Origin of the sequence: Alteromonas confluentis, from assembly GCF_001757105.1 — a bacterium.
GTDB classification, from domain to species: domain Bacteria; phylum Pseudomonadota; class Gammaproteobacteria; order Enterobacterales; family Alteromonadaceae; genus Alteromonas; species Alteromonas confluentis.
In genome coordinates this window covers 1-57,671 of record NZ_MDHN01000029.1, presented here as the reverse complement: position 1 = coordinate 57,671, position 57,671 = coordinate 1, and the positions used below count along the sequence as shown (strand labels likewise).

The 57,671-nt window shown below is 43.9% G+C and carries 57 protein-coding genes and 1 rRNA gene (1 of these 58 running past the window's edge); 55 read left to right on the top strand and 3 right to left on the bottom strand.

Features of this window, described 5'->3' with window-relative positions:
* The 12 genes from BFC18_RS11950 to BFC18_RS11895 form a co-directional block, all read left to right on the top strand.
* Positions 1-765: the 3' portion of a bifunctional ADP-dependent NAD(P)H-hydrate dehydratase/NAD(P)H-hydrate epimerase gene (locus BFC18_RS11950; protein WP_070125790.1), read on the top strand. It extends 735 nt beyond the left edge of the window; 765 of the gene's 1,500 nt are visible here — the last part of the coding sequence; the start codon falls outside the window, past its left edge; it ends in the stop codon at positions 763-765.
* A 19-nt stretch (positions 766-784) separates the two neighbouring features.
* Positions 785-1,267, top strand: a complete 483-nt coding sequence (gene tsaE / locus BFC18_RS11945; protein ID WP_070125789.1) for a tRNA (adenosine(37)-N6)-threonylcarbamoyltransferase complex ATPase subunit type 1 TsaE — start codon at positions 785-787, stop codon at positions 1,265-1,267.
* A gap of 51 nt (positions 1,268-1,318) precedes the next feature.
* Positions 1,319-2,644 (top strand): N-acetylmuramoyl-L-alanine amidase, encoded by a 1,326-nt coding sequence (locus BFC18_RS11940; protein WP_070125788.1) that lies wholly within the window; start codon positions 1,319-1,321, stop codon positions 2,642-2,644.
* A 24-nt stretch (positions 2,645-2,668) separates the two neighbouring features.
* Positions 2,669-4,441: a DNA mismatch repair endonuclease MutL gene (gene mutL / locus BFC18_RS11935; RefSeq protein ID WP_070125787.1), complete on the top strand. Its 1,773-nt coding sequence runs from the start codon at positions 2,669-2,671 to the stop codon at positions 4,439-4,441.
* Positions 4,438-5,370 (top strand): tRNA (adenosine(37)-N6)-dimethylallyltransferase MiaA, encoded by a 933-nt coding sequence (gene miaA, locus BFC18_RS11930; protein WP_070125786.1) that lies wholly within the window; start codon positions 4,438-4,440, stop codon positions 5,368-5,370. The genes mutL and miaA overlap by 4 nt, the downstream gene beginning before the upstream one ends.
* Positions 5,371-5,449: 79 nt before the next feature.
* A complete protein-coding gene (gene hfq / locus BFC18_RS11925; protein ID WP_070125785.1) occupies positions 5,450-5,704 on the top strand; it encodes an RNA chaperone Hfq in 255 nt (84 codons plus the stop codon).
* A gap of 17 nt (positions 5,705-5,721) precedes the next feature.
* Positions 5,722-7,011: a ribosome rescue GTPase HflX gene (hflX, locus tag BFC18_RS11920; RefSeq protein ID WP_070125784.1), complete on the top strand. Its 1,290-nt coding sequence runs from the start codon at positions 5,722-5,724 to the stop codon at positions 7,009-7,011.
* Between the two features lie 56 nt (positions 7,012-7,067).
* Complete coding sequence (hflK, locus tag BFC18_RS11915; RefSeq protein ID WP_070125783.1) at positions 7,068-8,225, top strand: FtsH protease activity modulator HflK; 1,158 nt, start codon at positions 7,068-7,070, stop codon at positions 8,223-8,225.
* 3 nt (positions 8,226-8,228) lie between these two features.
* Positions 8,229-9,113, top strand: a complete 885-nt coding sequence (gene hflC / locus BFC18_RS11910; protein ID WP_070125782.1) for a protease modulator HflC — start codon at positions 8,229-8,231, stop codon at positions 9,111-9,113.
* A gap of 194 nt (positions 9,114-9,307) precedes the next feature.
* Positions 9,308-10,906 (top strand): AbgT family transporter, encoded by a 1,599-nt coding sequence (locus BFC18_RS11905; protein WP_070125781.1) that lies wholly within the window; start codon positions 9,308-9,310, stop codon positions 10,904-10,906.
* Between the two features lie 188 nt (positions 10,907-11,094).
* Complete coding sequence (hemH, locus tag BFC18_RS11900; RefSeq protein ID WP_070125780.1) at positions 11,095-12,174, top strand: ferrochelatase; 1,080 nt, start codon at positions 11,095-11,097, stop codon at positions 12,172-12,174.
* Between the two features lies 1 nt (position 12,175).
* Positions 12,176-12,592, top strand: a complete 417-nt coding sequence (locus BFC18_RS11895; RefSeq protein WP_070125779.1) for a DUF4112 domain-containing protein — start codon at positions 12,176-12,178, stop codon at positions 12,590-12,592.
* 4 nt (positions 12,593-12,596) lie between these two features.
* Here BFC18_RS11895 and BFC18_RS11890 read toward each other — a convergent pair whose 3' ends face one another.
* Entirely contained in the window at positions 12,597-12,962 is a 366-nt protein-coding gene (locus tag BFC18_RS11890) for a DUF2237 family protein (protein WP_070125778.1), read from the bottom strand.
* A 92-nt stretch (positions 12,963-13,054) separates the two neighbouring features.
* Here BFC18_RS11890 and ubiG point away from each other — a divergent pair, with 92 nt between their 5' ends.
* The 42 genes from ubiG to BFC18_RS11685 all read left to right on the top strand — a co-directional run bounded on the left by ubiG (position 13,055) and on the right by BFC18_RS11685 (position 53,907).
* Entirely contained in the window at positions 13,055-13,828 is a 774-nt protein-coding gene (ubiG, locus tag BFC18_RS11885; RefSeq protein ID WP_070125777.1) for a bifunctional 2-polyprenyl-6-hydroxyphenol methylase/3-demethylubiquinol 3-O-methyltransferase UbiG, read from the top strand.
* Positions 13,829-14,005: 177 nt separating this feature from the next.
* Positions 14,006-16,408 (top strand): ribonuclease R, encoded by a 2,403-nt coding sequence (gene rnr, locus BFC18_RS11880; protein ID WP_070125776.1) that lies wholly within the window; start codon positions 14,006-14,008, stop codon positions 16,406-16,408.
* A complete protein-coding gene (gene rlmB / locus BFC18_RS11875; RefSeq protein WP_070125775.1) occupies positions 16,409-17,149 on the top strand; it encodes a 23S rRNA (guanosine(2251)-2'-O)-methyltransferase RlmB in 741 nt (246 codons plus the stop codon).
* 216 nt (positions 17,150-17,365) lie between these two features.
* Positions 17,366-18,745, top strand: coding sequence for a DUF4397 domain-containing protein (locus BFC18_RS11870; protein WP_070125774.1), 1,380 nt, complete (start codon positions 17,366-17,368; stop codon positions 18,743-18,745).
* 243 nt (positions 18,746-18,988) lie between these two features.
* Positions 18,989-19,345, top strand: a complete 357-nt coding sequence (locus BFC18_RS21480) for an ATP-binding protein (protein ID WP_083273047.1) — start codon at positions 18,989-18,991, stop codon at positions 19,343-19,345.
* A gap of 290 nt (positions 19,346-19,635) precedes the next feature.
* Positions 19,636-20,004, top strand: a complete 369-nt coding sequence (gene rplN, locus BFC18_RS11860) for a 50S ribosomal protein L14 (RefSeq protein WP_070125772.1) — start codon at positions 19,636-19,638, stop codon at positions 20,002-20,004.
* 12 nt (positions 20,005-20,016) lie between these two features.
* Positions 20,017-20,331 carry a 50S ribosomal protein L24 gene (gene rplX / locus BFC18_RS11855; protein ID WP_070125771.1) on the top strand — a complete coding sequence of 105 codons (315 nt, stop codon included), beginning with the start codon at positions 20,017-20,019 and terminating at the stop codon, positions 20,329-20,331.
* A gap of 16 nt (positions 20,332-20,347) precedes the next feature.
* Positions 20,348-20,887, top strand: coding sequence for a 50S ribosomal protein L5 (gene rplE / locus BFC18_RS11850; protein WP_070125770.1), 540 nt, complete (start codon positions 20,348-20,350; stop codon positions 20,885-20,887).
* Positions 20,888-20,900: 13 nt separating this feature from the next.
* Positions 20,901-21,206, top strand: a complete 306-nt coding sequence (gene rpsN / locus BFC18_RS11845) for a 30S ribosomal protein S14 (RefSeq protein ID WP_070125769.1) — start codon at positions 20,901-20,903, stop codon at positions 21,204-21,206.
* A 12-nt stretch (positions 21,207-21,218) separates the two neighbouring features.
* On the top strand, positions 21,219-21,611 hold the full coding sequence (rpsH, locus tag BFC18_RS11840; RefSeq protein WP_070125768.1) for a 30S ribosomal protein S8: 393 nt from the start codon (positions 21,219-21,221) through the stop codon (positions 21,609-21,611).
* Positions 21,612-21,625: 14 nt separating this feature from the next.
* The gene (gene rplF, locus BFC18_RS11835) at positions 21,626-22,159 is read left to right on the top strand and encodes a 50S ribosomal protein L6 (RefSeq protein ID WP_070125767.1); all 534 of its coding nucleotides are present in this window, start codon (positions 21,626-21,628) and stop codon (positions 22,157-22,159) included.
* Positions 22,160-22,171: 12 nt separating this feature from the next.
* Entirely contained in the window at positions 22,172-22,525 is a 354-nt protein-coding gene (gene rplR, locus BFC18_RS11830) for a 50S ribosomal protein L18 (RefSeq protein WP_070126110.1), read from the top strand.
* A gap of 12 nt (positions 22,526-22,537) precedes the next feature.
* Positions 22,538-23,038 (top strand): 30S ribosomal protein S5, encoded by a 501-nt coding sequence (gene rpsE / locus BFC18_RS11825; protein ID WP_070125766.1) that lies wholly within the window; start codon positions 22,538-22,540, stop codon positions 23,036-23,038.
* 6 nt (positions 23,039-23,044) lie between these two features.
* Entirely contained in the window at positions 23,045-23,224 is a 180-nt protein-coding gene (gene rpmD, locus BFC18_RS11820) for a 50S ribosomal protein L30 (RefSeq protein WP_070125765.1), read from the top strand.
* Positions 23,225-23,227: 3 nt separating this feature from the next.
* Entirely contained in the window at positions 23,228-23,662 is a 435-nt protein-coding gene (gene rplO, locus BFC18_RS11815; protein WP_070125764.1) for a 50S ribosomal protein L15, read from the top strand.
* A 5-nt stretch (positions 23,663-23,667) separates the two neighbouring features.
* Positions 23,668-24,987, top strand: coding sequence for a preprotein translocase subunit SecY (gene secY, locus BFC18_RS11810; protein WP_070125763.1), 1,320 nt, complete (start codon positions 23,668-23,670; stop codon positions 24,985-24,987).
* A gap of 25 nt (positions 24,988-25,012) precedes the next feature.
* A complete protein-coding gene (gene rpmJ, locus BFC18_RS21475) occupies positions 25,013-25,129 on the top strand; it encodes a 50S ribosomal protein L36 (protein ID WP_073325329.1) in 117 nt (38 codons plus the stop codon).
* A 161-nt stretch (positions 25,130-25,290) separates the two neighbouring features.
* Positions 25,291-25,647 (top strand): 30S ribosomal protein S13, encoded by a 357-nt coding sequence (gene rpsM / locus BFC18_RS11805; RefSeq protein ID WP_070125762.1) that lies wholly within the window; start codon positions 25,291-25,293, stop codon positions 25,645-25,647.
* A gap of 15 nt (positions 25,648-25,662) precedes the next feature.
* Complete coding sequence (gene rpsK, locus BFC18_RS11800; protein WP_070125761.1) at positions 25,663-26,055, top strand: 30S ribosomal protein S11; 393 nt, start codon at positions 25,663-25,665, stop codon at positions 26,053-26,055.
* A 24-nt stretch (positions 26,056-26,079) separates the two neighbouring features.
* Complete coding sequence (gene rpsD / locus BFC18_RS11795) at positions 26,080-26,700, top strand: 30S ribosomal protein S4 (RefSeq protein ID WP_070125760.1); 621 nt, start codon at positions 26,080-26,082, stop codon at positions 26,698-26,700.
* 19 nt (positions 26,701-26,719) lie between these two features.
* Positions 26,720-27,709, top strand: coding sequence for a DNA-directed RNA polymerase subunit alpha (locus BFC18_RS11790; protein ID WP_070125759.1), 990 nt, complete (start codon positions 26,720-26,722; stop codon positions 27,707-27,709).
* Positions 27,710-27,750: 41 nt separating this feature from the next.
* The gene (gene rplQ, locus BFC18_RS11785; RefSeq protein ID WP_070125758.1) at positions 27,751-28,140 is read left to right on the top strand and encodes a 50S ribosomal protein L17; all 390 of its coding nucleotides are present in this window, start codon (positions 27,751-27,753) and stop codon (positions 28,138-28,140) included.
* A gap of 200 nt (positions 28,141-28,340) precedes the next feature.
* Positions 28,341-29,375, top strand: coding sequence for a hypothetical protein (locus tag BFC18_RS11780; protein ID WP_070125757.1), 1,035 nt, complete (start codon positions 28,341-28,343; stop codon positions 29,373-29,375).
* Between the two features lie 2 nt (positions 29,376-29,377).
* Entirely contained in the window at positions 29,378-31,303 is a 1,926-nt protein-coding gene (locus tag BFC18_RS11775) for a rhamnan synthesis F family protein (protein ID WP_070125756.1), read from the top strand.
* Positions 31,304-31,336: 33 nt separating this feature from the next.
* Positions 31,337-32,500 carry a glycosyltransferase family 2 protein gene (locus tag BFC18_RS11770; RefSeq protein WP_170826599.1) on the top strand — a complete coding sequence of 388 codons (1,164 nt, stop codon included), beginning with the start codon at positions 31,337-31,339 and terminating at the stop codon, positions 32,498-32,500.
* Positions 32,475-33,728, top strand: coding sequence for a glycosyltransferase family 2 protein (locus BFC18_RS11765; RefSeq protein ID WP_070125754.1), 1,254 nt, complete (start codon positions 32,475-32,477; stop codon positions 33,726-33,728). The genes BFC18_RS11770 and BFC18_RS11765 overlap by 26 nt, the downstream gene beginning before the upstream one ends.
* A 30-nt stretch (positions 33,729-33,758) precedes the next feature.
* On the top strand, positions 33,759-35,075 hold the full coding sequence (locus BFC18_RS11760) for a hypothetical protein (protein WP_070125753.1): 1,317 nt from the start codon (positions 33,759-33,761) through the stop codon (positions 35,073-35,075).
* Complete coding sequence (locus tag BFC18_RS11755) at positions 35,072-36,079, top strand: hypothetical protein (RefSeq protein ID WP_070125752.1); 1,008 nt, start codon at positions 35,072-35,074, stop codon at positions 36,077-36,079. The genes BFC18_RS11760 and BFC18_RS11755 overlap by 4 nt, the downstream gene beginning before the upstream one ends.
* A gap of 3 nt (positions 36,080-36,082) precedes the next feature.
* The gene (locus BFC18_RS11750) at positions 36,083-36,811 is read left to right on the top strand and encodes a hypothetical protein (RefSeq protein ID WP_070125751.1); all 729 of its coding nucleotides are present in this window, start codon (positions 36,083-36,085) and stop codon (positions 36,809-36,811) included.
* A 26-nt stretch (positions 36,812-36,837) separates the two neighbouring features.
* Positions 36,838-38,475, top strand: a complete 1,638-nt coding sequence (locus tag BFC18_RS11745; RefSeq protein WP_070125750.1) for a sulfatase family protein — start codon at positions 36,838-36,840, stop codon at positions 38,473-38,475.
* A 136-nt stretch (positions 38,476-38,611) separates the two neighbouring features.
* A complete protein-coding gene (locus BFC18_RS11740; protein WP_070125749.1) occupies positions 38,612-39,622 on the top strand; it encodes a hypothetical protein in 1,011 nt (336 codons plus the stop codon).
* Positions 39,623-39,685: 63 nt separating this feature from the next.
* Entirely contained in the window at positions 39,686-42,067 is a 2,382-nt protein-coding gene (locus tag BFC18_RS21470) for a glycosyltransferase family 2 protein (RefSeq protein WP_083273046.1), read from the top strand.
* A 62-nt stretch (positions 42,068-42,129) separates the two neighbouring features.
* Positions 42,130-44,796 carry a hypothetical protein gene (locus tag BFC18_RS11730; RefSeq protein ID WP_070125748.1) on the top strand — a complete coding sequence of 889 codons (2,667 nt, stop codon included), beginning with the start codon at positions 42,130-42,132 and terminating at the stop codon, positions 44,794-44,796.
* Complete coding sequence (locus tag BFC18_RS11725; protein WP_139139007.1) at positions 44,789-45,835, top strand: FAD-dependent oxidoreductase; 1,047 nt, start codon at positions 44,789-44,791, stop codon at positions 45,833-45,835. The genes BFC18_RS11730 and BFC18_RS11725 overlap by 8 nt, the downstream gene beginning before the upstream one ends.
* Positions 45,832-46,608, top strand: a complete 777-nt coding sequence (locus BFC18_RS11720; RefSeq protein ID WP_070125747.1) for an NAD-dependent epimerase/dehydratase family protein — start codon at positions 45,832-45,834, stop codon at positions 46,606-46,608. Before BFC18_RS11725 ends, BFC18_RS11720 begins: the two co-directional genes overlap by 4 nt.
* Positions 46,601-47,407 (top strand): sugar phosphate isomerase/epimerase family protein, encoded by an 807-nt coding sequence (locus BFC18_RS11715; protein ID WP_070125746.1) that lies wholly within the window; start codon positions 46,601-46,603, stop codon positions 47,405-47,407. Before BFC18_RS11720 ends, BFC18_RS11715 begins: the two co-directional genes overlap by 8 nt.
* 29 nt (positions 47,408-47,436) lie before the next feature.
* Positions 47,437-48,318: a glucose-1-phosphate thymidylyltransferase RfbA gene (gene rfbA, locus BFC18_RS11710; RefSeq protein ID WP_070125745.1), complete on the top strand. Its 882-nt coding sequence runs from the start codon at positions 47,437-47,439 to the stop codon at positions 48,316-48,318.
* A 52-nt stretch (positions 48,319-48,370) separates the two neighbouring features.
* Positions 48,371-48,916, top strand: coding sequence for a dTDP-4-dehydrorhamnose 3,5-epimerase (gene rfbC / locus BFC18_RS11705; RefSeq protein WP_070125744.1), 546 nt, complete (start codon positions 48,371-48,373; stop codon positions 48,914-48,916).
* 9 nt (positions 48,917-48,925) lie between these two features.
* Positions 48,926-49,804, top strand: coding sequence for a dTDP-4-dehydrorhamnose reductase (gene rfbD / locus BFC18_RS11700; RefSeq protein ID WP_070125743.1), 879 nt, complete (start codon positions 48,926-48,928; stop codon positions 49,802-49,804).
* Positions 49,801-50,883 (top strand): dTDP-glucose 4,6-dehydratase, encoded by a 1,083-nt coding sequence (gene rfbB, locus BFC18_RS11695; RefSeq protein ID WP_070125742.1) that lies wholly within the window; start codon positions 49,801-49,803, stop codon positions 50,881-50,883. The genes rfbD and rfbB overlap by 4 nt, the downstream gene beginning before the upstream one ends.
* Positions 50,884-50,968: 85 nt before the next feature.
* Positions 50,969-52,687: a glycosyltransferase family 2 protein gene (locus tag BFC18_RS11690; RefSeq protein ID WP_070125741.1), complete on the top strand. Its 1,719-nt coding sequence runs from the start codon at positions 50,969-50,971 to the stop codon at positions 52,685-52,687.
* A gap of 35 nt (positions 52,688-52,722) precedes the next feature.
* Positions 52,723-53,907 (top strand): nucleotide sugar dehydrogenase, encoded by a 1,185-nt coding sequence (locus BFC18_RS11685; RefSeq protein ID WP_070125740.1) that lies wholly within the window; start codon positions 52,723-52,725, stop codon positions 53,905-53,907.
* 15 nt (positions 53,908-53,922) lie between these two features.
* On the opposite strand, the gene BFC18_RS11680 is transcribed toward BFC18_RS11685, so the two are convergent.
* Complete coding sequence (locus BFC18_RS11680; RefSeq protein WP_139139006.1) at positions 53,923-56,097, bottom strand: sulfatase; 2,175 nt, start codon at positions 56,095-56,097, stop codon at positions 53,923-53,925.
* A gap of 134 nt (positions 56,098-56,231) precedes the next feature.
* A complete protein-coding gene (locus BFC18_RS11675) occupies positions 56,232-56,933 on the bottom strand; it encodes a hypothetical protein (RefSeq protein ID WP_070125739.1) in 702 nt (233 codons plus the stop codon).
* A gap of 555 nt (positions 56,934-57,488) precedes the next feature.
* Between BFC18_RS11675 and BFC18_RS11670 the strand changes: the two genes are divergently transcribed.
* Positions 57,489-57,671: ribosomal RNA gene (locus tag BFC18_RS11670) — 16S ribosomal RNA — on the top strand; the annotation flags it as partial.

Sequence of the window (57,671 nt, the reverse complement as noted above, 5' to 3'; positions counted from 1 at the left end):
AGCCACAAGGGAACATACGGTCGTTTGCTCTGTGTTGGTGGTAATAAAGGCACTGCCGGTGCTATACGATTAAGCAGTGAAGCGGCTCTTCGCAGTGGCGCGGGCATGGTACGGGTATTTACGCATGAAACTTCTACCATACAAGTAAGCGCTGGTCGTCCAGAGTTAATGGTTACTGACAGCGATCTTGAAGATGCGCTGAAGTGGGCAACCTGTGTGGTAATTGGACCCGGGCTCGGACAAGACGATTGGGCTGAATCGGTATTCACTACGGTAATGAAGCACTGTCAGACGCATCCTAAGCCCATGGTGCTGGACGCGGACGCACTGAATTTGCTTAATCGTGCGGCTACGGCGTACACCATAAACGACTGCATTTTAACCCCTCACGCTGGCGAAGCGGCCCGATTGCTGGGCGTGTCTGTCGATGATGTAGAAGCAGAACGATTCAACTATGCCCGTCAGTGCGCTCAGCGTTATCATGCAACGTGTGTGCTGAAAGGTGCTGGTACCATCATTGATAACGAGAGAAAAACCTGGGTGAGTAAACATGGTAACCCTGGTATGGCAACGGCTGGCAGCGGTGACGTATTAAGCGGCATTTTGGGGGCATTGCTGGCGCAAGGACTGTCTCGTGATATTGCGGCTAAATACGGTGTCACAGTGCATGCGAAAGCGGGTGATGATCTGGCTGACTTGTATGGTCAGCGTGGTATGATTGCCAGCGATTTATTCGATGCCGTGCGCATGCTCATCAACCAGTAGTGAATGTTAAACTGAACTTATGCCTTATCCAGAACTCTCCTTTACGTCTTCATCACCCGAAGAAACCGCATTTGTCTCTGAAAAGTTGGCGGACGCGGTCAGTCAGCAGCAGCTAGCGACCAGCTTGGTTGTTTATCTGGAGGGCGATTTGGGCGCGGGTAAGACAACGTTCAGTCGTTACTTTATTCAACGGTTAGGCCATTCAGGTAACGTTAAGAGTCCTACTTATACACTGGTTGAACCGTATGAGTTGAAAGACGTATCGGTGTATCATTTCGACCTATACCGGCTAGCTGACCCTGAGGAACTGGAGTTCATGGGCATACGGGATTACTTTCGTGAAAAGGCGGTTTGTTTAATTGAATGGCCGCAAAAAGGGGCTGAATTCTTGGCTTCTGCGGATTTAGTGATTAGTATTAACTCACATAATGATGGACGAATATTATCGGTTACTGCCCGATCAGAGGCAGGCAAAGCCGTTATTGATGTACTAGGTAGCTGACTCTTTAAATAAAATAATTAAAGTCAGTAAGGGTAAATTTCAGGGTTAATTATGTTGCGCGTAATCATACTCACAATCTGTGTGTGGTGTCTGGCGAGCGCTGCCTGGGCACAAAATCAGATCAGTAGCGTCAGGGCTGCGCCTTCTGGCGACAGAACCCGTTTGGTACTTGATCTGAAAAGTGCGCCTGAATATACCTATTTTTCACTCGAAAGCCCGTACCGGTTGGTAATTGATTTAGCTGATACTGGCAATAACAGCGATTTATCCAAGGCCGATATCAGCGGCGATCTCGTTCGCCGGGTTCGCCATTCCACACCAAAAAATGAAAATGCCGCTCGCATCGTCGTTGAGTTATCTCGCAAGGCTGCACCTTCCGTTTTTCCCGTTGAACCCGACGGACCTTATGGTCACCGCTTAGTTGTCGACCTTATTGACTCAAAGCCAACCTATACCCAAACCCCTAGTGTCGTGCTCGACAGCAAGAACAATAGTCGCGATCGCGACATCATCATTGCTATCGATGCTGGACATGGTGGTAACGACCCTGGTTCTATCGGCCGTGCCGGCACGTATGAAAAGCACATTACGCTGAGCATCGCCAAATATCTTGAAGATAAGGTAAATGCCCAGCCGGGAATGCGTGCCATCATGACGCGAACAGGCGATTACTATGTGGGATTGAATAAACGCCCTGAAATTGCCCGTAAAAGTAAAGCCGATCTGCTTATCTCCATTCATGCTGATGCGTTCACGACCGCTGGACCGCGAGGCGGCTCTGTGTGGGTATTGTCTATGCGTCGGGCTGATACTGAGTTAGGTCGCTGGCTGGAAAGAACGGAGCAACATTCAGAGTTATTGGGTGGAGCCGCTGAAGTCATTTCCGATAATGCCAGTGAGCGTTATCTGGCTGAAACGATTCTTGGGCTGTCTATGGATCACTCCATGGCGTCGAGTTACGACCTGAGTCAGAAAGTGATTAAGGAACTTAAGGGCGTCACTCGCATGCACAAGTCTTCGCCGCAGGCTGCTAGTCTTGCTGTACTAACTGCGCCAGATATTCCCTCTATCCTGGTTGAAACGGGTTTTATAAGTAATCCGCAGGAAGAAAAAAACCTTAACTGGAGTGATTACCGGGAGCGTCTGGCATCATCCATGTTTAATGCTATTAAAACCTATTTCCGTCAGGTGCCGCCCGACGGCACCCTCTGGGCAGCAGAAAAGTCGCGGAATCTCATTCATAAAGTCAGACGGGGTGAGTCTTTATCCTTGCTGGCCCAGCGCTACAATGTCAAAATCAGCACTATCAAAGCCGCTAATAACTTAAATAGCGATACCGTTCAGATTGGTCAGGAACTGACCATACCGCGAACCTGAAAGTAACCAGTTACAGGATTTCCCTTGCCTATACAGCTACTCCCACCACAGTTGGCTAACCAGATTGCGGCTGGCGAGGTGGTAGAAAGACCTGCCTCCGTTGTTAAAGAACTGGTTGAAAACAGTTTGGACGCCGGTGCAACCCGTATTGAACTGGATATTGAAAAAGGCGGTCACAAGCGCATTCGTTTACGTGACAACGGCAACGGTATTATTAAAGATGAGCTAGCGCTCGCACTGAGCCGCCACGCAACCAGCAAAATTGCCACGTTGGACGATTTGGAAAGTATTTTATCGCTTGGTTTTCGTGGCGAAGCGCTCGCCAGTATCAGTTCGGTTAGTCGTTTGATACTTACCTCTAAGCCAGAAATGCAAGAGCAGGCCTGGCAGGCACACTGCGAGGGGCGGGATATGGCTGTGAGTCTTAATCCGGTCGCGCACCCGCCAGGTACCACAATTGATGTTGCAGACTTGTTCTACAACACCCCGGCCAGACGAAAATTTCTGCGTACCGAGAAAACAGAGTATCAGCATATTGAAGATGTTATTCGTCGGATTGCACTCAGTCATCCTGCGGTGTCGTTTATTCTTAAACACAACGGCAAAGTGACCAAACGTTATCAGGCATCAGCTTCAGACCATCTTACCCAGCGCATTGCTGCGGTGATGGGGCAGAAGTTTCTGACCAATGCAATACATGTAAAAACAGATTATCACGGTATGCAACTGGAGGCATGGCTGGGCAACGAAGCCATGTTGCGAAGCAGTACGGATGGGCAGTTCAGTTTTGTAAACGGCCGCGGTATGCGGGATAAACTCATCTTGCACGCAATTCGTCAGGCATATGAGAGTGTGTGGGGCGTATTAGAACAACCCTCATTTGTGGTTTATCTCACTGTTGACCCGCGCGATGTAGACGTAAACGTACATCCTGCGAAACACGAGGTGCGTTTCCAGCAAAGTAGGCTGGTACATGATTTTATATGTAAAACCGTGGCTGATGCGCTTTGCGACGGTGATGATAAAGCGCAAACGGGTTTTGACGAGCCCGAACACGACTATATTCGCCCCTTAACACCCGTTGCTTCAACGTCGTCGGTTCCGTCGTTTGAGCAGCGTCAGGCGGGGTCGCCAAGCTCGCCTTCTGGGGGGGGCGGTTCATTTCGTCAGTCTACCGGTGGCGGGAGCAGCAGCGGGCGCTATCCGCCAACACAATCAGGGTCGTCGAAGCCCTCCATCGCCGATTACAGTGAGGGCTACACGGCCTTGCTGACATCGCAGGCAAATATTGGCGACAAAGTAAACTTGCAATATCTTCAAATAAATGAATATATAAGAATTTACTGTCATAAAAACAGCTGTTTGCTATTGTCCATAAACGCTATAATTGCCCCTTGGGTTGAGCAAAATATTATCGCGGCTGGCGCCTCACAACCGCTACTCATGCCCGTCTCCGTCGCTGACGATGGTACGATTAGCCAGGACACGGTGGAATTACTTCGGGAAGGCTTTTTTGAAGTAAATCTGGTTGCGGGGAAGTATCGTTTACAGCAAGTGCCGGCAGGTTGCAGGCATTTCCCGTGGGTTAACTGGTTTCCGCAAATGCTCGCATCAAAACAGGAATCGCTGGGTGGTGTGCTAAAATCCGTGAGCAATACTGAAACCTTGCCCAGCGACATCATTGCTGCGGTTTGGCATGATTTTGACCAAAATGCGGAAGCAGAGAAAATTGCCACGCTGGAAGCCCATGGACGCAGGCAGTCCATAGATAGCCTGATTGAGAAATGGCCTGAATGAAAAATAAAGACGATATGAAGCCTGTCGTAACAATTATGGGCCCGACCGCTTCCGGTAAAACCAGTCTGGCTCTAGCGTTGTCACAGCAAACACCCTGTGAAATTATTAGCGTTGATTCTGCGCTGGTTTATCGCGGTATGGATATCGGAACCGCGAAGCCAACGGCTGAAGAACAAGCCATCGCGCCGCATTGGCTAATCGATATTATCGACCCTAATGAAAGCTATTCTGTAGCAGAATTTCACAGTGATGTGGGAACACTGATAAACGACATTCACCAGCGCGGCAAATTGCCTGTTTTGGTGGGTGGTACGATGATGTACTTTAATGCCTTGATAAATGGTATTTCGCCCTTACCTAGTTCAAACGATGAGGAAAGAGCGCGTATTGCCCAGGAAGCCGAGGCCTATGGATGGAACGCCTTACACGACGAATTGACGCGTGTAGACCCTGTAAGCGCAGCTCGTATTCATCCAAATGACCCACAGCGCCTGACCCGCGCTCTGGAAGTATATCGGTCTACCGGGCGTAACCTGACAGACTGGCAAGCAACAAAAGGTGAGCCTTGTCCGTTTAATGTCACACAATTTGCAATTGCGCCGGAAGACAGAGCTGTTTTACACGGTCGTATTGAACAACGATTCGATATGATGCTGGAAGACGGCTTTATAGACGAGGTCAGAAGTTTATTTGCCCGGGGTGATCTACACGAAGATTTACCCTCTATACGATCCGTAGGATACCGTCAGGCGTGGCAGTATTTGCAAGGGCAACTTGATTACGCGGAAATGCGTGAACGAGGGATAATAGCAACACGTCAGCTTGCTAAGCGTCAGTTAACCTGGTTGCGAGGCTGGCCTGAAGTCGAATGGCTTGACACGTTTGCTAACGATAACTTAACTAGAATTATGTCAAAAATCACACTTTAACTGTTGGAGTGTGTTATACATTAAGCGCGGTGACAACTGTATAGTTTGTCATGGAAATAATAAAAACTAAGGAAATCAAATGGCTAAAGGGCAATCACTACAAGACCCATTCTTGAATGCGTTAAGAAAGGAGCGTATTCCCGTTTCCATCTACCTGGTAAACGGTATCAAACTTCAGGGGCAGGTTGAATCTTTCGACCAGTTCGTGATTTTGCTGAAAAACACAGTAAGCCAGATGGTATATAAGCATGCCATTTCTACTGTTGTGCCTTCTCGAGCTATCACTATGCCCAGTTCAACCCAAGGGGACTCTGACAATAGTAAAAGTGAATAATACAAAAGGTACATTGCTTGTTTGACCGTTATGAAGCCGGTGAACAGGCTGTTCTTGTTCATGTAAATTTTGCTGACGAAAGCAGTAAAGAAGATCTCGCTGAGCTTGAATTGCTCGTATCTTCTGCTGGAGTGAATGCGGTAGACGTACTTACGACGTCGCGCAGTGCACCCCACGCCAAGTATTTCGTTGGTTCAGGTAAAGCCGAAGAGATTGCTGCTTCTGTGAAAGCGCATGATGCGAATGTAGTGATTTTCAATCATGCGTTGTCGCCGTCTCAGGAACGGAATCTCGAAGCTATCTGTAAATGCCGGGTACTAGACCGTACTGGCTTGATCCTCGATATCTTTGCGCAACGTGCGCGAACCCATGAGGGTAAATTACAGGTAGAGCTGGCGCAGTTACGGCATATTTCAACCCGACTCATACGCGGATGGACACACTTAGAGCGCCAGAAAGGCGGGATAGGTCTGCGTGGACCGGGTGAAACACAGCTCGAAACTGACCGCCGGCTCTTACGTGCCAGAATTAAAGCCATCCTGCGCAGGCTGGAGAAAGTCCAGAAGCAGCGGGAGCAAGGCCGTCGTTCGCGCAAGCGCGCCGAAATTCCAACCGTCTCTCTCGTTGGCTATACCAATGCCGGCAAATCAACTATGTTCAATACCATAACGGATTCTCACGTTTATGCAGCCGATCAGCTGTTTGCAACGCTAGATCCGACACTGCGTAAAATTGAACTTAAGGATGTGGGTCCGGCTATTCTTGCTGACACAGTAGGGTTTATTCGTCACCTGCCTCACGATTTAGTTGCTGCGTTTAAAGCTACGTTGCAGGAGACGCAGGAAGCAGATTTACTCCTACATGTGGTAGATGTTGCTGAAGCTAACTATCGTGAAACGATGGATGAGGTGAACGCGGTTCTTGAAGAAATTGACGCAGATGACATTCAACAATTAATAATCTGTAATAAGATTGATAAACTTGATGAAATTTCTCCGCGTATAGATAGAGATGAGGACGGTGTGCCTACCCGGGTATGGGTATCAGCACAAACCGGCGAAGGACTCGATTTATTGAGCCAGGCGCTGACCGACTGTCTCGGTCAAAGCATGGTGAGCTATACACTACGAATTCCGCCTGCACAGAGCAAATTACGTGGTGTATTGTACGATTTAAATTGTATTGCCAATGAAGCTTACGATTCTGACGGTGACTGGGTAGTAGACATTAAAATGCCTGCTGCCGATTGGAACCGTTTAGAGAAACGATTGGACCAGGGGTTATCCCATTTTGTGGACCATCATTGACAAACGCTTAAATTGACGACAGTTTTCAGATAAATAACCAATTATGGAGTATCAGCATGGCTTGGAATGAGCCGGGTGGCAAAAATAATGACCCGTGGAAAAACCGCGGCGGTCGAGATCAAGGGCCCCCGGATTTGGACGATGTGTTCAAAAACCTGTTTGGTAAGTTCGGTAAAATGGGCGGCGGCAGCGGTGGTTCAGGCAAAAGTTTTGGTACTGTAGGTGCCGGAATTTTAATTGGACTGTTAGTCGTTATCTGGGTCGTCAGTGGCTTTTATACTATCCGCGAATCTGAGCGTGGTGTAGTACTTCGCTTTGGCGAATATTATAAGCAAGTCGACCCTGGCTTACGTTGGAAGCCAACCTTTATCGATTCTGTTATTCCGGTAGACGTAACTTCTATTCGTGACCAGGCGTCTAGCGGTTCCATGCTGACTGAAGATGAAAACGTCGTTCGCGTTCAAATGGAAATGCAGTACCGGGTTGTTGATCCGTACCGTTGGACATTTGCTGTAACGAGCCCTGAAATGAGTTTAAGTCAGGCTTTAGACAGTGCGATTCGTTACGTTGTTGGTCACTCTCAGATGGACGATGTACTTACAGATGGTCGTGAAGTTACTCGTCAGCGAGTGTGGGAAGAATTACAGTCTATCCTTGAGCCCTATGATCTGGGGGTCACGATTACGGACATGAACTTCCGCGATGCGCGCCCACCTGAAGAAGTAAAAGATGCATTTGATGATGCCATTGCCGCGCAGGAAGATGAGCAACGTTTCATTCGTGAAGCTGAAGCTTATGCCCGTGAAATTGAGCCTCGCGCCCGTGGTCAGGTTAACCGCATGAACGAAGAAGCACAGGCATACAAAGAGCGTGTGATCCTCGAAGCGCAGGGTGAAGTGGCACGATTTGCTGAGCTACTGCCTCAGTACGAAGCTGCGCCAACGGTTACCCGGGAGCGTATTTATCTGGAAACCATGGAAGAAGTGCTTAGTAAAACAAGCAAAGTGTTGGTCGACACCAAAGGTGGCAACAACATGATGTATTTACCATTGGATAAAATGATGGAACAGCGTTCGTCGTCTACTTCATCTCCAGCAAGAAGTTCAACAACACCTTATCAGTCGTTACCGATGTCGTCTTCTGACAACTCCGGCAGACCTTCAACGGTAAACTCTGGTATTCGTGACAGCCGTTTTGGAAGTGGGGGAGAATAACACATGAAGAATCTATTGATTGCAGCCGTGGTGCTGGTGGTTATTCTGTTTTCGGGCGCTGTTTTCGTGGTTAGCGAAGGTGAACGAGCCATTGTAATCCAGTTTGGTAAGGTTCAACGTGATGATGCTACCGGCGACACCAGAGTGTTTGAGCCGGGACTGCACTTTAAATTCCCGTTCATCGACTCTGTGCGACGTCTTGATGCGCGTATTCAGACGTTGGACGATGTGCCCGATCGTTTCGTAACATCAGAGAAGAAAGACCTGATTGTAGACTCTTACGTGAAGTGGAAAATTGCCGATTTTGCTCAGTACTATCTGTCAACGCAGGGCGGTAATAAACTTCAGGCGGAAGCGCTGTTAAAGCAAAAAGTGAATAACGGCCTGCGTTCAGAGTTTGGTGCTCGCACCATCGCACAAATCGTGTCGGGTGAGCGCTCAGCGCTGATGAATCAAGCAATGGAACAGGCTAGCCAGTCTTCAAAAGAACTGGGTATCGAAATTGTTGATGTGCGGGTAAAGCAGATCAACCTGCCGAACGAAGTCAGCAACGCGATTTTCCAACGTATGCGAGCTGAACGCGCGGCGGTTGCCCGTGAACACCGCTCAGAAGGTCAGGAGCAAGCAGAAGTCATTCGTGCCGACATCGACGCCAAAGTAACGGTTATGCTGGCAGATGCAGAACGTAATGCCCGTCAGGTTCGTGGTGAAGGTGACGCATTGGCAGCTCAGATTTATGCAACGTCATATTCTAAGAACCCTGAGTTCTACAGCTTCCTGCGCAGTATGGATGCATACCGCAAGAGTTTCAGCAGCAAAGACGATATCATGGTGCTTGAGCCGGATGGTGAATTCTTTAAATACCTGAATCACGCCAAAGGTAAATAACTTCCCAAGCCCGCGAAACGCGGGCTTTTTTTAATCCTCCCGTATCCTCTGCTTTACGCTTTATCGGCTAATGATAAAGTATGGAAAATGAGCCGCTTCATAGCCTTTTGCTGCGAACTGGCTGTTTTTTCGTTATACTCTCGCCAAAATTAAGCAGATTAATCTGCAAATTAAAAAACGACAGAGGTTATATTTTGAGCTCCAGACAGTCTGATACTTCTTCTTTTGAGGAAGAAGCAAAGAGTGGATGGTTTGCGCGATTTTTAGCTACCGTAGAGTGGCTGGGGAATCTGTTGCCGCACCCGGTAACGTTGTTCGCCTTACTATCTATTTTCATCGTTATTCTTAGTGGCATTCTTGGCTATTTCGATATTGCCGTTGCTGATCCCCGCCCGGTAGGTGCTAAAGGTCGCGAGGCCGACGGCATGATTGAAGTTATCTCGTTGGTCAACGCCGAAGGCCTGCAAAAAATTGTGACGCATCTGGTAACGAACTTCACTGGTTTTGCACCATTGGGCACAGTACTTGTGGCGCTGCTCGGTGTATCCGTTGCCGAGCATTCCGGTATGCTCTCTGCGCTGATGCGGTCTATTGTAATGGGCGCGCCACGTTTATTGGTGACGTTCGCTGTTGTGTTCGCGGGCATTCTTTCAAATACGGCTTCCGAGCTTGGCTACGTGGTACTTATTCCGCTGGCTGCAATGATCTTTCATTCACTGGGGCGTCATCCCTTTGCAGGTCTTGCGGCAGCGTTTGCCGGCGTATCTGCTGGATACAGTGCTAATCTGCTATTGGGCACTATTGATCCGCTGCTTTCTGGCATAACCGAAGCCGCTGCTCACATGATTGACCCGGAGTACATAGTCGGGCCAGAGGTGAACTGGTACTTCATGTTCATCAGTACTTTCATTATCGCCATTATGGGCACATACGTGACAGACCGTATCGTTGAGCCCCGACTTGGCAAATACAACGAAGAACATGCATCCGATGATCTTGAATCGGCGTCGATGTCAGCGGTAACAGATACCGAGCGCCGTGGGCTTAAAATGGCGGGCCTGTCGTTTGTTGTGCTGTGTGCAATTTTAGCGCTCACCATCGTGCCAGAAGGTGGTCCTTTGCGTAACCCGGAAACCGGCGGCGTAACGGGCTCTCCTTTCCTCAAAGGCATCGTGGCATTTATTTTCATCACCTTTGCGGTTCCCGGTTTTGTGTATGGCCGTGTAGTTGGTACCATGCGAAACGATAAAGATGTGATTAACGCCATGTCGAAAAGTATGGGCGCCATGGGTCTGTATATCACGCTGGTTTTCTTTGCTGCTCAATTCGTGGCTTTCTTTAAGTGGACAAATCTCGGTACCTTCATGGCAGTAAAGGGCGCTGCGTTCCTGCAGGCTGCGGGACTGGACGGGCCATCGGTATTCATTCTGTTCATTCTGATGTGTGGTCTGGTTAACTTGTCGCTGGGGAGTGCATCGGCGCAATGGGCCGTTACTGCGCCGATATTTATTCCTATGCTGATGTTGCTGGGGTATGCGCCGGAAGTCATTCAGGCGGCTTATCGAATTGGCGATTCAGTGACTAACGTTATTTCACCAATGATGAGTTACTTTGGCCTTATTCTGGCTATGGCCGCCAAATACCGAAAAGACATCGGCATGGGGACACTTATCGCCATGATGCTGCCGTACTCCATGGTATTCATTGTCGGTTGGACAATACTGTTCTACATCTGGGTATTCTTACTCGGTATGCCAGTAGGGCCCGGCGCGGCAACTTACTACCAGCCGTAATCCAAGCGCTAAAATTGATTTTACAAGAACAACCGGTAAGTCTGACTTACCGGTTTTTTTATTTCAAAGGCGTCCAGTGAGATTAAATAATCGTAACAATCGAGCAAAATCATGGATCAAAAGCACTGGTTAATCAGTATACTTACCTGAGATTTAAACACGTTGGTCATGATTTCAGGTAAAGCAGCATGAAATACAAAAATTCCACTCATTTCACACACGGTCAGCCAGATAAGCTGGGTGTGTTAATTACTAATTTGGGCACGCCTGAAGCGCCAACCAAACAAGCGTTGAAGCCTTACCTGAAGGAATTTTTGTCTGACCCACGGGTTGTGGAAGTACCAAGACTTCTGTGGTGGTGCATTCTCAATGGCGTAATTTTGAATATTCGTCCAAAACGCTCCGCTCATGCTTACTCCACGGTATGGACCGAAGACGGCTCACCGCTCATGGCGATTACTAAAGCGCAGCATGCCGCATTGGCAGATAAATGCAGGCAGCAATACGGCGACGATGTGGTGATAGATTTTGCCATGCGTTACGGCGAACCATCTATTGCCAATGCCATTCAGCGACTGTTGGATCAAGGCGTTCGCAAGTTGGTGGTGCTGCCGTTGTATCCCCAGTATTGCGCGTCCACCACAGCGTCGACGTTCGATGCCGTTGCTGCCGATTTCACCAAGCGTCGATGGATGCCAGAGCTGCGCTTCATTACAAACTACAACGATAATCCGGCTTATATCGAAGCCTTGGCTAACAGTGTTAGAAAGCACTGGGAAGAAAATGGGAAAGCGGATTTACTGCTGATGTCCTACCACGGGATCCCTAAACGATACCTGACTAACGGCGACCCCTATCATTGCGAGTGTTATAAAACGTCAAGGCTGTTGGCCGAAGCGCTGGAACTAAAATCTGATCAATACATGACAACTTTTCAATCCCGTTTTGGTCGGGAAGAGTGGTTGCAACCGTATACAGATGAAACGATGAAATCTCTACCGGGTAAAGGTATCCGCTCGGTACAGGTTTTGTGTCCGGGATTCTCTGCAGATTGCCTTGAAACAATTGAGGAAATCGGCGTTGAAAACAAGACGTATTTCATGGAAGCCGGTGGGAAACGATTTGAATATATCCCTGCGCTGAATGACGACCCGGCACACGTTGATATGTTGTTTGCACTCATCAACGACAATCTGCACGGTTGGCGTATTGATAAAGAAACGCGCAAACGGCAAGCACTGGCAAAAGCATTAGGCGCAAGCGATTAATATGACATCACAGACCAAAGCACCGAAAGAACTTCTTAAAGCACAGAAATGGGCGAACATGCTGGACACAGCGATTAAGCTGCCAGTGATTAATTTTCGGGTGGGTCTGGATTCTATTGTTGGTCTGATACCCGGTGTGGGTGATGCGCTGATGTTATTTGCTGGCTTCCGGATTATCAGAATGGGCCAAAAACTTGGTATGCCCAACGACCTGATCAAAGTAATGGTGCGCAATAGCGTGCTCGATTTTGGTCTCGGCTTCATTCCATTTATCGGTGATGTCGCCGACTTCTTCTACAAATCAAACAGCAAGAATGTGCAGATCATGGAGCGTTGGTGGATTGAAAATAACAAAGCCGCTGTCGATGCGTCTGCGCGTGAACAGTTCCGTGATTGGGAAGAGAAATTCGATAGCTAGCCCACTAAAGCGCTTTGCTGGAATAAATTTCCAGCGTTTCCAGTGGAATTAAATCCAGTGCCTTATGATGCGTTGCTTCAAGATTGATCCGGGGCGCAACGCCTGCATGGTAGGCTTCTAGCCAGCGTGCCGCACAAAGACACCATCGGTCCCCCGGAGTTAATCCGGGAAACATCATATCTGGCCGGGGCGTAATCAAATCATTGCCGCGTTCTGCCGAATAAGCGAGGAAAGGCTCGTCGACGATAGCGCAGACACTGTGATTACCAATGTCAGCATCAGGAACATAACAAAACCCTTCACGGGTGAAGCCTGTATTGCCACAACAAAGCTGCAATGGACGCCCATATACATTTTTTTCATTTGCCATAATGAGTGCGCCTGAATAAATTCAATAACGTATATACGGTACAGGAAATCAACGCATTGTCACACCGTTAACGCAGTGTCCGGAGAAACAGTATGTTAGATAAGAGTCAGCTCAGTGCCCCAATCGGCGACGACAACGTAGATGCGCAGGAAATTGCCCGCTTCGACGCGCTGGCTGACGCATGGTGGGACCCAGCCGGAAAATACAAAACAGCACTGTCATTTAATGCCGCCCGGGTAGAATTTATTGTTGGCGCCATTCAAAAGCATTTTAAACCAAGCGGCATTGCAGACAGTCTATTAGCTGATTTATCAATTCTTGATGTCGGCAGTGGGGGAGGCCTTATCTGCGAGCCTTTGGCCAAACGAGGCGCATCGGTAACGGGCATTGATGCCAGCGCAACCAGCGTGGAAGTAGCGAAAAGGCACGCGCTCAAAGAGAACTTGCCCATTCAGTATCATCATTGTCTTTCTGGCGAATGGGCGGCAACGGGTCATCGTTATGATGTGGTGATTAATGCGGAAGTGGTGGAGCATGTGCCAGATCAGGCAATGCTGATAAAGGAATGCGCCGATATGGTGAAGCCGGGAGGATTACTCATTCTGGCTACCCTTAATAGAACACTTCTCAGTTATGTCATCGCTATCGTTGGCGCCGAATACGTGATGCGTTATCTGCCGGTTGGCACACATAGTTGGACTAAGTTCGTCAAACCCGATGAACTTGATAGTTGGGTGGGGGCCGAGCTTTCCCGGAAATATCAAAGTGGCTTTAAACTTAATCCGCTTAGTGGAAATTGGCGCACCTCGCCGTCCATGCAAGTGAATTACTTGTGTGGCTACACGAAAAGTGAACGTGCAGACTGAGTCTGAATAGCATGCCTGCACGAGTATAAAAACCTACCATTCTCCTGTCACAAACCGCCGTTAAACTCGGAGTGTGACGAATGCCTTCCAGCAATAGTTGGATAACTGTTGAACAGTACAATCCTTTCACTAAATTACTGTTATACTGGCAACAAAATAAATTAAGTAAGAGAGTACATGAGCGACGATCCCCATTTCCAGCGAGAGAAAGAGAAATACGAAAAACCGGTAGCAAGCCGGGAATATTTGATGTCAGTGATGAAAGAACAGGGCAAACCTTTGTCTTTCCTCGACATTTGCTCGCTGGTAGATGCAATGGATGAAGACAGCCGAATTGGAATTCAGCGCCGTCTGCGTGCTATGGAACGTCAGGGGCAAGTTCAGTTCACTAAGCAGAAAAAATATGCACTGCAAAATCGAGATGAACTGATCAAAGGCCGCATTATTGGCCATCGCGACGGATACGGTTTCCTGCGCCCTGAGGATAACAGCGGCGATTTGTTTATCAGCGCCGGACAAATGAATCTGTTTATGCACGACGACGTGGTCGAAGCCAGAGAAAGTGGTACCGATCGTCGTGGCCGCAAAGAAGCGTATATCACTCAGGTTATTGAGCCGAGAAGCGAACCTATAGTTGGGCGTTATTTTGTCGAAAACGGTGTTGCCGTGGTCATGCCTGATGACAGTCGCCTGCAACACGAAATTATGATTCCACCAGAAGCCACGAAAGGCGCTCGTATGGGGCAGGTTGTGGTGGTGGAAATCACTCAGCGCCCACGACGTCGGGTTAGTCCGGTAGGTAAGATTGTTGAAGTACTCGGTGAACACATGGCGCCGGGTATGGAAATTGAAATGGCGCTGCGCACCTTCGATATTCCTCACGTATGGCCAACTGCGGTAGAACGCTATGTGAAGCGGTTCACCGAAGAAGTGCCAGAGGAGGCCAAAGAAGGGCGGATTGATTTACGTCAGTTGCCGTTAGTCACTATCGACGGTGAAGATGCCCGGGACTTTGATGATGCGGTTTTCTGTGAGCCTTTGGACGAGGGTGGTTGGCAGCTTTGGGTTGCTATTGCCGATGTCAGCAGTTACGTAAAATTAGGGACTGCACTGGATAAAGAAGCGCAGAACCGGGGTAACTCGGTGTACTTCCCTGATCAGGTTATTCCCATGCTACCGGAAGTGCTGTCAAACGGCCTATGTTCGCTTAATCCAGAAATAGACCGCTTATGTATGGTCTGCGAGATGACTATCACAGAGCAGGGTAAACTCGACAGCTATCAGTTCTATGAAGCGGTAATGAACTCCCATGCCCGCCTGACTTATAACAAAGTCTGGCAAATCCTTGAGGGCGATAAGGAGCTGAACCAGCGTTATGCCGAACAAGTCCCACACCTTCGAAATTTGCATGACTTGTACCGTGCATTGAAGCGTTCACGTGCTCATCGTGGTGCTATTGAATTTGAGACGCAGGAAAGTAAGTTCGTTTTTAACGCCCAGCGCAAAATCGAGAATGTGGTGCCTGTAGTACGCAACGACGCACACATGATGATTGAAGAATGCATGATCATGGCAAACGTCAGTGCCGCAAAATTCCTTGAGAAGCATCAAATGCCAGCGCTATACCGGGTTCATGATAAGCCGGATGCCGACAGGCTCACCACGTTTACGTCTTACCTCAAAGAAATTGGTATTCCTCATCGTATCACCGAAGATGCCCGGCCTGCCGATTTTACCGACGTGGTGACAAAAACCAAAGCGCGTCCAGACCAAGAACTAATTCAAACCATGCTGCTTCGCTCGATGAAACAAGCGGTGTATGACTGCGACAACGTCGGGCATTTTGGTTTGGCGCTGGAGGCTTATGCGCATTTCACGTCACCAATCCGTCGCTACCCCGACTTGGTTGTGCATCGAGCAATTAAAGCCATCCTCAAAAAGCAGAAGCAAAAAGTTACCGGCCCGAAAGCTTACTCCGTTGAAGAAGTTGAACAATTGGGTGAGCAGTGCTCAATGACGGAGCGTCGCGCAGATGACGCCACGCGAGATGTCGCAGACTGGCTAAAATGCGAATTCATGCAGGATCATGTGGGCTCAAGCTTTGAGGGCGTAGTGGCATCGGTCACAAACTTTGGCATGTTCGTACGTATCAGTGAGTACCATATCGATGGTTTAGTTCACATCACCTCTCTGGATGATGACTATTATCGCTACGATGATGTGAAGCAAACGCTGGTAGGTGACTCCGGTGCACGTCAGTTCCGTCTCGGCGATACGCTGATGGTAAAAGTTGCGGCAGTCAATTTGGACGAAAGAAAGATTGATTTAATGCTTGATGCGTCTATGCTGCGCGGCCGCGGTGGCCGTAAAGTACAGGTCAGAAAGGCAGAAGCTAAATCTTCAGAAGGCCGTCGTGAAGGTAGCAAACGCGACGGTAAGGCCGAAAGTGCAGGTAAGCCAGGTAAAAGCCGGAAGCCGCGTAAAGGTAGCAATAATGGACGTCAGTCAGATCGCAGTAAACCTGCCGGACGGGCGCCGAAAAAAACACGTAGTAAATCGAGTAAAGGTAAAAAGAAATAAATGGCGCAGCAAGAATGGTTGTACGGCCTGCATGCAATGCAGTCGGTATTAGAAAATGAACCAGAGCGAGTTCTGGAAGTACTGGTGCTGAAAGGTCGTGACGACGAACGATTGAAAAACATCATTAATCAGGCGCGCCGCTTTGGTATTAGCGTGCAGTTTTGTCAGCGTAAAGTGTTAGACGATAAAGTCAGTGGCGAGCAACACCAAGGCGTCGTCGCTCGGGCAAAGCCGGCCAGAGTGCTTGATGAAGCCGATTTAGATGCTGTTTTAAACAAGCAGAGCGAACCTTTTCTTTTGGTACTCGATGGTGTCACCGACCCACACAATATAGGCGCATGCTTGCGTACTGCCGATGCCGCGGGTGTTCACGCGGTTATCGTACCTAAAGATAAGTCTGCCGGACTTACCGCCACTGCCCGCAAAGTGGCTTGCGGAGCGGCCGAATCTGTTCCATTGATTCAGGTTACCAACCTATCCCGTACTCTCAAGCATCTGCAGGATAAAGGGGTTTGGGTTATCGGAACAGCGGGTGAGGCGGAACAGCTCATCTATCAGGTCGACCTGAAAGGGCCGACGGCACTGGTCATGGGCGCAGAAGGTAAAGGCATGCGCCGCCTTACTCGAGAACACTGTGACCAGTTGGTAAAACTTCCCATGGCAGGAGCGGTTTCATCTTTGAATGTGTCGGTAGCCACAGGTGTATGTCTGTATGAGATTGTCAGGCAGCGTCAGGGCTAAGTCATCTCAACGCGATATAGAAGCCGGTTTAACACCGGCTTCTCTTTATCTAAAGGGTAACTCGATTATCCAACCTCAGTATTCTGTAAATAGTGCAAAGATCACGTAAATCACTGAACAGTGCCGATTTTTATCGGACTTAGGGAAGTATGATATGCACGTTCCGAAAACCATTTGAACGTGAACAACTACCTTCTGCTAAGGATTTACTAATTTATGCTATTTCGACTTATCAAGCCGTCTATCAAGCTGTTGACGGTATTTGCATTGCTTGCAGGTCTTTCCGCCTGTGGAGGCTCAAGCGATGACAGTTCAGATTATACCTATGCGTATATTCAGTTTTACAATGCCTCTCCCAACGGTGCAACAGTAACAATGCGCGAAGTCGATGGCGACTCATTTGGCTATGCGCCATTTGGTGATTCGACAACTCTGGTATCGACTGATGCAGGTGAATACGACCTGGAATTTATCCGCACAGATTCTGATGATCAGGAAGTTCTCCTGCACGAAATGACAGTTACGCTACGAAAAGGATATAAAACCTTAATCGTCCTTAGCGGTGACTTTGAACAAGGTGAATACATTGAATACCAGTTCGAAAGAACGTCAATGGAAGACCATTTTCGTTTATTCGTGAACAATGAATTGGTAGGGCAGGACGAGTACGACTTCTATCTTGCGGAAGATGGCGACCCGTTTGAAGCTGCTAATTTGTTAGGTACCGTAAGTTATCAGGAACTGACTGAAATGACTTACTGGGACGGCGATGACGACAGTGATGATTTCGACTCTGGTGATTATACTATCTATCTTACAGCACCAGGTGAGACAGAAGTCCTGTTCGAATCTCAAACTATTTCCTTCAGCTACGATACCGAATACGTGCTGGTGCTTCGTGACGTGAGTGGCGCGATCCGCACAGGTTTGTCTGTCGATATGGTGCTGAATTCATCCTATGTCACCAACATTGCGGACGTAGATGCCGACTCGCAATATCGTATTTATAACAGCACGGACTACGATGCCCCTCTTACGGTTACGTTTGGTGGGAATGACGGCGAAGAAGACACCGAATTTACTTTGTCTGCCGGTGAAATTTCTGAGTTCACAGAAATTAATTATGGTGATTATCGCGTTACCGTTACCACCAGTGACGGCGAAGCGACTGCGCTGACAAACAAGCTCATCACTCTTAATCAAGGCGAAAGTAAGGCGATAATGATTTATGAGGCCAATGAAAAACTTGAAGCCGCTACGTTTGTAGAAAGTGGTTTGCCGCAATCCTATGACAAGACGGTAAATATGATTAATCTTGTAAGTGATTTCGATAACGTTGATTTTTATCTGGTTCGTAATGACGAAACCATTGATACGGCTGACTACTATTTGATGAACCTGGAGCTTGGTGAAAGCAACAGTATCGTTCTGCCATCAGATTATTATGAAATCATTGCTGTGTATGAAGATGATAACGATGAGCAGGTGCTGCTTGATAGAACCGCACTGTATGGATTTACGGAAGAAGAAAACTACATTGTTACTATCGAGCCTGCGGATACTGCAACAGGCTATGAAATAAGTGTGTTGTATTAATTAATACGACACAGCGACGGCGTTCTTACGCTGCAACGCACAAAAGCGGCAGGTGATACGGAAGTAGCACCTGCCGCTTTTTTTGTGTGCTATCTTAGGCCATCAATACATCTTCACACTTCTCCAGCGATGCAAATAATTAAAGCGTTACACGGTATATCAGCTGATGTAACGATTTCGACGTAGTCCGGGCGACTATTTATCAAAAGAAAGATCTGGAAACGTTTCGGGCATTGATGGCGCATTCGAGAGAGAAGGCAAATATTCACTAACTTAATCAGCAACGCGATAAAGTTTACAGAGCAAGGGAACATCCTGGTAAAACTACGTTCAAAGTTGCAAAACAACGGGCGCAAGCTAATACAAATTATGGTGCAGGATGATGGTATTGGAATAAAACCTGAACATCAGGCTTCGATATTTTCACCTTTCCGCCAAAGTGACAGTGAAACGACACGTCGTTATGGCGGCACTGGTCTTGGTTTATCTATTGTGGCGCAAATCAGGCAGCTTGGCAGGGCAGCACAATTGGTACCCATCATCGCACTTACTGCCAATGTGCTAGTGGGAGAGCGTGAAAATGTCTGCTGGCCGGTATGAATGACTATTTATCTAAGCCCATTGATAAAGGAGATTTTTCCCGTTGTTTGCATCGCTATTTACTTGCGTAGCATAGTGATGCAGTTCTGATGAACTATACAGAATGGCAGAGTTGAGAAGAATGTCGGATCGTTTAAATTTAATTCAAATTCGCACTATCACTTGCCAATCTTTTCTGTTATAGTTTCGCGCCCTTTTTATGGGGGTATGTACATAAAAGCGGCAATATCTGCTGCTTTTATCAGCGCAAACGACTCGAGAGAGTCTTAATTATCGAGCGGAGCACTAACATGATCCAAATGCAAACTAACCTGGACGTTGCAGACAACAGCGGCGCTCGCAGGGTTCAGTGTATTAAGGTTCTTGGTGGCTCGCATCGCCGTTATGCAGGTATCGGTGACATCATCAAAGTTACTGTTAAGGAAGCAATTCCTCGCGGTAAAGTTAAAAAAGGTGACGTACTGAACGCAGTGGTGGTGCGTACTAGAAAAGGCGTTCGTCGTGCAGATGGTTCTACCATCCGTTTTGACGCTAACGCGGCTGTATTGTTAAACAACAATAAGCAACCTATTGGTACGCGTATCTTTGGACCGGTTACACGTGAGCTGAGAAGTGACAACTTCATGAAAATCATCTCACTGGCCCCAGAGGTACTATAAGGAGTCACGATAATGGCTAGAAAAATTCGTCGTGATGATGAAGTAGTCGTATTAGCGGGTAAAGATAAAGGCAAACAAGGCAAAGTCCTGAATGTGCTGGTATCTGAAGACCGTGTAGTTGTAGAAGGTGCAAACCTTGTCAAGAAACACCAGAAGCCAAACCCACACATGGGCGTAGCTGGCGGTATTGTTGAAAAAGAAGCATCTCTGCACGTTTCTAATGTTGCGGTAGTTAACCCTGCGACGGGTAAAGCTGACCGTATTGGTTTCCGTACTGAAGACGGTAAGAAAGTTCGTTTCTTTAAGTCTAACGGTGAACTTGTTTAATTAATTGGAGAGTACGATGGCGAAACTGCATGATTTCTATAAAGAAACGGTAGTAGCTGACCTTGCAAAGCAGTTCAGTTACCAAAGCGTCATGCAAGTCCCTCGGATTGAAAAAATCACCCTGAACATGGGTCTGGGTGAAGCCGTAGCTGACAAGAAAGTTCTGGAAAATGCGACTGCCGATATGGCAGCTATCGCTGGCCAGAAGCCAATTGTTACAGTTGCGCGTAAATCTGTTGCGGGTTTTAAAATCCGTGAAGGTTATCCGATTGGCTGTAAAGTAACCCTGCGTGGCGAGCGTATGTGGGAATTCTTAGAGCGTTTGATTTCAATCGCAATTCCTCGTGTACGTGACTTCCGTGGCTTGAGCGCTAAGTCGTTCGACGGTCGTGGAAACTACAGCATGGGCGTTCGTGAACAAATCATCTTCCCTGAAATCGATTTCGATAAAGTGGATAAAGTACGCGGTATGGATATCACTATCACTACCAGTGCAAAAACTGATGATGAAGCACGTGCTCTGTTGACCGCGTTCAACTTCCCATTCAAAAAATAAGGGGTGTAGGGTTATGGCAAAAGAATCAATGAAGGCTCGTGAAGTAAAGCGTGCAAAGCTTGTTGCTAAGTATGCTGAAAAACGTGCCGCACTTAAAGCGATTATCAGCGATGTTAACGCCTCTGAAGAAGAGCGTTGGGATGCTGTTCTGAAGCTACAACAACTGCCACGTGACAGTGCTAAATCTCGTCAGCAAAACCGCTGCCGCGTAACTGGCCGTCCACACGGTTTCCTACGTAAGTTCGGTCTGAGCCGTATCAAACTGCGTGAAGCAGCGATGCGCGGTGAAGTCCCTGGCCTGAAAAAAGCCAGCTGGTAAGGAGTAGCTAAAATGAGCATGCAAGATCCTATCGCGGATATGTTTACCCGCATCCGTAACGGCCAGATGGCACAGAAAGTTGCTGTGACTATGCCTTCTTCAAAACTGCGCGTTGCTATTGCAGGCGTACTGAAGGCTGAAGGTTACATCACTGACTTCGCTGTTTCTGGTGACGTTAAGCCTACTCTTGAAGTTACTCTGAAGTACTTCGAAGGTAAGCAAGTAATCGACACTATTGAACGTGTAAGCCGTCCTGGTCTGCGCATCTATAAGAAAAAAGATGAGCTGCCAAAAGTAATGGGTGGTTTAGGCGTTGCTATCGTGTCAACTTCTAAAGGTGTGATGACTGATCGTGCTGCGCGTAAAGCAGGCATGGGCGGTGAGATCATCGGTTATGTTGCGTAATCGGAGGAGTTGAAATGTCACGAGTAGCAAAAGCCCCGGTAAACGTAGCATCAGGCGTTGAAGTAAAAATCAACGGCCAGGAAGTTACTGTTAAGGGCACCAAAGGTACACTGACTAAAGTATTCAATGATGCTGTTGAAGTAGTCCAGGATGAGAACCAACTGAAAGCTCTGCCTCGTGAAGGTTTTGCTGATGCATGGGCTCAGGCTGGTACTGTTCGCGCACTGTTGAACTCGATGGTTCAGGGCGTATCTGAAGGTTTCGAGAAAAAATTACAGCTGTTAGGTGTTGGTTACCGTGCATCTGCACAAGGTAACAAACTGAACCTGACTTTAGGTTTTTCACACCCTGTAGTTTATGAAATGCCAGAAGGCATTACAGTTGAAACTCCTACACAAACTGAAATCCTCGTCAAAGGCGCGGATAAGCAGGTTGTAGGTCAGGTTGCGGCAAACATTCGCGGCTACCGTCCACCAGAGCCTTACAAAGGTAAAGGTGTTCGTTACGCTGACGAAAATGTTCGTCGTAAAGAAGCTAAGAAAAAGTAGGTGGGTGATACGATGGATAAGAAAACATCACGTTTACGTCGCGCAACTCGCGCACGTGCTAAGATCCGTGAATTGGCCGCGCATCGCCTGGTAATTAACCGTACACCTCGCCACATCTATGCCCAGTTAATCGCTCCTAGCGGTGCTGAGGTACTGGCGGCGGCTTCTACCGTTGAAAAAGGTCTGGCAGCAGATCTGAAAGCAACTGGTAATGCAGAAGCAGCTGCGGCAGTGGGTAAAGCTATCGCCGAGCGTGCAATCGAAAAAGGCATTAAAGTTGTTGCTTTCGATCGCAGCGGTTTTAAATACCACGGTCGCGTAAAAGCATTAGCTGATGCAGCTCGCGAAGCTGGTCTTCAGTTCTAGGAGTGAAGAATAATGGCTAAACAAGAAGTTCAAAACGGTGATATGCTGGAAAAATTGATCGCTGTAAACCGCGTTTCTAAAGTGGTTAAAGGTGGTCGTATTTTCAGTTTCACTGCACTGACTGTAGTTGGTGACGGCAATGGCCGTGTTGGTTTTGGTTACGGTAAAGCACGTGAAGTGCCTGCTGCTATTCAAAAAGCGATGGAAAAAGCTCGTCGCAACATGGTTACTGTAGACCTGAACGGTCACACTTTGCAGCACCCTATTAAAGGTCGTCACTCTGGCTCTAAAGTTTACATGCAGCCAGCATCTGAAGGTACCGGTATCATTGCCGGTGGTGCGATGCGTGCAGTACTTGAAGTAGCTGGTGTACAGAACGTACTTTCAAAATGTTACGGCTCTACAAACCCAATCAACGTTGTTCGTGCAACAGTAAACGCGCTGACTGAGATGAACTCTCCAGCGGGTATTGCAGCGAAACGTGGATTGTCTGTAGATGAAATTTTGGGGTAATCAGACATGGCAACGATTAAAGTAAAGCAAACTAAAAGTGCGATTGGCCGTCTGCCAAAGCACAAAGCGACGCTTAAAGGCTTAGGTCTTCGTAAAATCAACCATGTCCGTGAACTGGAAGATACCCCAGCAGTACGTGGCATGATCAACCGTGTATTTTACATGGTTGAGATCGTGGAGGAGTAAGACATGCGTTTAAACACAATTTCTCCTGCAGAAGGTTCAAAACCAACCGCTAAGCGTGTAGGTCGTGGTATTGGTTCAGGTCTGGGTAAAACCGGTGGCCGTGGTCACAAAGGCCAAACCAGCCGTTCAGGCGGTACCATCAGACAGGGCTTTGAAGGTGGTCAAATGCCTATTCAGCGCCGTCTGCCTAAGTTTGGTTTCACCTCTCGTAAGAGCTTTGTTACTGATCAAGTAACTCTGACTGAAATCGCTAAGGTTGAAGGTGATACAGTTTCTCTGGAAACTTTGAAAGCAGCTGGTCTTATTAAGAAAGACGTACTGTTCGTTAAAGTTGTAAAGAGCGGCGAAGTATCTAGAGCTGTTACAGTTAGCGGGTTGAAGGTTACAAAAGGCGCTCTTGAAGCGATTGAAGCCGCCGGCGGTAAAGTAGAGGAATAAGCTAGATGGCTAAACCAGGATTGGATTCAGGCGCGAAAAGCGGCTTGAGTGAGCTGAAGTCAAGATTGTTGTTCGTACTCGGTGCGATTGTCGTGTTCAGACTGGGCTCTTATGTGCCGCTTCCTGGCATCGACGCAGCAGTACTTGCTGAGTTGTTTGAGCAACAAAAAGGTACCATCGTAGAAATGTTTAACATGTTCTCCGGTGGTGCGCTTGAGCGTGCATCCGTTCTGGCTTTGGGCATTATGCCTTACATTACTGCATCGATTATCATGCAGTTGCTCACGGTGGTTCATCCACCGATGATGGAGCTTAAAAAGGAAGGCGAAGCTGGTCGCAAGAAAATTAGTCAGTACACGCGTTATTTAACGCTGGTACTGGCTACTTTCCAGTCTATTGGTATTGCGACTAACCTGCCTAACCTGATTAATGGTTTGGTTATAAACCCTGGCTTCGGATTCTACTTTACAGCGGTAGTTAGCTTAGTCACAGGAACGATGTTCCTGATGTGGTTAGGTGAGCAAATTACCGAAAGAGGTATTGGTAACGGTATCTCTATATTGATTTTTGCTGGTATTGTTGCCGGTCTGCCAACAGCGATTGGTCAGACAGCGGAACAAGCAAGACAGGGCGACATTAATCTGTTGTTCCTGATGCTGATTGGCGTAATCGTCATCGGTCTGATTTACCTGGTAGTGTTTGTTGAACGTGCGCAGCGTCGCATTGTTGTAAACTACGCAAAACGTCAGCAAGGCCGTAAGGTGTTTGCAGCGCAGAGCACGCACTTACCACTGAAGGTAAACATGGCGGGTGTAATTCCACCAATCTTTGCTTCCAGCATCATTTTGTTCCCATCAACCATTGCTGGTTGGTTTGGTCAGAATGAATCTACAGCGTGGTTGCAGGACGTAGCATTAATGCTTTCTCCTGGTCAGCCGCTGTACGTGATGTTATACGCAACTGCGATTATCTTTTTCTGCTTCTTCTATACAGCGTTGGTTTTCAACCCTCGCGAAACAGCAGATAACCTGAAGAAATCTGGTGCGTTCATTCCTGGTATCCGTCCAGGTGAGCAAACATCACGTTATATCGATAAGGTAATGACTCGTCTGACTCTGGCTGGCGCACTTTACATAACCTTTATTTGTTTAGTGCCTGAATTCATGTTGATCGCGTGGAATGTGCCGTTCTACTTCGGTGGTACGTCGCTTCTGATTATCGTGGTTGTTATCATGGACTTTATGGCACAGGTACAGACACATCTGATGTCTAGTCAGTATGAGTCTGTTCTGAAGAAAGCTAATCTGAAAGGCTACGGTCGATAAGATTAGTGCACTACGGAGTGATGTAATGAAAGTTCGTGCATCAGTAAAGAAGATTTGCCGTAACTGCAAAATCATCAAGCGCAACGGTGTTGTGCGAGTAATTTGCAGCTCTGACCCTAAGCATAAGCAGCGTCAAGGCTAATCGAAAAAGCGGTTAAAATTCGAAATGTAAGCTGAACCTCATACTGGGTTCAGCTTGCTCTATTTCGTTTATATAAACCTTATGTTGCAATTTTGTCGTCGGGTAAGTATCTTATCGGGCTTTTTAGGTCGTCGACATTAAAATATAGAGGAGTGCTGTTAATGGCCCGTATCGCTGGCATTAACATTCCTGAACACAAGCACACCGTTATCGCTCTTCAGGCGATTTTCGGTATTGGCGCAACTCGTGCAAAAGAGATCTGTGCTAACGCTGGTGTTGCAGAATCAACAAAAGTAAAAGAGCTTGACGAAGCGACTGTAGAGAAGCTTCGTGAAGAAGTGGCTAAGTTCACCGTTGAAGGTGATCTGCGCCGTGAAGTATCTATGAGCATCAAACGTTTGATGGACCTGGGTTGCTTCCGTGGTATTCGCCACCGTCGTAGCTTGCCTCTACGTGGTCAGCGCACTAAAACTAATGCGCGTACCCGTAAAGGTCCTCGTAAGCCAATTAAGAAGTAAGCGGGGGAATTAGTTATGGCAAAAGCACCTACTCGTACTACGCGTAAACGCGCTAAGCGTCAGGTTGCAGACGGTATGGCTCATATCCATGCGTCTTTCAACAACACAATTGTGACTATCACTGACCGTCAAGGCAATGCATTAGCATGGGCGACATCAGGTGGTTCTGGTTTCCGTGGTTCACGTAAATCTACCCCTTTTGCTGCACAGGTTGCTGCTGAACGTGCTGGCGTAGCCGCACAAGACTACGGTCTGAAAAACCTTGAAGTTTTCGTTAAAGGTCCAGGTCCAGGCCGTGAATCTGCGATCCGTGCACTTAACGCAACAGGTTACAAGATCACAAACATTACCGATGTGACTCCTATTCCTCACAACGGTTGTCGTCCACCGAAAAAACGTCGCGTTTAATCGCCGGACAGTTGGAGAAAGAACATGGCAAGATATTTGGGTCCTAAACTCAAACTTAGCCGTCGCGAAGGAACTGACCTGTTCCTGAAAAGCGGCGTTCGCGCAATCGATTCTAAATGTAAAATCGATACAGCGCCTGGTCAGCACGGTGCCCGTCGTGGCCGTCTGTCTGACTACGGTGTTCAGCTGCGTGAAAAGCAAAAAGTTCGTCGTATGTACGGCGTTCTGGAAAAACAATTCCGTAACTACTATAAAGAAGCTGCCCGTCTGAAAGGCAACACTGGTGAAAACCTGTTGCAACTGCTTGAGCAGCGTCTGGATAACGTAGTATATCGTATGGGATTCGCCAGCACTCGTGCAGAAGCACGTCAGCTGGTTAGCCACAAGGCGATCATGGTAAATGGTCAAGTTGTGAACATTCCATCGTTTAACGTTTCTGCCGAAGACGTGGTTTCTGTTCGTGAAAAGGCTAAGAAGCAAGCGCGTATCGTAGCTGCTTTGGAACTGGCTGACCAACGTGAGAAGCCAACCTGGATTGAAGTAGACAACAGCAAAATGGAAGGCACTTTCAAGCGCATTCCAGAAAGAACTGACCTGTCTGCTGAAATTAACGAACAGTTGATCGTCGAACTTTACTCTAAGTAAAGATAACTAAAGAGGAAGCATTGTGGGTTCTGTGACTGAATTCCTGAAACCGAGATTAGTTGAGATCGAAAACGTTTCTCCTACTCGTGCCAAAGTAACTTTGGAACCACTAGAGCGCGGCTTTGGCCACACTCTGGGTAACGCCCTTCGCCGCATCTTGCTGTCATCCATGCCTGGGTGTGCGGTAACTGAAGTGGAAATCGATGGCGTTTTACACGAGTACAGCACCAAAGAAGGTGTTCAAGAAGACGTAATCGAGATTCTGCTGAATCTGAAAGGTTTAGCGGTTCGCCTGGAAGGTAAAACTGAGGCAACCCTGACATTAGTGAAATCTGGCGCTGGCCCTGTTGTTGCTGGTGATATTCAGCATGACGGTGATGTAGAAATCGTAAACCCTGAGCATGTAATTTGTACTTTAACTGGCGAAGCTGACATCAGCATGCGCATTAAAGTAGAAACAGCTCGTGGTTACGTGCCTGCTGCTACTCGTCGCTCCTCCGAAGAAGATGATCGTCCAATTGGTCGTTTGTTAGTTGATGCTTCATACAGCCCGGTTGAACGTATTGCTTATTCTGTTGAGTCTGCACGTGTTGAACAACGCACAGACTTAGACAAACTGATCATCGATATGGAAACGAACGGTACTCTGGATCCTGAAGAAGCGATCCGCCGCGCAGCCACTATCCTGGCTGAGCAATTAGATGCCTTTGTTGACCTGCGTGACGTTTCTGAACCTGTTCAGAAAGAAGAGAAGCCGGAATTCGATCCGATTCTCCTGCGCCCAGTTGATGATCTAGAACTGACAGTACGTTCTGCTAACTGTTTGAAAGCAGAAGCTATCCAGTATATTGGTGACCTGGTTCAGCGTACTGAGGTTGAGTTACTTAAAACGCCTAACCTTGGTAAGAAATCGCTAACTGAAATCAAAGATGTTCTAGCATCTCGTGGACTTTCTCTGGGCATGCGCCTGGAAAACTGGCCACCAGAGAGCATCGCTGAAAAAGATTAATCAGGTTTTTATCAAACTGATTTGTAGAGAAGGATAAAACTATGCGCCATCGTAAGAGTGGTCGTCAGTTGAATCGCAACAGCAGCCATCGTCAAGCTATGTTCAAAAACATGGCCGGCTCACTGGTCAAGCACGAAGTGATCAAAACGACGTTACCAAAAGCGAAAGAATTACGTCGCGTAATCGAGCCTTTAATCACACTGGCAAAACAAGACAGCGTTGCAAACCGCCGTCTGGCTATGGCCCGCACAGGTGATAAAGAGGTTGTAGGTAAACTGTTCAACGAGCTTGGTCCTCGTTACGAAGCTCGCCCAGGCGGTTACACTCGCATTCTGAAATGCGGTTTCCGTGCAGGCGACAACGCCCCAATGGCGTTCGTTGAGCTGGTAGACCGTCCTGAAGCTGAAGAAGCTGAAGCGACAGAAGAGTAATTGATTACTTCATCGATTTATCGATATTAAAAAACCCCGCGAAAGCGGGGTTTTTTGTTTTAAGGAGTAAGATTAAATAACTTAGATGTTCCATATGGTAGGTTCCTAATCTGAGACATGCTACAAATAAGATGTTATTATTTTAGGTTACCGCGGAATCAAAATCGCAAAAAATAAGCGTTAGGTAAGACGTCTCATTCATGATGGAATCAGTATCATTAAAACAGTTTGGCTATAATTTTTGTGGTCCGATTGTCTACAGTTATATAAAGAAAGTGTCATCCTTACTGCAGAAAGAGCCAAAACGAGTTTACTGTTTGGCAAGGGAAGGATATTTCTTCAAACAAGCCTTTGAAGCTTTTAATCCTGGTGAGCAGGCAGAGTACTTACTAGCTTCCAGGACATTCCTGTTCAGAATGACAATCAATGACCCTCTTAGTTGGCAATTTAGTCTTGGGCACGCCTTTGAAGGGACTATCGGAAAATTTTTCGTTTCCAGATTTGGGTTTACTCAGGAGCAAACAGCTCGCTTTCTGTCAGATATTGAGTTTGAGTCAGAGATCACCCTACCTGAAGACAAAAAGAATATAGAAGCTATTCTAATAAGAGAATTGGCCTTAATTAGTGACCTTATAGCAAGCTCTAAAGCCAATTATCTGAGATATTTACAGTCGATCGGACTGTCGAGTGAAACCTTAAGTAATGCACTACTTCTAGACGTTGGCTATTCTGGAACAATTCAGAAGCTTCTGTCATTATTATTACAAAGCAATAGTCATGCATTCTATTTCATTACCACTGATTCAAAAAATGCTTCAGTAGGTGAATATCTATGCACGCAACATTTTGCCTTCAAAGATCAGGTAAAGATGGGGGATGGCTATACGATGCTTGATCGTTCAATGTTTCTTGAGTCATTGTTCACATCACCGGACGGTCAGTTCATTGATTTATTGAAAAGTGCAGAGAATGAACTGATACCTTGTTATGGAAAACGGAACTATACACAGCATCATTTTGAAAAGTTAGACCTCGTTTTCCAGGGCGCACTGCTTGCTATAACAGATTATCAAAAGAGTAATATCACGTTTTCATTAGAAGAGATTGAGTCCCTCTATTCGCTATATGTAAACAGCCGGCATATGTTGCCTTCGGCAACATGGCCTCTGTTTGAGTTCGACGATGCAATTTCGGGTTTTGGGAACGTTAACTCGTTACAATTCTTTGGTATGTGAAAATGAAAACAAAAATAAAAAAAATCATACGAGCTTTACAAACTGGCTTTCAAAAAATTACTAATCCCTCGTTATCCAAAGCTTATGGGATTGCTAAGAAAACACAGTATTTCAACGCAACCTGGTACCGAGAGCATTATGGAAACTTCCCTAGTGATTTCCATGCTTTCAGGGACTACATGGAAAAGTCGAGTTTTGCTAATGTGAATCCTTCAGCTTTGTTCGATACTGAGACGTACAATCGAAGTAATATCGATATTTATCATTCAGGCAATTCTCCGCTAATCCACTATTTGTATCACGGAAGATATGAGGGTAGGGTATCATCTGAGGTCATAAATAGATGGACGCCAGCAGACAGCCTTATTCCACAGGATACACCTACCTGGAAGTCTCAAAAGGTTGCTTTAGTTCTTCATATCTTCTACCCGGACTTTGTTGAAAAATTTGCTCATTGCATCAAACATTTCCCAATAAGTGTCGATGTATTTGTAACATGTGCCACAGACCAAATTGCACAAGATGCCAAGCAGAAATTTTCTGCAACTGGTAAAGTCAATCAAATTAAAACAGCGGTTTGTGAGAATCGCGGCAGAAATTTCGGTCCATTCCTTGTGCATTTTTCAAAGGAACTGTTGAACTACGATTTAATGTGTCACTTACATTCTAAGAAGTCTCTCTATAGTGGCCGTGAACAGACACAATGGTTTGACTATCAGAATCAATTTCTTTTGAAGGATGGGCACGTAGTTAAGTCTGTACTCCGATTATTTGATGAACACAGCAACCTCGGCATCTACTATCCTACTTCTTTCTGGATGATGCCAGCCTGGGTCAATCACTGGACATGCAACAAACCATTTGCACAGGAATTTACTGCGAAGTGGGGCGTAGATTTTAACGATAACTTCGTTAATTATCCGGTTGGCGGTATGTTTTGGGCACGCCCGAAAGCGCTTGCGCAACTACTAGATGTTGATTACGAGTACACTGACTTTCCGGCAGAGCCTCTGCCTAATGATGGTAGTAAGCTACATGCACTTGAGCGTCTCCTTGGGTTACTCGTGGAAAGAGAAGGTTACGAACAATTCTTTTACTATCCGCCTCTAGGGCGTTTTACCAGGGATAAATCGTATATTTCGACGAGCTACTATAAACCCCCTCATGCACTTAAAAATGACCTGATGAGTTTTGACATTGTTTCTTTCGATGTTTTTGATACCGTGCTCAGAAGACGATTCACAGAACCTGATTACGCAAAATTTTTGTTAGGTAAAGAGTTGTGTGAAAACGGCCATTTTGAATCCCCAGAGGCTTTCGTAGCAAAACGAAACGACTGTGAACTAAAATGCAGACAAGAAAGAAACTTCGAGGGCGACGTTTGTATCAAAGAGGTTTACGAAAGGCTCTCAAAAGAGCTGAATATTGAGCGTTCAACTTCAACCGAATGGATGGATAAAGAATTTCTCTACGATCTTGAAATGGCCGAGCCAAAGGATGAGATCGTTGAAATAATAAAGCAGCTTAGTTTATCAGGTAAGGAAATCTGGTTTGTTACAGATATTTACTACACACAAAGTCAGATAGAACTCATGCTCAGAAAAATTGGGGTTGCCATACCTTATCGCTTGTTTGTGAGTTCATCACTGCGTAAAAGAAAGGATTCAGGGACGATGTGGACATACATCAAACAATTAGTTGCCGAGAAAGGGAGTTCGTTTGTCCATGTTGGTGATAATGTGAGATCAGATGCACAAATTTGTGGTGATTTTGGTTTGCAAAATATTCACATTCTGAATCCGATGGATAAATGGGCTATTGCTGGTTTAGATGATATCGCCAGTTTCGAGAAGCCTACTGAACAAGATATACTGAAGTGGGGCCCTCAAATTAGTCACTTCGGAAGATATCCGTATTTTGGCGAATAGGTAACTATGATACCCACTAACCCAAAATATAAGGTGAAACTGATCGCTGTTGCCAAAGATGAAGGTGCCTATCTTACAGAATGGATACACCACCATCTATTCTATGGCTTTAGTGAAATAGAAATAGTATTAAACCGAACTAGTGATAACAGCATTGCAATTTTAGAAAAGATAAAAGCTGTTTGTCCTGGAGTCCGTTGGCGGTTTGCTGATTTTGTCGATTTAATACCTGGCAGTGTTCACAAAAAGCTTCAGCATATTGCATACGGTATGGTGCTGAGTGATGAACTGAACCGTTCTGAATCATCACTTACTCACTTTATGTTTCTGGACATAGACGAATTCTGGATGCCTGTTCACCCCATTACATCTATAAGTTCACTTATAGACAGTATTGGGCCGGACAAAGCCATCTCATTTAATTGGCTAAATGATTTGCCAGCAGATAAAACTTTTACTGGCATTAAACCTGTTCTCTCAGGTAACACTTCCGATGCAGTTAAAAGCTTAGTGCCTTTTTCACGTCACCTGAGGTCAATAAGAATTCATAAACCGCTGCTTAAGCCCAATGATTATGTGCTGGCCGATGGCAATCCATTCATTAAGCGGGAACATGATGAAGAACATTCTGCGAGAACAGATTACTCGAAAGCTTTCATATATCATCGATTCTATCGCTCAGAGGTAGAATACGTGTCATCACTTTATCGGGGAAACCCGGAAGGGACAGGTCAGCCTTACAAAACTAACCGTTCTGGCATGCCTGACAGAGGCAATGCAGATCATGAGTATAAATTTACCTCCTCAGACTTCGCTGAGTATTCGGCCTCCTTGACTGAATTTTTAAACCTTACAGGGCTTCGACAGTTTATTGATGACGCGCGTGAATTGGTTATGAAGCGGCATGAACTTGCAGTCAAATCCCTGGAGGCCAACCTTCCGCTATATCACAAGCAAATTATGAAGTTATTCCGTAATGTAAAAGAATTTCGGATTAAAAATGCCATAAGTAGGTATCACGACAAGCTTGTATCAGATTATGGTAAGAATGTGGAAGCGATAAGAGATCTTGCTATTAGTATTGAAGAATACTCATATGTTGAAGCCAAACGGATCATGCTGAAAGCGCAAGCGCTAAGACCCGAAGGGCCAAAAATTAAAGCTAAAATTAATGAATATGATCAAAAGATTGTTTAAGCATAAAGGGCATTCTCCTGATTCACACTTGACCGGCAATAAAAACGGGAAGGTGAAACTCGTAGCAATCGCTAAAGATGAAGGATTCTATTTTTCTGAGTGGATTCATCACCATCTTTATTTCGGATTTGATGAAATTGATATTTTCATCAATCGCACTACAGATAACTCACGAGAAGTTCTGAATGGCATCTCCAGTAAGTACGATAATGTAAAATGGCATAGCGCAGACTGGATTGACAAGTGTCCCGAAGATGCAAAAAAACAGATTCAGTTTATTGTTTATAACAAGGTGTGGGATGACATTCTGAACAGTGGTGGTTATAGCCATATACTGTTTCTCGATATCGACGAGTTCTGGATCCCTAAAGACTTCAGCAGGAATATACATGATTTTCTAAATTCATATTCACCTGATGATGTGATTTCATTTGAGTGGTTGAATGACCTCGGTAACATACCTGCATTTAGTGAACTGCCACAAATCCTTACTGGCAACTTATCACCGCTGGTAAAGACGCTTTATCCGGTTCATACCCAGATAAAAGAGTTACGTCACCATGTAGCGCTTTTCGACGGTAACCCGAATCATATTCTGGTTGATGGTGTACCGTTCGAACCTAGAAAGTCGCTAATCCAAGCTGTCAGAGAAGATTTGCAAAGCCTGAAATCTGCTTTCATTTACCATCGCGCGCATCGTTCAGTAGAAGAGTATATCTCGCTGCTTTACAGAGGTAGACCGGGTGATTCGTTTCCTTATAAAACCAATCGTCATGGATTACCCACACCTGATGCGGGATATCAGGAAGTTGAACTGCCCAAAGCTAGTTACGAGAGTTACAGGAATAGCTTATTTGATTTTAAAAATTCCGTGAACCTGTCTAAAGAGTCTCAAAATGCTAAACAATTTGTGCTTAGTCGGCTTGAGCGGTCACTGGCGAAATTACAGCAGTTTGTATGTTCTGATTATCAGACAATGATGCAGATGTTTCGCGGCGTGTATCATCACCAGGTTGTTTCAGTATTCTCCCTTCAGCGAAAGAAAATGATAGAACAAACACCGCAGGACTTCAGGCTGATGCGTGACCTGGCTATTGATGCTGCAACTCAGAATATTGAGGAAGCTATTATGTTGATGGAAGCGGCATATGCACTCAACCCAACTGGCCCCATCATTCAGCAGAAGCTGGCAGAGTTCAGAGAACGTGCTGCATCAAAAAAATATTGATGTCACTTCGCTCGCTATAGATATTTTGTTATGAAAATTTTTATTCATGTCGGACCTGGTAAAACTGGATCATCAGCCATTCAGAAATGGTTAAACGACCATTCTGATATTTTATTACAACGTGGCTTTTACTATCCTTCACATGGTGTCGATGAAAACGGTATTAGCTCTGGAAATGCCTTAAGTATTTTCGAGTACAACTCGAATAGCGAACTTTGTTTCTCAGAAGACAAAGCTAACGCTATTTTAAAAAAAGCCAGAACCAAAGGCTGTCACTCTCTGATTCTTTCATCAGAAGCTTTTATTGCGCGATTTGAGCCTATCCTCAATGCCTTTTCAAGTTGCGAGTTTATTTATTACATCCGCAATCCATTGGAATGTGCTGAATCACTCTATAATCAGTCAGTAAAGCGCCACTTCAATACTGAGCCTATTTCAGAGCCCAAAATCGGCTATAAACGCTTAATAAAACTAAAAAATGCAGTAAGTAAAAAAGCTGGCTGTAGCATCAATGTGCGCCTTTACGGGAAGCAGTTCTTTAAGGGTGGAGATATAGTTTCTGACTTCTTAGATGCGATTTCTATCAAGGAAAAATTTGATAGCGAGTCTGCTTACGTCAACAAATCTTATTCTTTCGAGGCTGTGGAATTTAAGCGGGCACTTAATTTTTTCCCTGCCCAGAAATTGCACGCGGAATTAGATCGGTGCTTACAGTCATATGAAGGTAGAATCAGGAAGTTTTCGTTCATTAATCCTGCTTCATACCAAAAAGCAATAATGGATGCGAGTGAAGCGTTGAAAGGTATATCAAGGGAATTAGACTTACCTCTTAACGAGATGGCTGAATCCTTATCGCAGGCCACTCAGCGCGAATTTAAAGAGCAGAAAATTAAAGCGATCCAGGTTTGTGAAGTACTTATATACCTTCACGAAAAAAATAGTAAGCTATTTCAAACCGTTCGTTTTCTGGTAGAGAACCGTTTACTTCCGAAGCATATCATTGACGTGTTTGACGAAGGATTTTCTTTGTGCTTCTCTCAATTGAGTGCAAAAGGTAAGACGAAAGGTTTTTTTCGGTTCAGAAATCAAGGTATTAAATCTTTGAATCATCAAGACTTCGCAATTTTTTACACATTTGCAGATAATATTTCCACTAACAGCGGAAAAAAAGAAGCCGAAAATTTTCGTGATCTTGCCATTTACTCTGAATCCAAAGGCGAAATTTTTGAAGCTTTAAGATTCATACAGATAGCAAAGCTTAAACGGCCACATGGAAAGATCATTAACCAGAAGTTGCGCGAACTTTCTGACAAAATATTCATGAATAGAAGAAATGTATTTAAATGAAAAAAATTTATAAAGATGTTCTTGTAACTCTCACTACCTATGGGATGAGACTCAAGTCTGTACATAAAACAATTTTGTCCATTCTCAGACAGACACAATTGCCTGAAAAAATCGTTCTTTGGCTAGATGAAAAAGAGTTCAGTGATAACGACTTGCCTGTTGAATTGACCGAGTTAGTGGGTGAACGATTTGAAGTACGATATTGCGAGAATATGCGTAGTTTTACAAAACTTGTTCCCAGTATCAGGGAATTTCCTGGAAAATCCTTTATTACCATTGATGATGATTTTGAATATCCTGTTGATTTGATAGAGAAGCTCATGGACTCTGCATCCGAATTTCCTGGCTCGATCATAAGTGCCAGGGGGCGGATCATTAAATATCAGAACAGTGACTTTCTTTCCTACCCGCAGTGGAATTTGTTAGATCGAAAGACTGCGTCTTTTTCCCCTTTCTGTGTTTTGCCGTTAGGTTATGCAGGTGTTTACTATCCAGCTGGCGCCTTGCATGAGGATGTTAAAAACTTAGAAAACTTTATGTCTGTAGCACCACACGCCGATGACCTTTGGTTCAAAGCGATGGGACTACTGAATAAAACATCTGTAGTAGTCCTTCCGTTGGCAGTTAGCATGTCGATGACTACAATAGATGGTACTCAGGATAACGCACTTTATTTAACTCACAATGCAGGTGATGCAAATACTGAGCAGATGAGAGCTATTGTAAAGCTTTATCCTCAGCTTCTTCAGTTGTTAGGGTCTAATGCCTTCCCATTGATAAATGATTCGTTTGACAGCGAGGAGACAGTAGATAATTCAATTGCTATCGGAGACTATGCTGCGTCTATCGTAAATGAGATTAGAGAGTCGGCTATTAAACTGGAATCAAAGAATATTTATCTTTCGCAAAAACTGATGACGTTGGCTCAAAAGGTAAGGCCAGAAGGATCGTTGATTAATGCCAAGCTAGATGAATATCAAAAAATTATAAAAGGGAAAGGCTGAGTTATGCCGCATAAGAATGTCGCAATGATGGGCTGTTTTCGAAGTGGTACTAACTTCGCTAAATCATTATTAGAAAGTAATTACGAGTGCAAAATAAAGAATCATGTTTTCGGGTGGAAACATGGTTTTCTTCCTATCATGTCGGAAGACTCAAACGCTGAATATAAGTTTATATTTGATACAGCTTTTTTTATTACTAAGAACCCGTTTTCTTTACTGGTATCGCTCTTTAATTATCACAATGAGGTACAGAGAAATCTCATTGCGCCAAATGTTTTTTCCGATTTCCTTAGAAGTAAACTAATTGTTCACGATCAGGCTCAGGCAAATTCAGTACAACTCAGGTTTTCTTCGCCTGTTGATTATTGGAATGCAATGAACTGGAATTACGCATCTCATAAAGATTTTGTTCATGTACGTTATGAGTCTTTGGTTGAGTATCCCGAAGTAATTACAAAGAAGCTAGCTGATAAACTTGATTTGTCTCCGAAAGAGGCTGCGTTCTTTGTACCTGAAAAGAAAGTAAAAAGAACGAATGATAATGATAAATTGACCTCAAAAGAAGATTATATGACGGAGCAAAATTTTGACAGGAGTGCCTACATGAAAAATCAATATATGAAAAATTTTAGCGCCGAAGACATCGCGCTTGTGGCGAGTGAATTAGACAGAGAACTCATTGAAAAGCTGGGCTATACGCCATTGATGCAAGAACTTTACAAAGACTACTAAACTGGGCGCCTCAAGGACAAATATTTATGCGCAAGGACGTCTCTGCTGTATTTCTGACAGTTCAACTCATGTTGGTAACATCATGTGGCTCCGGCGAGGACTCAATTCGAGATCCTGTTGCTCCTCAACCAGTGCCGCCTCCTTCCACACCGACGTACGATTATCCTAGGGTGAATGATGGTGAAGATATGCCTAACGTCTTGTTCATCATGGCGGATGACCATGCAATAAGCGCCATTAGTGCATATGGAAATTCTGTTGTGCCCACGCCAAATATTGACAGGATAGCAGCCGAGGGCGTGACGTTTTCAAATGCATTTGTAACAAATTCGCTGTGTTCACCAAGCAGGGCTGTCATGCTCACAGGAAAAATGAGTCACATTAACGGCGTCAGGGGAAATGCCGATGTCTTTGATGGTTCGCAACAAACACTACCAAAAATATTGCAGCAGAATGGCTATGAAACAGCCATTTTCGGTAAATGGCACCTGAAATCTGAGCCGACAGGCTTTGACTACTGGGAAGTTCTGCCTGGCCAGGGGCGGTATTACAAACCAAACTTTCTGACTCCTGAAGGAAGAGTCACAGAAGATGGTTATGTTACAGATGTGATAACTGATAAAACTCTGGCCTACCTTAGTGAAAAACGTGATAAAGATAAGCCGTTCTTTTTGATGTATCAGCATAAGGCTCCGCACAGACAGTGGTGGCCTGCTATGGAAGAACTAAGTTCCTTGACCGATAAGGTATTTGAAGAGCCCGATACCTTATTCTACGATCAGTCCGGAAGAGGCACCGCAGCAATGAGCGCGGAAATGACTATTGCTCAGCATATGGCCCTATCTATGGATAATAAAGTGTGGCCGAGAAATTTGCCTGCCGATTATTCAGAGTTCTTAAGTTACGCTGAGCAGGAGTTCAGAGATAATTACGTGTTGCTGACAGATGAGCAAAAAGATCGCTGGAATGCGGTGTATCAACCCATTAATGACGACTTCATGGTCAATCCCAGGACTGAGAGGGAACTAACGCAGTGGAAATTCCAGCGATATATGCAGGATTATACGGCGGTGATTAAGTCTGTTGATCGGAATGTAGGACGTGTCCTGGACTATCTGGATGAAAGTGGTCTTGCGCAGAATACAATTGTTGTTTACACCTCAGATCAAGGTTTCTACCTTGGTGAATTTGGATGGTTCGACAAGCGGTTCATGTACGAACCATCATTTCGCACACCGCTATTGATGAGGTGGCCCGAAAAGATTACCAACCCTCATTCCATTAAGAGCTTTGTTCAAAATGTCGATTTCGCGCCTATGATTCTTTCAGCTCTGGGTATAAATGTCCCTGAAGACATGCAGGGCGTTAATGCTATGCGCGTAGTCGAGCAAGAGCCAGATGATTGGGTGAATGAAGCGTACTACCATTACTATGACTATCCTGCCATTCACATGGTGAAGAAACACTACGGTATCCGAACAGAACGGTACAAATTAATACACTTTTATGATGATATAGATGAGTGGGAGCTATATGACTTGGAAAGAGATCCTAAAGAGATTAACAATGTTTTCGAGGAACCAAGATATTCTGAAGTATTGAAGAATATCAAAGATACGCTTTACAGAAAAAAAGAGCAATTTGAAAAGTATGAAGTTTATTAAAAGTTCTCATTAAATTTAACACGATGGAATTTAAAATTAAAATTTATAAAAATTCTAGACAAAGAAATGTGTTTAAATAGTTTAAGCTTTATTCTATTTCGCAGTTTTGCTCAGTTTGATAAAAACAGGAAGTCAAATGAGAACAGTTTATTTAAGTGCAGAGAATAACTCTAAATTAGAAAACATGGTTGGTGAGAAATTGCTTTTTTGTCTTAATGGTGAAAACTCAATAACATTAAGTGATTTGGAAAGATTGAATCCAGAATTGATTCTATACGATGATATGCTATGTCTAGTAAAGAGGAAGTTGATAGGTCAAAATTCTATAGATAGAGTCTTGAGCGAAGTAAAAGATTATTACTGTGAACTGATAGAGCTATTTGAGAAGGCGAACTTTCAATGTAATGTAAAAAATTATATTGATAGAGAAAGTTCAGTAGTGCAAATACTTCACGATAAACATATTTTTTCGAATCTGGCAGAAACTCTTTTGGAAAGTAGTATTGAATTAATATCGGTAAAAGAAAGGCTAGTAAAAGTATTTAGCAAGAAAGAAAATATAAACTCAGTATATGAAATGAAAAATAGTGAAGTAGATAATGAATTGATTTCGAGGGAGTTCGCCTTTCCGAATTTTAGTGAAAAATTAAAAAATTATGAAGCCGAAAATAGAATTTTGACAGAGAATTTTTTCAAAATTCAAGAGAGTTATGTTAGTGAAAAAATAAAAACTGCGGAGTTGGAAGTAACGCTGAAGGATTATGTTAATAAAGTTGAAGAACTAGAAGTTCATAGTGAAAAGATGAGAGCAGATTTATACGCTATAAATCTAATGAATGAATGGATAAGTATCGTTTTAACGAGAATTAACAATAGGTTATATGAAAGTAATAAAAAATATAAAAGTGAAATTAGTCTTAAAATCGATGAATTGAAAAAGTCTGGCGTGTTTAATGAAGAGTGGTATAGAGAAAATTATCCCGATCTTAACCAGTCTGTTTCAGATTTGGCTAAACATTATTTGTTAAATGGTATCTACGAAAACAGAAGTCCTTCAAAGTCATTTAACACATTAGATTTCATTTGTTTAAATCCTGAGTTAACCCGATCGGAAATTGAGCCAATTTTTCATTATATAAAAAAGTAACTATTGAAAATTAGCTTGTAATTTTAAACGTAGAGATTTAAAGAATAAAGTGTTGAATAAAATATGGATTTAAAAATAGATAGAAGACTTAGAAAAGCTAATTCTGCATTTTTGGAAGGGAATTACGGTGCTGCTTTAGATTTATATGATGAAATTAAAAAGCTAAATTCAGACAGCAATGTATTGATTGAGTATAATATTGAATTAATAAAATGTAGATTGGAAAAATGTAGTTATACATTATCTGATCTGTCTTCAATTTACCCAGTAAGTAATGTTCTATTAACCGACGATGATGAATTCATTTCTATTAATGATGATCCTACATTTGGATTTAATGATTTAATCGTTAATTTGGCTGTATCAGGATTCTATAAACTAGATTTAAAAATAAGGTCTGAAAGTGAGTTCGTATTATCAAGGCTTTACATTGATTATGGACAGGGATTTAATAATGATGATGCTTGTCAGATTTTTTTAAAATCCAATCAGCCTAATAGCCGGATTTTTTATCTTCATTCAAAACCAAAAGCATTGAGATTTGATCCGTTGGAATCTGCTGGGAAGTTTTCGATAGAAAATTTAACGATTAGAAAAATAGACTCTATCGAAGCTATCTGTGAAATAAAAGACTTCTTATATACACAAAATATCTGTGTTCTAGATAAATATAATGAAGATTTCATATATTTATACTCTCAATACAACGAACTATTCTTTAGGAATTTGAACGAGTGGTCTTATCAAGATTGGATTAAATACATAGAGCCGAAGACCAAGCACCGGGCAGATGAGATTAAAGCTAATCTCGATAAATTTAAAATTTCACCAAAAATTTCAGTGGTAATGCCAACTTATAATACCGAAGAATACTACCTAAGGCAGTGCATTGAATCTGTTATCGCTCAAACCTATGAAAAATGGGAGTTCTGCATTGCAGACGATAACTCTCCAGATCTAAATGTAGTTAAAATTTTAAAAGAGTATTCTTTAAAAGATGAAAGAATAAAGTTAGTAGAAAGAAAAAATAATGGCCATATATCTGAAGCAAGTAATTCAGCTTTAGAAATTGCGTCGGGAGAATTTGTAGCACTAATAGATCATGATGACAAGATTGATAAAGATGCTTTTTATTATATCATAAATGAAATAAATAAATTTCCGGAAGCAAAGGTTCTTTATAGCGACGAAGATAAGATTGATGAGGCTAATAATAGAAAATCTCCTCACTTTAAATCGGACTGGAACCCCGATCTATTTTTCTCGCAAAATTATGTATCTCATCTTGGGGTATATAGGACTGACATAATCCGAAGAATTGGTGGCTTTAGACGAGGAGTTGAAGGTGCTCAAGATCAGGACTTATTGCTACGGTGTTTACCGTACGTAAAGGACTCTGAGATAAAACATATACCGCGAATATTATATCACTGGAGAATGATACAAGGATCTACAGCATTAGCTTCTGGAGAGAAGGATTATACCTCTTTAGCTGGGGTTAAAGCTTTGAGTGATTATTTTCAATCAGAAGGACCTGAAAGGATTCAAGTTAGGCATGGTTTATTACCCAATACTTATAGAGTCATCTGGCCATTACCTGAATCACAGCCTCTTGTTACGTTATTAATTCCCACTAGAGATATGAAGGATGTTACTGAAACGGCGGTAAATAGTATTCTAGAAAAAACATCATATAAGAATTATGAAATATTAATATTAGACAACGGAAGCGTCAATCCTGAAACTATCGAATGGTTTGATTTAATTCAGAAAAATAATGAAAACGTTAAGGTTCTTAAATATGACTTCCCTTTTAACTATTCAGCTATAAATAATTTTGGTGTTGAAAATGCTAACGGAAGTATTGTAGGTCTAGTGAATAACGATATAGAAGTTATTAGTTCTGACTGGTTAGATGAAATGGTCAGGCATGCTATCAGGCCGGAAATCGGCTGTGTTGGTGCTAAATTATATTACAGCAACGGTACAATTCAGCACGCAGGTGTAATTTTAGGAATAGGTGGTGTAGCTAATCATCCTCATAAAAATTTTAAGAAACATCATCCTGGATATTTCGGCAAGTTAGTTTGCACACAGAATTTCTCAGCTGTTACTGCAGCAGTTTTACTGGTAGAAAAGGAAATTTTCTTAAAGGTTGGCGGGTTGAACGAACAAAATCTAGCAATAGCTTTCAATGATGTTGATTTTTGCCTAAAAGTGATGGCTGAAGGTTATCGAAATCTGTTTACACCATATGCAGAACTTTATCATCATGAGTCTATAAGTCGTGGCAAAGAAGATACACCTGAAAAAATCAGCAGATTTCACAGCGAGATTGAATATATGCAAAAGGAATGGCGTCATTTTATCGAGCATGATCCTTATTATAATGTAAATCTTACAAAAGAGATTGATGATTATTCTATCAGCATGAAAGTAAATTAATATTATTAAGTTATAACAAATTATAACTCCTAAACTTAATATAAATATATTTGGAATCTTAAATGAGTAATGAGTTAGTAAATAAAGGACTGACAATAGTTGGTAACGGAAAAAATAAAGAGAGGCCTATTGTAGTTGTAGGAACAGCAAGAGGGGGCACATCCATGGTTGCTGGCGTCTTGCATCACTTAGGCGTCTTTATGGGAGATAAGGCTGCACCACCAGTATTTGAAGACACACATCTATCTTCAGCATTCGAACGTACTGAAAATGATGAGATAACGGAAATTATTCGTACTTACAATACTGATAACAAAAAGTGGGGTTGGAAAAGACCTTCTTCGATAAATTATTTAGAAAAAGTGAATGATTTTTTTGATAAGCCACTGTACATTTTTATATTCAAGGATGTTTTGTCAATAGCCCAAAGAAACTCAATTTCAATGTTGACTGAAATAACTCCGACAATGAAGCAATCGCTAAATCAATATCTAAAATGTGTTGAGTTTTTAGAGTCTTCGAAACCTGATGCTTTGCTAATATCATACGACAAGGCATTAGGAGACCCAAAAGCTTTAATTGATTACATAATTAATTTTTACGATTTATCTCCTTCCAAAGCTCAAGTTGACAGTGCTATTAACTTCGTCCAGCCTAATCCTAAAGAGTACTTAGACTCATCTCGGATTACCAAGGCAGAGGGGGCTGTTAACGAAATCTACAATAATTCTATCTCCGGTTGGGCAAGATATGTGCACTCAACCAAACCTGCTGAAGTTAGAGTGTATCTAAATGATAAGGAGATAGGCTCTGTAACCGCAAATCTACAAAATAAATTTTCGGAAAATAGACTATCGAGAGATTGTTCATTTGTATTTGAGCTTTCCTCAGATATTGTCGATCTCGATGCTTTAAGAGTCCGAGTAGTTAATGAAGTTGTAGATCTGCCACTTGTCTTGAATCCACCTCGTTCAGTGATATACACAATATCTACAGCTGACACTGGATTTTATGAAATGAGCTTCACAAAAGGAGGTGAATTACTCACACCTTCCATGCTAGCTCAATCTTGGTTTACGGAAAAAATAGTGGGTTTCAGCGACTGTCTTTTTTTGTTTTTATTGAAAAATGATAAAGGAAATGATGCTGTATGGTATTTCAACGGTGATAAGCAATTTGTTGGTAATGATATAAAAGGAATTAAACTATCACAAGTAGACATAAGCAAAATTACGAACTGTCTTATGCAATCTATATTTAAACCTGCTCTTTTTAACGATAGTCCACCACCTCTAGTTAATTTGTATAATGAGTTTCAAAGTTTTCGAGATGAATTTTCGATCTTGCTTGATATGATAGGTCCGGATATAAGCTTGGAATCTACTGAGCTAGAATGTCTTCGGGAAGTTTTTTCTACTTCAACAAAAAATGCGTGGGACAAGTTCTCTAAAGACGCGGATAGATTAGTAATTTCCGTTAATTATGAAAATGCTGTTTATAGTTGTCGTCATAGTATCGTTATTAATAATTTTTTGATTGCTTATCCCTATCTTGACGATAAAGATAATGCAATAGTGATTTTTGAATCTAGTCACGATTTAAAAAGGTTCTTGATATATGATTTCCAAAATCATGTTTTCTATCAAAATGGAAATTGCTATCCAGTAAAATTAGCGTTAAAGCAGGTGTTAACACTTTTTTTAGAAAGCTATCCTCTTATAAGCAGTTATCTTGGTGAAAATACCGTTGGTACTTGTGGTTTCATTAGAAACGCCCATATCGGACATAATTTATGGAACGATCTAGCAGGAATTGATCGATTGAAAAAGCTATCTGTTCTAGATGAAATCGGTAATATCCTTATTACCGGAGGGGCGCTTTTAGAGCCTTGGGGTAAAATTGAAGATATCTTTGATATTAGTCCAGATAAAATTAATCGTGACGTTAGAAGTGAGTCTGACTTAGTTAGTTATATTTTTAATAATAGACTTTTTGCATTTCGGTTGACAGATGACTACATAAGCGAAGATTTGGCAAATAGACTAATTTCTAATTTCGATAATGGTCGTAGTAATATCCTTCCGCGTTCACCTAACGAAATTCGAGTTGTTTTTGGATTGAGGTTAGAAAATAGAACATGGTCTAATCAAAAAGAAGGGTTTAAAATTGTAATGCAATACCTTTCGAAGTTGTTTTCTCAAGTGACTATATATGTTGACGGTCATGATACGATTGGTTCTGATAAAGTCCAGATTGTTAGTCATCACGAAGCTTTTGATAATGATATTGTGGGTCTTGAAAGAGAAATTGTTAAATATTTAATTGAATCGGATAAGCCTTCTAACGTTAAGATTGTCGATGGTGTTTTAATGGATCTTGGTGAATCAATAAATTGGATAAAAAGTAGTGACTTTTTCATTTGCCCATGGGGTGCTGGCTTAGCGAAATACAAATGGGTTTGTAATTTACCAGGTGTGATATTCACGAGTCACTGGAACATTAATCATAAGCCCGATTTAAATATTTATGAATCGAATCGATATCGACAAAATGCTAAAGAATGTGTTTACGTAAAAAATGAATTCATAAAGGATGACGAAGTTTCAGCAATTAACATTCATGTTCCTGGTCCTAAGGACAATCCCTCAAGAGCTAATTTTCATGTTGAATTTGAAGGTCTCAAGCTTGCAATTGATTCGTTAATCTCTGAGGTCGGACTAAATGTATAAATTTGGTATCATAGGAGCTGGTTGGTATGGTTGCCATATTGCATCTAGTTTCAAGGCTTTAGGCTTTGATGTAACTGTCTTTGATAATGAGGACGATATTTTACAGCGAGCTTCCGGGAATAATCAATTTAGGTTACATCAAGGTTTCCATTACGCTCGAAATCATCGAACACGAGTTCAATCACGTGATGGTTACATGCGTTTTATTGAGCGTTATCCAACTCTTTCTGATCCAGTAGAAAATAACCTGTATGCAGTCCCAAATGATGACTCATTAATCGATTTTTTAACCTATAGATTAATCATGACATCGTCAGGTGTAGAATTTTATGAAGTAAAACCTGATTTATATAATTTAAGTAATTGCTCAGGCGTTCTTTTAACTGATGAAAGGGTTATGAGGACGGATAAAGCAAGGCATCTATTCCGAATGCGTTTAGCTGATAATCTTTTGCTTAATTGCAAAGTCGAATCAGTGAGAGACATTGGGGGTAAGGTTTGTATTAATGAGCACTTTTTTGATTACGTCATCGATGCAACTTGGGGAAGTGTTCTTCCTATTGAATATCCTGTTTTTTATGAGCCAACCATTTTATTGTATTACCGGTCAAAAATTGGTTCTTTTGCGCTAACAATGGTCGATGGGAATCTATGCTCAATCTATCCTACTGACACTGCTGATATTTTTACATTATCGAGCGTTACTCACACTCCTTTAGGGCGTTTTGATAAAATGATAACTGCTAAAGAATTTTTAAATAGTGTCGATTCTACACTTATAAGGACAAAAAGAAGCTTAATGGAGGAACAGGTTAGGCGATATATGCCGGACTTCTTGGATAAATTCGAATTTGTCGGACCTCAATTGTCAATTAAAACGAAACTAGTTGGAGCAACCGATGATAGATCATGTTATGTAAATAAACAGGGTCGCACGTTTGTTGTAATGTCAGGTAAAATTGATACAATTTTTTACGCTTCCGAAGCGATTTTGTCTATGATAGAAAATGAAAACCAAATACAGGTTAATAGGATATGAAAACAGCACTTATTGGGTATACTGGTTTTGTCGGTTCTAATATTAACTTTCAGGCTAATTTTGACGAACTTTATAACTCTAAGAATTTGGGGGATATTACCGGAAAAAGTTTCGATTTAGTGGTTTGTGCTGGAGTACCTGCAGTCAAATGGTGGGCTAATCAAAATCCAGATAAGGATTTGGAAACTATCCTAGCTTTGGCTGAAGTGTATAAGACGATCTCAGCGAAAAGATTTGTTTTAATATCTACAGTTGACGTATATCCATCTCCAATTGATGTAACAGAAAAAAGTATAATTAATGCCGAAGATTTATGTCCATACGGTAAAAATCGTTTGTTACTTGAGGATTTAATTAGCAATCATTTTGATAGCTACAATATTATTCGGCTTCCTGGTTTGTTTGGTAAGGGGATAAAAAAGAATGTTTTGTTTGACCTGATACAGCGTAATATTCTTGAAAAAATAAATTTAGACTCTGAATTTCAATGGTATCCACTATCTCGCTTATGGAAAGATATTCAGACTGTAATAAATGCAGATATAAGAATTGCTAATTTGGCTGTTCAGCCTCTTTCTACTCGAAGGATTAGAGATACTTATTTTACAAACCTAGATGTCGGATCTGACCCATTTCCAAAAGCCAAATATGATATGAAATCTGATTATGCGGCCTTGTTCACTTCTAAGTGTCAAAATTACATCATGACTAACGATGAAGTGTTGCTTGAGCTTGGCGATTGGTTAAAGAAGCCTGAGGTTAAGTGTGAATAAATTAGCTATATCTAATTTAGCTTGGACTGGAGATAACTTTAAAGTATTCAAACTTCTGTCTAAGCTGGGTGTGACAGGAGTAGAAGTAGCTCCCGGAAAAATTACAGGTGATTGGGCCAGCCTTAACGAAAAGGCAATGAGTTTGTTTAGGGAGCAGTGCGAAGATTACGGTTTAATGATTTCATCGTTTCAGGCATTTTTATTCGGAAAGCCTGAACTTCAGTTACTTGGTGATTCAAAGTGTTTTGCTGCTCTAAAGCATCACATAGCTTTTATCGCTCAAATGGCTCAGATAGCTGGGGCTACAGTTTTAGTGTACGGAGCCCCAAAGAATCGGCTACTGCTCGGCTATGATTCTTCTGAAGGAACCTTAATTGCTGTGGAACGTTTAGCCACACTAGCTGAGATTTGCTGGGGATATAACGTTAGTCTTGGATTGGAAGCTGTGCCTCCGTCATATGGAGGGGAGATTATAACTTCATATAAAGAGAGTTACAGGATTGTAGAGCAAGTTAATCATCCAGGCTTGGTGTTTCATTTAGATACCGGTTGTACTTTTTTGAATAACGATTCAATAGCTGATGCTATAGAAGATACGTGGAAGCAAATGAAGCATTTTCATATATCTCAACCTCAGCTCTCTAACTTTGCCGCTGTCAACGAATATCATAATGAAGCTGCTTCTGCTTTAAATGGATGCGATTATAGTGGTTGGCATTGTATCGAAATGCTAGAAAGCGACAGTCCACTTGAAGGTATTGAACAAGCTATAAAAGTGGTTAAATCAATTTATTCATAAAAATTAAAGAATAAAAATTAGGTGCTTAAATGAGAAAAGGAATAATCCTTGCCGGTGGCTCAGGCACACGCTTACACCCGCTTACTAAAGTCGTTAGCAAGCAGCTAATGCCGGTTTATGATAAACCGATGATTTTTTACCCGCTCGCAACGCTGATGATGTCCGGTATCCGGGATATTCTGATTATCACAACGCCACAAGAGCAAGCGCGCTTCATTGAACTGATAGGCGATGGTGCCGACCTCGGTATCAACGTGCAGTATGCTGCTCAGCCATCGCCCGATGGTCTTGCTCAAGCTTTCCTGATTGGTGAAGAGTTCATTGGCAACGATGCGTGTACGCTTGTCCTGGGCGACAACATCTATTACGGTCACGACCTGAAAGTGTCTCTGAAGAATGCTTATCAGCAAGATTCAGGTGCAACGGTTTTCGGCTACCACGTTAACGATCCTGAGCGTTACGGTGTTGTGGATTTTGATAACGACTGGAATGCACTTTCTATCGAAGAGAAGCCTGCGAAACCAAAATCTAATTATGCAGTAACGGGTTTGTATTATTACGATAATCGCGTTGTGGATTTTGCCAAAGCGGTTAAGCCTTCTCCCCGTGGTGAACTAGAAATCACTGACCTGAATAATCTTTACCTGCAAGACGGCTCACTGAAAGTTGAACTGATGGGGCGTGGTTCTGCCTGGCTGGATACGGGTACATTGGATAGCCTGCTTGATGCTGCTAACTTCGTTGCGGCTATCGAGAAACGTCAGGGCCTAAAAGTGTGCTGCCCCGAAGAAGTGGCATACCGCATGGGTTATATTGATGCGGCACAACTCGAAAAATTGGCTGCACCTCTCAAGAAGAGTGGCTATGGCGATTATCTGATGAAAGTCATCAGCGACCGCGTTAAAGTGTAATAGCACGCTGTCACGCTAAAAAATATTATTCGATTTTTATTCAGGTAAGAATATGCAAGTAGTAACTACCGACATCCCGGATGTCAAAATCATTGAGCCACGCGTTTTTGGTGATGAGCGCGGCTTTTTCCTCGAAACCTTCCGCACTGACTGGTTCAAGCAGGAATGCGCCGATGTTGATTTCGTCCAGGATAACCATTCAAAATCCAAGCAGGGTATCCTGCGTGGTCTGCACTATCAGCTGGAACAGACCCAAGGCAAATTAGTCCGCGTCGTCAGCGGAGAAGTGTTTGATGTGGCCGTGGATATGCGTAAAGACTCGCCGACGTTTGGCAAATGGGTTGGCGTGTTACTGTCAGCTGAAAACAAGCGTCAGTTGTGGGTACCGGCAGGTTTTGCACACGGTTTTTATGTGACCAGCGAATCAGCTGAGTTTGTGTATAAGTGCACGGATTATTATCATCCGGCTTCTGAAGTATCAGTGAAGTTTGATGACCCGACAATTGGCATCGACTGGCCACTGGTAAACGGCCAAGCACCGTCACTGTCTGCGAAAGATGCAGAAGGCCTGGCCTTCACTGACGCTCCGACATTCTAAGGAGAGCCCATGTCAATTGTTGTAATAGGGAAATCCGGGCAGTTAGCATATGAACTGCAGCAGGCGGGCGGTGATGACATCGTGTGCCTAGGCCGTGACAATATCGACATTACTGATAAAGGTGCGCTTGCTGACACCCTTGATGCCATCAAGCCGGATGCGCTTATCAATGCGTCAGCGTATACAGCGGTAGATAAAGCCGAATCCGAACAGGACGCGGCAGCGCTGATTAACACGCAGGGCGTGGCAAATCTGGCTGACTACTGCAAAGCCAAAGGCACCTTCCTGGTACACGTGTCTACCGACTATGTATTTAACGGTAAGAAAGGTTCTCCCTACACCGTGGATGACACCATCGAGCCACAAGGCGTGTACGGTAAAACCAAAGCCGACGGCGAGAAGGCTCTGCTTGCTACCGTCCCGGATTCAAGCTGCTTAATCCGCACCGCCTGGGTATATTCCACCCACGGCAATAATTTCGTGAAAACCATGCTGCGCCTGATGGCTGATAAGCCGCAGCTTACCGTGATTGATGACCAGATTGGCTCGCCCACGTTGGCTAGCAGCCTGGCACAGGCTTGCCTGTATGCGGCACAAAACAAAACAGCGGGTGTATTTCACTGGACTGACGAAGGCGTTACCAGTTGGTATGACTTTGCACTGGCTATTCAGGAACTTGCCATTGAGAAAGGCCTGCTGGAAAGCAGAATTCCTGTACTGCCCATCCCGTCGTCTCAATATCCAACACCGGCAAAGCGCCCGCACTACAGCGTACTGGATAAAACCCTGACCCGCGAAACCTTTTCTTCACTGCATCCCACACACTGGCGTGAACAACTGTCCGCCATGCTGGATGCACTGAAAGCACAACAGAGCAACGAACAATGAGTAAGACTATTTTAGTGACCGGCGGTGCCGGCTTTATCGGTTCAGCGGTGGTCCGCCACCTGATTAACGATACCGTCCATACGGTAATCAACCTGGATAAACTGACCTACGCCGGTAACCTGGAATCACTGACTACCGTATCAGACAGCGACCGCTATTCGTTCGAGAAAGTAGACATCTGCGATGCCGAGGAAGTAAAGCGTGTGTTTACCACACACCAGCCAGACATCGTGATGCATCTCGCGGCAGAATCCCACGTTGACCGCTCAATCGATGGTCCAGGTGAATTCATCGAGACCAATGTAGTCGGCACTTATACCCTGCTGGAACAGGCTCGAGCTTACTGGTCACAGCTTGAAGGTGAAAAGAAAGCCGGCTTTAAATTCCATCACATCTCTACCGATGAAGTGTACGGCGACCTGCCACACCCGGATGAAGTCGAACCCGGTACAGAACTGCCACTGTTCACCGAAACCACGCCGTATGCACCGAGCTCTCCGTATTCAGCGAGCAAAGCGTCTTCCGACCAACTCGTTCGTGCATGGCTGCGTACCTACAAGCTGCCAACACTGGTGACCAACTGCTCAAACAACTATGGTCCTTATCACTTCCCGGAAAAACTTATTCCGCTGGTCATCCTGAATGCCCTGGCCGGAAAGCCACTGCCTGTCTATGGCAAAGGCAATCAAATCCGTGACTGGCTGTTTGTGGAAGACCACGCCCGTGCACTGGTTATCGTCGCGCTTAACGGTGAAATCGGTGAAACCTACAACATCGGTGGCCATAATGAGAAGCAAAACATCGATGTGGTCAAAACCATCTGTACCATTCTGGATGACGTGAAGCCGAAAGAAGCCAAGTACGCGGAACAAATCACTTACGTAACAGACCGTCCGGGACACGATATGCGCTACGCTATCGATGCGTCCAAAATTCAAAAAGAACTGGGCTGGACACCACAGGAAACCTTCGAAAGTGGTATTCGCAAAACCGTTGAGTGGTATCTGAATAACGAAGCCTGGTGGAAAGCCGTGTTAGACGGTAGCTATCAGGGCGAGCGCCTGGGCGCTGGAAACTGATACCCACGAGAAATATCGTGTTAATATGAGAAGGCTGCAATTCGTTGCAGCCTTTTTTTGTTGTATCTCAGGGAAACACAGCGGTATGAAAAAATACGCGATGATGACAGTGAAAGGGGCAGTGGGGCTGCTACCTAAGTCAGTAAAAAGCACACTAAAAGATAATCACAAACTGACAGAGTTTTACAGCCGGTCATTGCAACGCTCCGGACTATTCTATGGCTTCCCGTCTAAGAAAAAACGTATGGCGCTCTACAGCCAGTATCTTAAAGAGCAGGAGAAAAAGCTAAACTCAGTATCGTTTGTTTCTTCGGAAAGTCAGGAACTAAGGGTCTTTATTCTTGGGAAAAAGGATATAGAACAAACTCTGCGTTCTCTGGAGAATAACAACGTTGCCCTTTCTTCGGTTATCCAAATAAGCCCGAAACCAACAAGTGGTCTGATTCAGCACGTGCACGAATTGCCGGGGGCTATAGCATCACTCCAAACTGATTCGAAGATACTCTTTCTCAATAGTGGTGATGTGCTCACTCCCGGAGCGCTTAAAATCATGTTGATGCTCTCTGATGATGCCGACATCACCTATTGCGACACAGATAAACTGGATAAGAAGGGTAAGCGAACATCTCCCCATTTTTTACCAGACTGGAGTCCCGATCTTCAGTTTTCTACCGCCTACATCACCACTGGTGTGATGCTCAGTGCATCTCTCCTAAAAAAGTCAGAACTGAAGGCGACCTCCGTAGCTGGATTGGTCTCCGAAATTTGGCTGACAGATAAGCAGTTAACCATTCAGCATTTGTCTTACACGCTCATTCATCGCACGCAGACTTTATCAATGGACGCTGTACTTGGAGACATGGTGAAGATAGTTCGTGCCAGGAGCGCTGGAGAGCCGGCATTCGACAAAGAGCTGAAAGTTAATCATGTTCAATGGCCGGCATTGAGTAACCCCTTAGTGTCGCTAATTATACCCACTAAAAATGGTCGCGAGTTGGTTAAAGCTTGTATTGAGTCCATTTTAGAAAAAACAACGTACACTAATTATGAAATACTTCTGATTGATAATGGTTCTGATGAGCCCGCAAGTCTGGAGTACTTTGAGACACTAAAAGCTTTGCCTAAGATACGTGTTCTGGAATTCCCTGGCGAGTTTAACTATTCAGCGATCAACAACTTTGGCGTAGAACATGCTTCCGGAGAAGTGGTTGGCCTCATTAACAATGATATAGAGGTGATAAAACCAGAATGGCTGACCTATATGGTTGGTCATGCAATGCGCGAAGATATTGGCTGTGTGGGCGCGAAGCTTCTGTATTCAGATGGCAGGGTGCAGCATGCTGGCGTCGTGCTCGGGTACGGTGGTGGTGCAGGGCATGCCCACAAATACTTCCCTAGATATCATCCGGGTTATATGAAGCGTCTTGTTGCCAGCCAGAATTATTCGGCCGTAACCGCAGCCTGTTTGCTTGTACGAAAAACGAAGTTTATTGAGGTAGGCGGTTTAAACGAGAAAGATCTTACCGTCGCTTTTAACGATGTAGATTTTTGCCTCAGGGTCAGAGAAACTGGGGTAAGAAATATTTATTGTGCGGAAGCTGAATTATACCATCATGAATCAGTAAGCCGTGGGCTTGATCTCTCGCCAGAGAAGGCCGCAAGATTTAAAAGAGAGCTTGAGTATTTACAAGCACGTTGGTGTAGCTATATCGAATATGATCCTGCTTACAGTCCAAACCTGACGTTAAAACGGGAAAATTTCTCTGTTAAAACGAAAGAAGAGTTTACAGCAGTACAAATTTGAAAATGTTTCAGAATTTAAGTTGGAGAATGTGATAAATGGAAGCGAACAAAAAGCTTAAAGTCGCAGTAGCCGGGACTGGCTACGTTGGATTATCAAATGCTGTATTACTTGCACAGCATAATGAAGTGGTAGCCGTAGATTTGGTTCCTGAAAAGGTTGAGATGCTTAATGCGCGCAAATCTCCAATTGAAGATAAGGAAATTTCTCAATATCTTGCAGAGAAAGACTTAAACCTCAAGGCTACCCTAAATGCGGAAGAAGCATACAAAGATGCTGATTTTGTCGTCATCGCTACGCCAACTGATTACGATCCGCAAACGAATTACTTCAATACCGGTAGTGTTGATGCCGTTATTAAAATAGTTAAGGAAATTAATCCGAATGCCGTAATGGTTGTGAAGTCGACCGTGCCTGTAGGGTTTACTCAAGAGGCTAAGCAGGAACATGGTACTGAAAATCTGATATTTTCTCCTGAGTTTCTCCGCGAAGGTCGTGCTCTGTATGACAATCTTCACCCTAGCCGGATTATTGTTGGTGAACGCAGTGAGCGAGCAGAAATTTTTGCAGGCTTATTAAAGCAAGGTGCTATCAAAGAAGAAATTGAAATTCTTTTTACCGACAGCACTGAAGCGGAAGCAATTAAATTGTTCGCAAATACGTATCTCGCTATGCGTGTAGCGTATTTCAATGAACTCGACAGCTATGCGGAGAGCAATGGTTTAGATTCTCGTCAGATCATAGAGGGCGTTGGATTAGATCCCCGTATTGGTTCGCACTACAACAATCCTAGCTTCGGTTACGGTGGTTACTGTCTGCCGAAAGATACCAAACAGCTGCTCGCTAACTACAGTGCAGTGCCTAATAACATGATCCAGGCTATTGTTGATGCTAACCGCACCCGTAAAGATTTCGTAGCGGATTCTATCATTAGCCGTAAGCCAAAGATTGTGGGAATTTTCCGTCTGATCATGAAGTCGGGTTCAGACAACTTCCGCGCCAGTGCAATTCAGGGGATCATGAAGCGTATTAAAGCGAAAGGTATTGAAGTAGTAGTTTACGAGCCTGTTATTAAAGAGGACGAGTTTTTCCATTCTCGTGTCATTAATGATCTGGACAAATTTAAAGAAGTCTCTGATGTCATTGTCGCTAACCGTGTGACCGATGACCTGAAGGACGTTCTCGACAAAGTATACAGCCGCGACTTATTCGGTGCAGACTAAACAGCGAAGGCCACGTTAACGTGGCCTTTTCTTTTGGCGTAATAATAAAATGAATGCTGACAGCGGGAGCAGCCATGCAATACTGCCACCACCGCTATCAGAATTTGATTGCGGTGGCGTGTTAGTTTGCGCAGCAGCCAAATTAAATGATTGCTTAACTATTACGGTTTCCTGTCCATCCGACAGTTTGAATGTCATATCCACCTGGCTGAAGTTCAAAGACGCAGGTACCTCAAAACTGAAAGTCTCCAGGCTATCAGACTGCACATTTTCCAATCCCAGTGCGGAACTGGTTACAGTTAATTGCAGTACATCTTTATTCGCATCGTATGCGGTCAGAGAAATAGTGCCGGTTTGTCCCTTGCGTAAAGTGCCGGTGGTCTGTACATCTAACCTTGGGGAAACGTTCGTTGGCAAAATTTTAACGCCGATCTGCTTTCTGATTATTTGTTCATTCACGCGAGAAATGAAAGCAAACGACACAAACTGTTCAGTGTTAACTGCAGGAGCCACAAACTGTATCGAATTAGTTGAAGTCGAAACGGTCACCTCAGGGCCCATAAATTGATCATAGTTTGTGATGACATTTGACGAATCACCTGAGACTTCCCAGAAAATATCAACCACATCCCCTTCACTGGCAGTAGGTTGGGACACACCCAGATCGAGCGCGAAGGATTTGCGGGTACGTTCTTCGGGTAACGTGTATCGCTCGCCTGGTTTACCCAGTGTAGAGTAATTAAAACGACCATCAATATAGTTAGTATTAGCCTGAGGAAGTGCTACTCCTGATTCCGTAAGATAATCGTCCAGCATTAACTCAAGCTCTGCCAGTTTCGCGGTTTCCCGCCCGGCCAGGTTAACCTTTTCTTCGATATCCGTCTCAAGGTTGAACAATTGATACATGTGCTGCTCAGACTGTCCATAATGGAAGGTTTTAATCAGCTTCCAGTTTTCAAACAGAATAGTCGCTGATGGCGGTAGCCAGTCGGGCACGGAGTTACGTGTTGGGTAATAGGTGATAATCGGACGTGAGGGCAAAGTCGAGCCTGATAGCGCTGGTGAAAAATTAATTCCGTCAACTGTATGCGAAGCGGGCCACGAGTATCCCAGCTCTTCCAGCAGGGTAGGGTAAATATCTATGGTCTGAATAGCCTCGTGAGTGACAGTGTGAGGCTGACTCTTTCCAGGCCAAATTACAAACGTCGGAACTTTATTCCCGCCGCTATACTGAGTTGCTTTTCCGCCTCTCAATGGGAAATTGCTGGTAGGATGTATTTGCCCGAGCACGTCATACATATTACCGCCATTATCTGAAGTGAAGATAATGATGGTTTCATCTTCTATACCTGCATCTACAAGGCCGTCCCACAATATGCCAACAGCATCGTCGAAATATTTGATCATTGATGCATAGACTGCACTTCGTTGGCTACTGAAAGCTGAACGTTTGTCCGCAAAGTGATTGAAGTAATCACCCTCAGCATTTAAAAAAGGCGCGTGTACGGAGAAAGGCCAGAAGTTAATGAATAATGGACCTTCGTCATGGTGGTTACTCATCCACTTACTTGCTTCCTCGGCCAGTCGAATGTCTATATGTTCGCCGGGTGTCTGCGGCTGAAGATTGGGAGCGAAAGACCAGGGAGCCAGGTAACCACCGGTAGGTCCCGATCCTTCGTAGTGCGGAATATCTGTATCAAAGCCGTGCTGCAGGGCGCTAAACGGCTCTGGGCCTATGTGCCATTTGCCAAAATGTGCAGTCTGATAATTATTTGCTTTAAGGATGGTAGCCAGAGAAGGGATAGATGTGTCAAAGCGAGTCGCTGTTAAAGGTGCAGCTGACTTTTGGTTCCCTGGACCAGTGAACTTTTCGGTCGCAGTAAGCCTTACTTCAGCCGTTTCAATATTTGGATTAAGTATTTGATGTCTGGCTGGTGTCTGGCCTGATAAAAGCGTTGCGCGGGTAGGGGAGCAAAGAGGACTATTCGTATATGATTCAGTGAAGACCATACCACGCTCAGCAAGAGCATCGATATTCGGTGTTTCATAGAACGCATTGGCCTGATATATGGAGGTATCGTTCCAACCTAAATCATCCGCGAGGATAATCACGACATTCAATGGCTTTACTTGAGCATGACTGATAAGTGAGATTGTCATAAAGGACAATAGTATAACTAGACGGCGCATTGGCTTCCTTGCCGGTAATCAAGACCGGAAAATATGACGACTAAGATAAAATAGAGGGCAATTTTAACGACCTCGAAATAAACAAAAAAGCCCCTGTTTCTACGCAGGGGCTTCGAAGAATATTGAACGAAGATTTACTGATTAGCAATCACTACCTGAATGTCTTCCTGGCTTAAGCCAACTGATTGACCGTACTCAGTAAGCTTTTCATCACTAACACCATAGCTTTGTGCAGTTTCAAGAATGCGCATAGCTTGTTCTTTCGTGGCTTTCGACTCACGAAGTGCCGTTGTCACTACTTCGTCTGCCTGAGCAGGGAATACCGCAAGCAAGGCATCAACGACATACTCTCCAACATAAGGGACAGTATTCAAAGCAGTTGAAAGAATATCGATAACTTTATTTGGGTGTTCTTGAGATAGCGTCTGCACGATACGGTCTGCAGAATCAGGCTCTGTTTGAACAGCAACCCGTACAATATCATCAAGCTCATCGGGAGTAGAGTCAGCCGCTGCTTGGACAACGAAATCAACATAGCTAGGTTCGGCTTTAATCGCTAGTTTCACTATGTTTGTACAGGTTGACACTTCTTTCTCTATTGCTAACTGAACAATGTCTTGAGTTGAAGCTGGTTGAGCAGAGATAGCTGAGAAAATAATCTCACGGTATTTATCTGGATAGGTATCAAGTGCAACGTCGACAATTGGCACGACATCCTGCGGATAATGGCTAGCAATAGAACGAATAGCTCGACCGATAGACATATTTTGGTCGACCTGACGCTTTAAAAACTGTATCTGAAAATCATCATGGGTATTTTGGTCGTCACCAGGCATAGCAAAGCAGAGTGCTGGCAAGCACAAGGCTACAGCAAAAAATCGTATGCAAACACTAAAAAACATACTTAATCCTCGTATAACTCCAATCCCTGGGTACATTATTAACTATTAAAATATTAGAACATAATTGATTAAAATTAGTTCAATGAGATTATAAATCGTATGTATAGTTCGTAAAATAATCATTTAGGCTAGTAAAGACAACTTTTTTAGGTATTTGCCTTGACGAAAAGGAATTAACCTCTACAATGCGCCCCACTTCCAAGGGAGAGTCAAACTTTCCGCTAGGAAGAGTTATAACATAAGATACCTTCTTAAGTTATAACAGTTTTCAGCGAAAACAACTTGCGAAATAAACTTTCAAAAAGATGTTGACACTGAAAACGAAGCGCGTAGAATGCGCGTCCCGCTTCGGGGTAAAGCTTCGAAGCAGCTAAGCAAGGCTTTTAATAAGCACTTAGCATTGTTCTTTAAAAATGTATAACAAGACAATCTGTGTGGGCACTCGTTAAGAGTGTCAACCGACGATTCATAAAAGTTTTTCGATATATTTAATTGAAGAGTTTGATCATGGCTCAGATTGAACGCTGGCGGCAGGCCTAACACATGCAAGTCGAACGGTAGCAGGATGTGCTTGCACATCGCTGACGAGTGGCGGACGGGTGAGTAATGCTTGGGAACTTGCCTTTGCGAGGGGGATAACAGTTGGAAACGACTGCTAATACCGCATAATGT

Excerpts from the sequence above, each read along its gene's own strand:
- tsaE (WP_070125789.1), top strand. The coding sequence starts at position 785 with ATGCCTTATCCAGAACTCTCCTTTACGTCTTCATCACCCGAAGAAACC.
- BFC18_RS11940 (WP_070125788.1), top strand. The coding sequence starts at position 1,319 with ATGTTGCGCGTAATCATACTCACAATCTGTGTGTGGTGTCTGGCGAGC.
- miaA (WP_070125786.1), top strand. The coding sequence starts at position 4,438 with ATGAAAAATAAAGACGATATGAAGCCTGTCGTAACAATTATGGGCCCG.
- hfq (WP_070125785.1), top strand. The coding sequence starts at position 5,450 with ATGGCTAAAGGGCAATCACTACAAGACCCATTCTTGAATGCGTTAAGA.
- hflK (WP_070125783.1), top strand. The coding sequence starts at position 7,068 with ATGGCTTGGAATGAGCCGGGTGGCAAAAATAATGACCCGTGGAAAAAC.
- hflC (WP_070125782.1), top strand. The coding sequence starts at position 8,229 with ATGAAGAATCTATTGATTGCAGCCGTGGTGCTGGTGGTTATTCTGTTT.
- hemH (WP_070125780.1), top strand. The coding sequence starts at position 11,095 with ATGAAATACAAAAATTCCACTCATTTCACACACGGTCAGCCAGATAAG.
- BFC18_RS11895 (WP_070125779.1), top strand. The coding sequence starts at position 12,176 with ATGACATCACAGACCAAAGCACCGAAAGAACTTCTTAAAGCACAGAAA.
- BFC18_RS11890 (WP_070125778.1), bottom strand. The coding sequence starts at position 12,962 with ATGGCAAATGAAAAAAATGTATATGGGCGTCCATTGCAGCTTTGTTGT.
- ubiG (WP_070125777.1), top strand. The coding sequence starts at position 13,055 with ATGTTAGATAAGAGTCAGCTCAGTGCCCCAATCGGCGACGACAACGTA.
- rnr (WP_070125776.1), top strand. The coding sequence starts at position 14,006 with ATGAGCGACGATCCCCATTTCCAGCGAGAGAAAGAGAAATACGAAAAA.
- rlmB (WP_070125775.1), top strand. The coding sequence starts at position 16,409 with ATGGCGCAGCAAGAATGGTTGTACGGCCTGCATGCAATGCAGTCGGTA.
- BFC18_RS11870 (WP_070125774.1), top strand. The coding sequence starts at position 17,366 with ATGCTATTTCGACTTATCAAGCCGTCTATCAAGCTGTTGACGGTATTT.
- rplN (WP_070125772.1), top strand. The coding sequence starts at position 19,636 with ATGATCCAAATGCAAACTAACCTGGACGTTGCAGACAACAGCGGCGCT.
- rplX (WP_070125771.1), top strand. The coding sequence starts at position 20,017 with ATGGCTAGAAAAATTCGTCGTGATGATGAAGTAGTCGTATTAGCGGGT.
- rplE (WP_070125770.1), top strand. The coding sequence starts at position 20,348 with ATGGCGAAACTGCATGATTTCTATAAAGAAACGGTAGTAGCTGACCTT.
- rpsN (WP_070125769.1), top strand. The coding sequence starts at position 20,901 with ATGGCAAAAGAATCAATGAAGGCTCGTGAAGTAAAGCGTGCAAAGCTT.
- rpsH (WP_070125768.1), top strand. The coding sequence starts at position 21,219 with ATGAGCATGCAAGATCCTATCGCGGATATGTTTACCCGCATCCGTAAC.
- rplF (WP_070125767.1), top strand. The coding sequence starts at position 21,626 with ATGTCACGAGTAGCAAAAGCCCCGGTAAACGTAGCATCAGGCGTTGAA.
- rplR (WP_070126110.1), top strand. The coding sequence starts at position 22,172 with ATGGATAAGAAAACATCACGTTTACGTCGCGCAACTCGCGCACGTGCT.
- rpsE (WP_070125766.1), top strand. The coding sequence starts at position 22,538 with ATGGCTAAACAAGAAGTTCAAAACGGTGATATGCTGGAAAAATTGATC.
- rpmD (WP_070125765.1), top strand. The coding sequence starts at position 23,045 with ATGGCAACGATTAAAGTAAAGCAAACTAAAAGTGCGATTGGCCGTCTG.
- rplO (WP_070125764.1), top strand. The coding sequence starts at position 23,228 with ATGCGTTTAAACACAATTTCTCCTGCAGAAGGTTCAAAACCAACCGCT.
- secY (WP_070125763.1), top strand. The coding sequence starts at position 23,668 with ATGGCTAAACCAGGATTGGATTCAGGCGCGAAAAGCGGCTTGAGTGAG.
- rpmJ (WP_073325329.1), top strand. The coding sequence starts at position 25,013 with ATGAAAGTTCGTGCATCAGTAAAGAAGATTTGCCGTAACTGCAAAATC.
- rpsM (WP_070125762.1), top strand. The coding sequence starts at position 25,291 with ATGGCCCGTATCGCTGGCATTAACATTCCTGAACACAAGCACACCGTT.
- rpsK (WP_070125761.1), top strand. The coding sequence starts at position 25,663 with ATGGCAAAAGCACCTACTCGTACTACGCGTAAACGCGCTAAGCGTCAG.
- rpsD (WP_070125760.1), top strand. The coding sequence starts at position 26,080 with ATGGCAAGATATTTGGGTCCTAAACTCAAACTTAGCCGTCGCGAAGGA.
- rplQ (WP_070125758.1), top strand. The coding sequence starts at position 27,751 with ATGCGCCATCGTAAGAGTGGTCGTCAGTTGAATCGCAACAGCAGCCAT.
- BFC18_RS11780 (WP_070125757.1), top strand. The coding sequence starts at position 28,341 with ATGATGGAATCAGTATCATTAAAACAGTTTGGCTATAATTTTTGTGGT.
- BFC18_RS11775 (WP_070125756.1), top strand. The coding sequence starts at position 29,378 with ATGAAAACAAAAATAAAAAAAATCATACGAGCTTTACAAACTGGCTTT.
- BFC18_RS11765 (WP_070125754.1), top strand. The coding sequence starts at position 32,475 with ATGAATATGATCAAAAGATTGTTTAAGCATAAAGGGCATTCTCCTGAT.
- BFC18_RS11760 (WP_070125753.1), top strand. The coding sequence starts at position 33,759 with ATGAAAATTTTTATTCATGTCGGACCTGGTAAAACTGGATCATCAGCC.
- BFC18_RS11755 (WP_070125752.1), top strand. The coding sequence starts at position 35,072 with ATGAAAAAAATTTATAAAGATGTTCTTGTAACTCTCACTACCTATGGG.
- BFC18_RS11750 (WP_070125751.1), top strand. The coding sequence starts at position 36,083 with ATGCCGCATAAGAATGTCGCAATGATGGGCTGTTTTCGAAGTGGTACT.
- BFC18_RS11745 (WP_070125750.1), top strand. The coding sequence starts at position 36,838 with ATGCGCAAGGACGTCTCTGCTGTATTTCTGACAGTTCAACTCATGTTG.
- BFC18_RS11740 (WP_070125749.1), top strand. The coding sequence starts at position 38,612 with ATGAGAACAGTTTATTTAAGTGCAGAGAATAACTCTAAATTAGAAAAC.
- BFC18_RS21470 (WP_083273046.1), top strand. The coding sequence starts at position 39,686 with ATGGATTTAAAAATAGATAGAAGACTTAGAAAAGCTAATTCTGCATTT.
- BFC18_RS11730 (WP_070125748.1), top strand. The coding sequence starts at position 42,130 with ATGAGTAATGAGTTAGTAAATAAAGGACTGACAATAGTTGGTAACGGA.
- BFC18_RS11725 (WP_139139007.1), top strand. The coding sequence starts at position 44,789 with ATGTATAAATTTGGTATCATAGGAGCTGGTTGGTATGGTTGCCATATT.
- BFC18_RS11720 (WP_070125747.1), top strand. The coding sequence starts at position 45,832 with ATGAAAACAGCACTTATTGGGTATACTGGTTTTGTCGGTTCTAATATT.
- rfbA (WP_070125745.1), top strand. The coding sequence starts at position 47,437 with ATGAGAAAAGGAATAATCCTTGCCGGTGGCTCAGGCACACGCTTACAC.
- rfbC (WP_070125744.1), top strand. The coding sequence starts at position 48,371 with ATGCAAGTAGTAACTACCGACATCCCGGATGTCAAAATCATTGAGCCA.
- rfbD (WP_070125743.1), top strand. The coding sequence starts at position 48,926 with ATGTCAATTGTTGTAATAGGGAAATCCGGGCAGTTAGCATATGAACTG.
- rfbB (WP_070125742.1), top strand. The coding sequence starts at position 49,801 with ATGAGTAAGACTATTTTAGTGACCGGCGGTGCCGGCTTTATCGGTTCA.
- BFC18_RS11690 (WP_070125741.1), top strand. The coding sequence starts at position 50,969 with ATGAAAAAATACGCGATGATGACAGTGAAAGGGGCAGTGGGGCTGCTA.
- BFC18_RS11685 (WP_070125740.1), top strand. The coding sequence starts at position 52,723 with ATGGAAGCGAACAAAAAGCTTAAAGTCGCAGTAGCCGGGACTGGCTAC.
- BFC18_RS11680 (WP_139139006.1), bottom strand. The coding sequence starts at position 56,097 with ATGCGCCGTCTAGTTATACTATTGTCCTTTATGACAATCTCACTTATC.
- BFC18_RS11675 (WP_070125739.1), bottom strand. The coding sequence starts at position 56,933 with ATGCCTGGTGACGACCAAAATACCCATGATGATTTTCAGATACAGTTT.